46 protein-coding genes, 1 pseudogene and 1 other annotated feature are annotated in these 46,521 nt (G+C 35.5%); of the genes and pseudogenes, 37 read left to right on the top strand and 10 right to left on the bottom strand.

Annotation, left to right across the window (positions count from 1 at the left end):
* The 3 genes from HMPREF3023_RS00690 to HMPREF3023_RS00680 form a co-directional block, all read left to right on the top strand.
* Window positions 1-463: transporter substrate-binding domain-containing protein (locus HMPREF3023_RS00690; RefSeq protein ID WP_144019618.1), on the top strand; the 463-nt coding region annotated here is incomplete at its 5' end.
* A gap of 15 nt (window positions 464-478) precedes the next feature.
* On the top strand, window positions 479-1,249 hold the full coding sequence (locus HMPREF3023_RS00685; RefSeq protein ID WP_070699947.1) for an amino acid ABC transporter permease: 771 nt from the start codon (window positions 479-481) through the stop codon (window positions 1,247-1,249).
* A gap of 1 nt (window position 1,250) precedes the next feature.
* The gene (locus HMPREF3023_RS00680) at window positions 1,251-1,982 is read left to right on the top strand and encodes an amino acid ABC transporter ATP-binding protein (RefSeq protein ID WP_070699946.1); all 732 of its coding nucleotides are present in this window, start codon (window positions 1,251-1,253) and stop codon (window positions 1,980-1,982) included.
* Between the two features lie 132 nt (window positions 1,983-2,114).
* Here the strand turns inward: HMPREF3023_RS00680 and HMPREF3023_RS00675 are convergent, their stop codons facing one another.
* A complete protein-coding gene (locus HMPREF3023_RS00675) occupies window positions 2,115-3,104 on the bottom strand; it encodes a YeiH family protein (protein ID WP_070699945.1) in 990 nt (329 codons plus the stop codon).
* A 251-nt stretch (window positions 3,105-3,355) separates the two neighbouring features.
* Here HMPREF3023_RS00675 and metG point away from each other — a divergent pair, with 251 nt between their 5' ends.
* From metG to HMPREF3023_RS00590, 17 genes and pseudogenes are all read left to right on the top strand, one after another.
* Complete coding sequence (metG, locus tag HMPREF3023_RS00670; RefSeq protein WP_070699944.1) at window positions 3,356-5,311, top strand: methionine--tRNA ligase; 1,956 nt, start codon at window positions 3,356-3,358, stop codon at window positions 5,309-5,311.
* 8 nt (window positions 5,312-5,319) lie between these two features.
* Window positions 5,320-6,084, top strand: a complete 765-nt coding sequence (locus HMPREF3023_RS00665; RefSeq protein WP_070699943.1) for a TatD family hydrolase — start codon at window positions 5,320-5,322, stop codon at window positions 6,082-6,084.
* Window positions 6,081-6,632 carry a ribonuclease M5 gene (gene rnmV, locus HMPREF3023_RS00660; protein ID WP_070699942.1) on the top strand — a complete coding sequence of 184 codons (552 nt, stop codon included), beginning with the start codon at window positions 6,081-6,083 and terminating at the stop codon, window positions 6,630-6,632. The genes HMPREF3023_RS00665 and rnmV overlap by 4 nt, the downstream gene beginning before the upstream one ends.
* Window positions 6,625-7,476: a 16S rRNA (adenine(1518)-N(6)/adenine(1519)-N(6))-dimethyltransferase RsmA gene (rsmA, locus tag HMPREF3023_RS00655; protein WP_070699941.1), complete on the top strand. Its 852-nt coding sequence runs from the start codon at window positions 6,625-6,627 to the stop codon at window positions 7,474-7,476. Before rnmV ends, rsmA begins: the two co-directional genes overlap by 8 nt.
* Before the next feature lie 7 nt (window positions 7,477-7,483).
* Window positions 7,484-7,834: an ArsR/SmtB family transcription factor gene (locus HMPREF3023_RS00650; RefSeq protein WP_070699940.1), complete on the top strand. Its 351-nt coding sequence runs from the start codon at window positions 7,484-7,486 to the stop codon at window positions 7,832-7,834.
* 118 nt (window positions 7,835-7,952) lie between these two features.
* Entirely contained in the window at window positions 7,953-8,180 is a 228-nt protein-coding gene (locus HMPREF3023_RS00645; RefSeq protein WP_070699939.1) for a glutaredoxin family protein, read from the top strand.
* Window positions 8,181-8,253: 73 nt separating this feature from the next.
* Window positions 8,254-8,819: pseudogene (locus HMPREF3023_RS00640) on the top strand (manganese efflux pump MntP family protein).
* Window positions 8,820-9,609: 790 nt separating this feature from the next.
* On the top strand, window positions 9,610-9,924 hold the full coding sequence (locus HMPREF3023_RS00635; protein ID WP_070699938.1) for an OadG family protein: 315 nt from the start codon (window positions 9,610-9,612) through the stop codon (window positions 9,922-9,924).
* A 42-nt stretch (window positions 9,925-9,966) separates the two neighbouring features.
* Entirely contained in the window at window positions 9,967-10,404 is a 438-nt protein-coding gene (locus HMPREF3023_RS00630; protein ID WP_070699937.1) for a biotin/lipoyl-containing protein, read from the top strand.
* An 18-nt stretch (window positions 10,405-10,422) separates the two neighbouring features.
* On the top strand, window positions 10,423-11,559 hold the full coding sequence (locus HMPREF3023_RS00625) for a sodium ion-translocating decarboxylase subunit beta (protein WP_070699936.1): 1,137 nt from the start codon (window positions 10,423-10,425) through the stop codon (window positions 11,557-11,559).
* A gap of 72 nt (window positions 11,560-11,631) precedes the next feature.
* Window positions 11,632-12,603 (top strand): glutaconate CoA-transferase subunit A, encoded by a 972-nt coding sequence (gene gctA, locus HMPREF3023_RS00620; RefSeq protein ID WP_070699935.1) that lies wholly within the window; start codon window positions 11,632-11,634, stop codon window positions 12,601-12,603.
* On the top strand, window positions 12,603-13,400 hold the full coding sequence (gene gctB / locus HMPREF3023_RS00615) for a glutaconate CoA-transferase subunit B (RefSeq protein ID WP_070699934.1): 798 nt from the start codon (window positions 12,603-12,605) through the stop codon (window positions 13,398-13,400). Before gctA ends, gctB begins: the two co-directional genes overlap by 1 nt.
* A 13-nt stretch (window positions 13,401-13,413) precedes the next feature.
* Window positions 13,414-15,183: an acyl-CoA carboxylase subunit beta gene (locus HMPREF3023_RS00610; RefSeq protein ID WP_070699933.1), complete on the top strand. Its 1,770-nt coding sequence runs from the start codon at window positions 13,414-13,416 to the stop codon at window positions 15,181-15,183.
* 239 nt (window positions 15,184-15,422) lie between these two features.
* Window positions 15,423-16,241 carry an acyl-CoA dehydratase activase gene (locus HMPREF3023_RS00605; RefSeq protein WP_070699932.1) on the top strand — a complete coding sequence of 273 codons (819 nt, stop codon included), beginning with the start codon at window positions 15,423-15,425 and terminating at the stop codon, window positions 16,239-16,241.
* Between the two features lie 20 nt (window positions 16,242-16,261).
* Complete coding sequence (locus HMPREF3023_RS00600; RefSeq protein ID WP_070699931.1) at window positions 16,262-17,584, top strand: 2-hydroxyacyl-CoA dehydratase subunit D; 1,323 nt, start codon at window positions 16,262-16,264, stop codon at window positions 17,582-17,584.
* A gap of 12 nt (window positions 17,585-17,596) precedes the next feature.
* Entirely contained in the window at window positions 17,597-18,745 is a 1,149-nt protein-coding gene (locus tag HMPREF3023_RS00595) for a 2-hydroxyacyl-CoA dehydratase subunit D (protein WP_070699930.1), read from the top strand.
* Window positions 18,746-19,230: 485 nt separating this feature from the next.
* The gene (locus HMPREF3023_RS00590) at window positions 19,231-20,229 is read left to right on the top strand and encodes an ornithine cyclodeaminase family protein (RefSeq protein ID WP_070699929.1); all 999 of its coding nucleotides are present in this window, start codon (window positions 19,231-19,233) and stop codon (window positions 20,227-20,229) included.
* A gap of 448 nt (window positions 20,230-20,677) precedes the next feature.
* On the opposite strand, the gene HMPREF3023_RS00585 is transcribed toward HMPREF3023_RS00590, so the two are convergent.
* Window positions 20,678-21,271, bottom strand: a complete 594-nt coding sequence (locus tag HMPREF3023_RS00585; protein WP_070699928.1) for a leucine-rich repeat domain-containing protein — start codon at window positions 21,269-21,271, stop codon at window positions 20,678-20,680.
* A gap of 351 nt (window positions 21,272-21,622) precedes the next feature.
* On the opposite strand from HMPREF3023_RS00585, the gene HMPREF3023_RS00580 reads away from it, so the two are divergent.
* The 5 genes from HMPREF3023_RS00580 to HMPREF3023_RS00560 all read left to right on the top strand — a co-directional run bounded on the left by HMPREF3023_RS00580 (window position 21,623) and on the right by HMPREF3023_RS00560 (window position 25,878).
* Complete coding sequence (locus HMPREF3023_RS00580; RefSeq protein WP_070699927.1) at window positions 21,623-22,852, top strand: poly(R)-hydroxyalkanoic acid synthase subunit PhaE; 1,230 nt, start codon at window positions 21,623-21,625, stop codon at window positions 22,850-22,852.
* Between the two features lie 171 nt (window positions 22,853-23,023).
* Window positions 23,024-23,494: a DUF2975 domain-containing protein gene (locus HMPREF3023_RS00575; RefSeq protein ID WP_070699926.1), complete on the top strand. Its 471-nt coding sequence runs from the start codon at window positions 23,024-23,026 to the stop codon at window positions 23,492-23,494.
* A gap of 8 nt (window positions 23,495-23,502) precedes the next feature.
* The gene (locus HMPREF3023_RS00570) at window positions 23,503-23,724 is read left to right on the top strand and encodes a helix-turn-helix domain-containing protein (RefSeq protein ID WP_070699925.1); all 222 of its coding nucleotides are present in this window, start codon (window positions 23,503-23,505) and stop codon (window positions 23,722-23,724) included.
* On the top strand, window positions 23,714-24,193 hold the full coding sequence (locus tag HMPREF3023_RS00565) for a hypothetical protein (RefSeq protein WP_070699924.1): 480 nt from the start codon (window positions 23,714-23,716) through the stop codon (window positions 24,191-24,193). The genes HMPREF3023_RS00570 and HMPREF3023_RS00565 overlap by 11 nt, the downstream gene beginning before the upstream one ends.
* A gap of 200 nt (window positions 24,194-24,393) precedes the next feature.
* A complete protein-coding gene (locus HMPREF3023_RS00560; protein WP_070699923.1) occupies window positions 24,394-25,878 on the top strand; it encodes an aldehyde dehydrogenase family protein in 1,485 nt (494 codons plus the stop codon).
* Between the two features lie 127 nt (window positions 25,879-26,005).
* Here HMPREF3023_RS00560 and HMPREF3023_RS00555 read toward each other — a convergent pair whose 3' ends face one another.
* Complete coding sequence (locus HMPREF3023_RS00555; protein WP_070699922.1) at window positions 26,006-27,229, bottom strand: sodium/glutamate symporter; 1,224 nt, start codon at window positions 27,227-27,229, stop codon at window positions 26,006-26,008.
* A 238-nt stretch (window positions 27,230-27,467) separates the two neighbouring features.
* Between HMPREF3023_RS00555 and hisS the strand changes: the two genes are divergently transcribed.
* The 6 genes from hisS to HMPREF3023_RS00525 all read left to right on the top strand — a co-directional run bounded on the left by hisS (window position 27,468) and on the right by HMPREF3023_RS00525 (window position 34,224).
* The gene (gene hisS / locus HMPREF3023_RS00550) at window positions 27,468-28,775 is read left to right on the top strand and encodes a histidine--tRNA ligase (RefSeq protein ID WP_070699921.1); all 1,308 of its coding nucleotides are present in this window, start codon (window positions 27,468-27,470) and stop codon (window positions 28,773-28,775) included.
* 485 nt (window positions 28,776-29,260) lie between these two features.
* On the top strand, window positions 29,261-31,084 hold the full coding sequence (gene typA / locus HMPREF3023_RS00545) for a translational GTPase TypA (protein ID WP_070699920.1): 1,824 nt from the start codon (window positions 29,261-29,263) through the stop codon (window positions 31,082-31,084).
* A 20-nt stretch (window positions 31,085-31,104) separates the two neighbouring features.
* A complete protein-coding gene (gene cls / locus HMPREF3023_RS00540) occupies window positions 31,105-32,568 on the top strand; it encodes a cardiolipin synthase (RefSeq protein ID WP_070699919.1) in 1,464 nt (487 codons plus the stop codon).
* A gap of 6 nt (window positions 32,569-32,574) precedes the next feature.
* Window positions 32,575-33,114, top strand: coding sequence for a M48 family metallopeptidase (locus HMPREF3023_RS00535; RefSeq protein ID WP_070699918.1), 540 nt, complete (start codon window positions 32,575-32,577; stop codon window positions 33,112-33,114).
* A gap of 8 nt (window positions 33,115-33,122) precedes the next feature.
* Window positions 33,123-33,338, top strand: coding sequence for a hypothetical protein (locus tag HMPREF3023_RS00530; protein ID WP_070699917.1), 216 nt, complete (start codon window positions 33,123-33,125; stop codon window positions 33,336-33,338).
* Window positions 33,339-33,468: 130 nt separating this feature from the next.
* Window positions 33,469-34,224: a ZIP family metal transporter gene (locus tag HMPREF3023_RS00525; RefSeq protein ID WP_070699916.1), complete on the top strand. Its 756-nt coding sequence runs from the start codon at window positions 33,469-33,471 to the stop codon at window positions 34,222-34,224.
* Window positions 34,225-34,304: 80 nt separating this feature from the next.
* Here the strand turns inward: HMPREF3023_RS00525 and HMPREF3023_RS00520 are convergent, their stop codons facing one another.
* From HMPREF3023_RS00520 to tpx, 4 genes are read right to left on the bottom strand one after another with little or no spacing between them, the layout of a single operon-like run.
* Window positions 34,305-34,643: a DsrE family protein gene (locus tag HMPREF3023_RS00520; protein WP_070699915.1), complete on the bottom strand. Its 339-nt coding sequence runs from the start codon at window positions 34,641-34,643 to the stop codon at window positions 34,305-34,307.
* An 11-nt stretch (window positions 34,644-34,654) separates the two neighbouring features.
* Window positions 34,655-35,176 (bottom strand): hypothetical protein, encoded by a 522-nt coding sequence (locus tag HMPREF3023_RS00515; RefSeq protein WP_070699914.1) that lies wholly within the window; start codon window positions 35,174-35,176, stop codon window positions 34,655-34,657.
* Between the two features lie 8 nt (window positions 35,177-35,184).
* Window positions 35,185-35,667 (bottom strand): 23S rRNA (pseudouridine(1915)-N(3))-methyltransferase RlmH, encoded by a 483-nt coding sequence (rlmH, locus tag HMPREF3023_RS00510; protein WP_070699913.1) that lies wholly within the window; start codon window positions 35,665-35,667, stop codon window positions 35,185-35,187.
* On the bottom strand, window positions 35,664-36,164 hold the full coding sequence (gene tpx / locus HMPREF3023_RS00505) for a thiol peroxidase (RefSeq protein ID WP_070699912.1): 501 nt from the start codon (window positions 36,162-36,164) through the stop codon (window positions 35,664-35,666). The genes rlmH and tpx overlap by 4 nt, the downstream gene beginning before the upstream one ends.
* 156 nt (window positions 36,165-36,320) lie before the next feature.
* Here tpx and HMPREF3023_RS00500 point away from each other — a divergent pair, with 156 nt between their 5' ends.
* Entirely contained in the window at window positions 36,321-36,734 is a 414-nt protein-coding gene (locus HMPREF3023_RS00500) for a hypothetical protein (RefSeq protein ID WP_070699911.1), read from the top strand.
* Window positions 36,735-36,866: 132 nt separating this feature from the next.
* Window positions 36,867-37,250 carry a hypothetical protein gene (locus HMPREF3023_RS00495; RefSeq protein ID WP_070699910.1) on the top strand — a complete coding sequence of 128 codons (384 nt, stop codon included), beginning with the start codon at window positions 36,867-36,869 and terminating at the stop codon, window positions 37,248-37,250.
* A gap of 95 nt (window positions 37,251-37,345) precedes the next feature.
* Here HMPREF3023_RS00495 and htpG read toward each other — a convergent pair whose 3' ends face one another.
* Window positions 37,346-39,199, bottom strand: a complete 1,854-nt coding sequence (gene htpG, locus HMPREF3023_RS00490) for a molecular chaperone HtpG (RefSeq protein WP_070699909.1) — start codon at window positions 39,197-39,199, stop codon at window positions 37,346-37,348.
* A 260-nt stretch (window positions 39,200-39,459) separates the two neighbouring features.
* Window positions 39,460-39,705, top strand: a binding site (T-box leader).
* Window positions 39,706-39,767: 62 nt separating this feature from the next.
* On the opposite strand from htpG, the gene HMPREF3023_RS00485 reads away from it, so the two are divergent.
* From HMPREF3023_RS00485 to HMPREF3023_RS00475, 3 genes are read left to right on the top strand one after another with little or no spacing between them, the layout of a single operon-like run.
* Window positions 39,768-40,781: an ABC transporter substrate-binding protein gene (locus tag HMPREF3023_RS00485; RefSeq protein WP_083315475.1), complete on the top strand. Its 1,014-nt coding sequence runs from the start codon at window positions 39,768-39,770 to the stop codon at window positions 40,779-40,781.
* A gap of 7 nt (window positions 40,782-40,788) precedes the next feature.
* On the top strand, window positions 40,789-41,667 hold the full coding sequence (locus HMPREF3023_RS00480) for an ABC transporter permease (protein WP_070699907.1): 879 nt from the start codon (window positions 40,789-40,791) through the stop codon (window positions 41,665-41,667).
* A complete protein-coding gene (locus tag HMPREF3023_RS00475) occupies window positions 41,660-42,439 on the top strand; it encodes an ABC transporter ATP-binding protein (protein ID WP_070699906.1) in 780 nt (259 codons plus the stop codon). Before HMPREF3023_RS00480 ends, HMPREF3023_RS00475 begins: the two co-directional genes overlap by 8 nt.
* A gap of 82 nt (window positions 42,440-42,521) precedes the next feature.
* On the opposite strand, the gene hutG is transcribed toward HMPREF3023_RS00475, so the two are convergent.
* Window positions 42,522-43,553 carry a formimidoylglutamase gene (gene hutG, locus HMPREF3023_RS00470; RefSeq protein WP_070699905.1) on the bottom strand — a complete coding sequence of 344 codons (1,032 nt, stop codon included), beginning with the start codon at window positions 43,551-43,553 and terminating at the stop codon, window positions 42,522-42,524.
* A gap of 8 nt (window positions 43,554-43,561) precedes the next feature.
* Complete coding sequence (locus HMPREF3023_RS00465) at window positions 43,562-44,515, bottom strand: 2-hydroxyacid dehydrogenase family protein (RefSeq protein WP_070699904.1); 954 nt, start codon at window positions 44,513-44,515, stop codon at window positions 43,562-43,564.
* 541 nt (window positions 44,516-45,056) lie between these two features.
* On the opposite strand from HMPREF3023_RS00465, the gene HMPREF3023_RS00460 reads away from it, so the two are divergent.
* Window positions 45,057-46,400: an MATE family efflux transporter gene (locus HMPREF3023_RS00460; RefSeq protein ID WP_197720999.1), complete on the top strand. Its 1,344-nt coding sequence runs from the start codon at window positions 45,057-45,059 to the stop codon at window positions 46,398-46,400.
* The last annotated feature ends 121 nt before the right edge of the window (window positions 46,401-46,521 follow it).

Here is a 46,521-nt window from a genome sequence, read left to right as displayed (position 1 = left end):
TGACACTTACTACACATCAGACCTTGTAGTTGTTGTTAAAAAAGACTCTCCTCTTGTTAATGCAAAAAGCATAAATGATTTTGCAGGAGCAAATATAACTGGTCAACTTAACACTTTCCACTACGATGTTATTGATCAAATGGAAGGTGTAAACAAATCAACTGCTCTTGAAACTTTCCCAGCAATGATAGTTGCTCTTAGAAGTGGAAAGATTGACGGATACATTTCAGAAAGACCAGGAGCCCTATCAGCTGTAGCAGCAAATGACGACTTAACTTTTGTTGAATTTGATGAAGCTAATGGATTCCAAACTTCTGTTGAAGATACATCAATTGCTGTAGGAGTTAAAAAAGGAAACACAGAACTTCTTGACCAAGTAAACCAAGCTCTTTCAAAAATTTCTGAAGATGAAAGACAAAGCATAATGGAAGAAGCTGTTGTTAACCAACCACTAGGTGAATAAGTATAGGAGATAAATATGCCAAGTAGTTTTTTTGGATGGATTGGATTTTTATTAAAAGAATATGGCCCCCTCTTTGTTGAGGGGACTATTAATACAATTATAATTGCCGTTGTGGGTACTTTAATTGGTTTTTTAATAGGTCTTTTAATCGCAATAGTAAGAACAACAAAAGTAAATAAAAAGTCATCTGCCTTTAAGAGGGTGGGCCTAAAGATTTTAAATGTCATCATTAGCATTTATATCCAAGTTATTAGGGGGACTCCAATGATGGTTCAAGCCATGATGTTTTATTATGGATCCCTACAATATTTTAATTTAAATATGGCAGCTATGCCTTCAGCCCTAATTATAGTTTCTGTAAACACAGGAGCTTATATGGCAGAGATAATAAGAGGTGGAATTATTTCTGTAGACAAGGGACAAACTGAGGGAGCCCTTTCCATTGGAATGACTCATTGGCAAACAATGACAGAAGTTGTCCTTCCTCAAGCTGTGAGAAATATTATCCCTTCAGTTGGAAATGAATTTATTGTAAACATCAAGGACTCTTCAGTTCTTAACGTAATTTCTGTTTCAGAACTATTCTTTATTTCAAAGTCAGCTGCAGGAACTTATCTTAGATATTTCGAAGTCTTCTTCATAACAGCCTTAATTTATTTAGTCTTAACAGTAAGTGTGAGTCAAATTATGAAGCTTGTTGAAAAGAAGTTAGACGGAGACGGATCTTATAAGATTTATGGATCACAATCAACAGCAGAAGTTATAGAAGTAAAGGAAGAGGTGTGAGATGGCCAATATTTTTGAAATAGAAAACTTGGAAAAAAGTTTTGGAGCAAATGAAGTTTTAAAGGGAATAAATTTTAAGGTCCAAAAGGGCGAAGTTGTTTCAATAATTGGCTCATCTGGATCAGGTAAGTCAACTCTCTTAAGATGTATCAACCGTTTGGAAGAACCAGATTCTGGAAGGATTTTATACCACGGAGAAAACATCTTAGAAGAAAATTCTTCTATTAATAATTACAGGACAAAGGTTGGAATGGTTTTTCAATCCTTTAACCTCTTTAACAACATGTCTGTTCTTGAAAATTGTGTAATAGGACAGGTAAAGGTCCTAAAGAGGTCTCGCGACGAGGCAGTTAAGATTGCAGACCAGTTCCTTGAAAAAGTTGGCATGTATCCCTTTAGGGACGCAAGGCCAACATCCCTATCTGGTGGACAAAAGCAAAGGGTGGCAATAGCAAGGTCCCTTGCCATGAATCCTGAAGTCCTACTTTTTGATGAACCGACATCGGCTCTTGACCCAGAGATGGTAAAGGAAGTCCTAAATGTTATGAGAGACCTGGCAGAAGAGGGACTCACAATGCTTGTTGTAACTCATGAGATGGGTTTCGCAAGAGACGTGTCAAACAGGGTCCTCTTTATGGACAAGGGAGTCATAGCAGAAGACGAAGACTCAAAAGAATTTTTCACAAGTCCAAAGACACAAAGGGCAAAGGAATTTTTGTCCATGGTTTTATAAAAGAAAGGCTCGAGAGGGCCTTTATTTTTTTGCCTATTTTTATTAGTTTTGTGAGTGTTTAGATATTTTATAAAAATACAAAAAAAGCAGCCATTTTAGGCTGCATTGTAAAGAATTATAAAACTTTAAATCTTACCAAATGTGTAATAAGTGTTGCATAAACAAGCTGACACAAATAATTCCTATCCAGCAAAGGGCACCTTCTATGATAGCCTTGCCACCTTGAGAAATTAATTTTTTAAGGTCTGTGTTAAGACCAATAGCTGACATTGCCATAATTATAAAGAACTTTGACAAGAACTTCATAGCTGACAAGAAGGAGTCAGGTAATGGAAGGACAGTTGTGATAATTGATGCAAGAAGGAAGAACAAGATAAAAGTTGGGAAAGTTTTAAGAACGCTAACTTTTTCTGTACTTTCCTTTGACTTGATAATGCCAAGACCAAGAGTGATTGGGATAATGGCAAGAGTCCTTGTTAATTTTACAATTGTGGCATAATTAAGAGCTGTGTCGTCATTAAACATAGTTGACCAAGTTCCAGATGCAGCCACAACAGAAGATGTGTCGTTAATAGCAGTTCCTGCCCACATGCCAAAGCCTGTGTGAGTCATGCCAAGCTTAACCCCAAGAGTTGGGAAAATTAGAGCGGCGATGATGTTAAACAAAAATATTACAGAAATAGAAGTTGCAACATCCTCATCCTTTGCGTTGATAACAGGTGCAGTTGCAGCAATGGCAGAACCACCACAAATTGATGAGCCAACACCAACAAGAGTTGCGATGTTAGAATCAATATTTAGAATTTTTGCAACGACAAAGGAAATAATTAAGGCAGTGGAAATTGTTGAAAGAATTATAAGAAGTGATGACTTACCAACAACAATAATTTCTCCAAGATTAAGTCCAAAACCCAAAAGGATTACGGCGTATTGCAAAACTTTTTTGGATGTAAACTTGATTCCAGCTTCAAAGGACTCTGGTCTTTTAAAATTATTTAAAATAATTCCAAGTAAGATACCAAAGACAGGTCCACCAACAAGTGGGAAGCTCTTGCCCAAAAAGTAGGCAACAAGACCAATAAGGCCAGAAAAAATCAGACCCTTAAGTAAATTTTTATTCATAATAACCTCCTGATTAAAATTTATTTATAAAAATAATTTATGAAACAAGTATCTATTATACAACAAGATAAAAAATTTGGCATATAAAATTATTTTATGGACTAAGTAGAAGTTGATAAATTAGAGCTTGAAATTGATTTTATAGTCTTATTCAGTTATAATTATTCTAATATATGTAGAAATTTATCGGAATATTGACAGTTTATGCCAAGACCTTATCCCTATGGATTGGGTTTTTTTATGGAGGTTTTATGAGTAATAAAAAATTTTATGTCACAACGCCAATTTACTATCCAAGTGACAATCTTCACATTGGTCACACTTATTGTACTGTGGCAGTTGATTGCGTAAAGAGATTTAAGACAATGCAAGGTTACGATGTTTTCTTTACTACTGGTACTGATGAACACGGCCAAAAAATAGAAGATAAGGCTAAGGAATTTGGCATGGAGCCAAAGGCTTATGTTGATGGAATTGTTAAAAATATCAAAAAGCTTTGGGAAATTATGGATATTGACTACGATTACTTTGTTAGATCAACTGATGAGGACCACCAAAAGGACGTTCAAGAGATCTTCCAAAAGCTCTATGACAAGGGAGACATCTACAAGGGCGAATACGAGGGCTACTATTGTAAACCATGTGAGTCCTTCTGGACTGAAGCCCAACTAGGTGAAGGTCACACTTGTCCAGACTGTGGCAGACCAACTGAGCTTACTAATGAAGAGTCCTACTTTTTTAGACTTTCTAAATACAAGGACAGACTTTTAAAATATTACGAAGACCACCCAGAGTTTATTGAGCCAGCTTTTAGAAAAAATGAAATGGTTAGAAACTTCTTTGAAGGAGAAAGTGGACTTGAAGACCTTTCTGTTTCAAGGTCAACTTTTGATTGGGGAGTTAAGGTTCCCTTTGATCCAAAACACGTTGTCTACGTTTGGATTGATGCCCTAACTTGCTACTTGACTGCAATTGGTTATGGAACTGACAAGGATAAATTCAATGATTATTGGCCAGCTGGTGTCCACTTTGTTGGAAAGGAAATTATCAGATTCCACGTAATTATTTGGCCAGCAATTTTAATGGCTCTAGATTTACCTCTACCAGACAAGGTATTTGGTCACGGTTGGATTTTATTTGACAACGACAAGATGAGTAAGTCCAAGGGAAATGTTATTTACCCTGAACCAATTATCAAGCTTTACGGAGTTGACGCTCTTAAGTACTTCCTACTTCGTGAATTCTCCTTTGGTTCTGACGGATCCTTTAATATAGAAAAATTCATGCAAAGACTTAACTCTGACTTGGCCAATGACCTTGGTAACCTACTTTCAAGGACTGTCTCCATGGTTGGCAAGTACAACGATGGAGTAATCGAGGACATGGGTGTAAGGGAAGATGTTGATGACGATTTAGAAAATCTTGCAGTTTCCGTTGTAGATAATGTTGAAAAAGCAATGGAACACTACGAATTCTCTGTTGCCCTAGAATCAATTTGGAAGTTAATAAGAAGGACTAACAAGTATGTTGACGAAACAGAACCTTGGAAGCTTGCAAAGGATGAAGACAAGAAAGACAGGCTAAACACTGTTTTATATAACTTGGCAGAAAGTTTGAGAATTGTTTCTGTTCTAATTTATCCATTTATCAAGGAAACTTCACTTAAGATTAGGGAGCAACTTGGCCTTGATGAAAAAATTAACTGGGAAGATGCAAGAGTATTTGGTCTACTTCCTGATGGCACTAAGGTTAAGAAGGGAGAAGTCATCTTCCCAAGACTTGATATAGAAGCTGAAATCGAAAGATTTAATGAAGAAAACACAGCCTTATTAGAGTCAAGAATTATGAAAGAAAATAAGAAAGAAAAAGAAGATATAAAAGAAGAAGTTACTATAGATGATTTTGACAAACTTGATATAAGAGTGGCTGAAGTTGTTGATGTAGAAGACCATCCAAATGCTGACAAACTTTTTGTATTAAAATTAAAAGTTGGCGACATGGATAGGCAAGTTGTATCTGGCATCAAGGACTACTACAAAAAAGAAGATTTAATTGGCAAGAAGGTCCTAATGATTGTAAACTTAAAGCCAATTAAGTTAAGAGGAGTTGAATCCAAGGGGATGATTCTTGCAGCAGAAGATGATGAAAAGAACCTAAGCCTTGCATCAACTTTAGCTGACCTTAAATCAGGAGCAAAAATTAGTTAGGAGAAAAGATGATAGATTCACATGTCCACCTAGATGATCAGGCCTTTGATGAAGATAGAGATAGCCTAATCAAAAGCCTAGGCGATAATGGAATAGAACTTGTAATAAATAATTCCTCTGACCTCCCATCATCTGAGAGGTCGGTGGAACTTGCAAATAAGTATGAAAATATTTATGCAGCCATTGGAGTCCACCCTCATGAGGCAAAGACTTATGATGATGGGGTGGAAGAAAGGTTAATTGAACTTTCAAAAAATGAAAAAGTCATGGCTCTTGGAGAAATTGGACTAGACTATTACTACGACAACTCTCCAAGAGATGTGCAAAAGGAAGTCTTTAAAAGACAAATTGAACTTGCAGCAAGACTTGGCAAAAATATTGTCATCCACTCTCGTGATGCAGTTAAGGATACCTTTGACATCTTAAAAGAGGCTCACGAAAAATATGAATTCACAGCCTTGATTCACTGCTTCTCCCAATCAGTTGAAATGATGGAAGAGTATATGAAGATGGGGGATTACATTGCCCTTGGTGGTGCAGTTACCTTTAAGAATGCAAAGACTCCAAAGGAAGTTGCAAAGAAGGTTCCACTTGATAGGCTCCTACTTGAGACAGACTGTCCTTACATGACACCTGTTCCACACAGGGGCAAGAGAAATGAGCCTAAACTTGTTAAGTTTGTCTGCCAATATATTGCAGACCTAAGGCAAATTGACCCAGAAGAAGTGGAAAAGATAACGGCAGAAAATACAAAGAGGTTTTTTGGAATATGAAGATGACAATTAAAGAAGTAATTGTCGCAGAGGGTCGTGATGATGAAATTGCCATTAAAAAGGCAGTTGATGCAGAAATTATAACCACTCACGGCTTTGCTTTCGGAAGAAAATTAATAAATCTCTTAAAAGAAATGGACAAGAAGAAGGGAATAATAATTTTCACAGACTCTGACTATATGGGATCACAAATTAGGAAGAGAATCGCTGATGAGATTCCCACAGCCAAGCATGCCTACCTTTCTCAAAGGGTATCCACAAAACATGGGGATATTGGAGTTGAAAATGCCTCTCCAGAGGAAATCCTAAAGGCCCTAAAGGCTGCAAGGGCAACAAAAGCAGAAAAATCAACAGAATTTACCATGGCTGACTTAATAAAGAACGACCTAATAAACTCTGATGATGCAAGCAGTAGACGTGAAATGCTTTCTGAAATCCTAAAGATAGGATATGGAAATGGAAAAAAGACCCTTAGCAAATTAAATTCCTTTGGGATAACAAGGGAAGAATTTGAAGAGGCTATGAAGGAAGTGAACTCCCATAGATAGATTATATAAACCCAGCAAACTTTCAGAAATTCTTTCCAAGTATGGCTTTAGATTTACAAAGTCTCTGGGACAAAACTTTTTAATAGATGGAAATATAGTAAGAAAAATTGCTGATGCAGCAGAAATTACTGAAGATGACAACATCCTAGAAATTGGTCCAGGAGTTGGAACCATGACAGAGGAGTTGGCCCTAAGGGCAAAAAAAGTCTTGGCAGTTGAGATTGACGAAAAGTTAAGAGAACTTCATAAGGAAACCTTGGACATAGACAATGTAAAGGTAATATACGGAGACTTTTTAGACCTTGACCTCAAAAAAATAGCTGAAGAAGAATTTGGTGACGAGGGTTTTAAGGTCGTTGCTAACCTTCCCTATTATGTGACTACACCAATTATAGAAAAGTTGATTTTATCAAAAGTTAATTTAATTTCTATAACAGTAATGGTACAAAAGGAAGTTGCAAAGAGACTTGCTGCTCAACCTGGTAACAAGGACTATGGATCACTTTCAGTTTTTATAAATTATTACACAGACTGCAAGTACAAGTTCCAAGTTCCCAGCTCAGTTTTTATGCCAAAGCCCAATGTTGACTCTGCAGTTGTCAACTTAAAGATGAAGGAAAGAGAAGACCTTGATACAGACTTCTTATTTAAAATAGTTAGGGCAGCCTTTACCACTAGGAGAAAGACCTTGATAAACTCTTTTTCCAATTCAGGACTCCCTTATAGCAAGGATGAAATAAAAAGAGCACTTGAACTCAGTGGAATTGATGGAGGAAGAAGGGCAGAGACCCTCAGCCTAGAAGAATTTATTGTATTAAGTGTTAACTTTAAAAGTGTGGGGTAAGAAAACTATGAAAGACAATTTTATAGATGATATTCCTGAAGAAGTTCAGACGGACATATCTAGTTTCAATGAAAAAGAAAAGTTAATAGGTAACTTATCCCAAATCTTTAAGGCCCTGTCAGACCCAACTAGGATAAAAATTATTTATGCCTTGATGAAGGGGCCCCTATGTGTATCAGATATTTCTGAACTACTTGGCATGAGTCAGTCATCAATATCCCATCAACTTGCCCTACTTAGGTCCCAAAGCCTAATCAAGGTAAAAAGACGTGGGAGAAGGGCCTACTATTCCCTTGATGATGATCACGTCCTCTGCATTTTTAAGGATGGACTAGAACATGCTGAGCATAAGTTATAGTTCTTAGATAAAAATTTATAAAACCTTATAAAAGTTATTTATTATAGAAGAAAGTCAAAAGGTTTGATTTTTTAAAGAACCTTAGAGTATAATGAAATTGTAATGAGGAGGAATAAAAATGAGTAAAGTAACAGTATATACAAGTAACACTTGTCCTTATTGCACAATGGCAAAAGACTATCTTAAGGATAAGGAAGTTGCCTTTGAAGAAAAAAATGTGCAAACAGACAAGGAAGCAAGACAAGAATTAATGGCAATGGGATATACAGGAGTTCCTGTAATTTGTGTTGATGACGAACAAATCGTTGGATTCGACAAGGCTAGATTAGACGAATTGCTAAAATAATTTTAAAATAAGATAAAAATAGATGCTTTAAGGCATCTATTTTTTTGTGACAAGTGATGATTGGTGGGTGTAGATGAATTTTATTTCAGTATTATTAATAGGAGTTGGCCTTTCCATGGATGCCTTTGCGGCAGCCATTTGTAAGGGGCTTGCAATTAAGAAAAACTTTCTTGAAAAGTCCCTTGTGATAGCCCTCTTCTTTGGGGTCTTCCAAGGACTTATGCCTCTTATTGGATATTTTTGGGGTCTATCTTTGCAGAGAAACTTCAGGCAATAGATCACTGGATTGCCTTTGTCCTTCTTGGACTAATTGGACTTAACATGATAAGAGATGCGAGAGACAAGACTTGTCCTGTGGAAGAAGATAGACTTGACATAAAAAATCTTTTTATGCTTGCTATTGCAACTTCCATTGACGCCTTGGCAGTTGGAGTCTCCTTTGCCTTTTTAAAAATAAGAATTTCTCTTGCAGTCCTAGTGATTGGGCTTACAACTTTTATAATTTCCTTTGCTGGGGTTCAAATAGGAAAGTTCTTTGGCATAGCCTTAAAGGACAAGGCCCAAGTTGCTGGTGGAATAATCTTGATTTTATTGGGGACAAAGATTTTAGTGGAACACCTAGGCTTACTTACCTTATAAAAAGTATATATTAATAGAAAAAATTTAAAATAATATTATGATGAGAACTTCCAAGATAATCTTGGGAGTTTTTTTGTTGAGAATTTTTATTTTAAATCTTGCAGATTTTTGTAAGTTCAAAATTTTTTATAAAGTCATAAAGTTTTATAACTTTACAAATTTTTATGAAGTTAAAAATTATTGAAACTTTATAGTTCGCTGATGACACATCAAAAAGTTTGCCATTGGCAATCTTTTTAAAATTCAAAATCCTTTTGTGAAAAAAGTTTTATGAGAATTAAAGGCATAAAACAAACTCACGAGGAGTAAGTAAATTAAAATTAAAAAACATTTAGCAAAAACTTAAAACTTAATCAGTAAAAAGCAAAAACAATCTATAAATAATAGAAAGAAAAAAGAAAAAGATCAGAAGACAATTAAAATTTACAAAAAGATAAGATTTTCAGATTTTAATATGATAAAGAATAAAATAAATTTTTTGGATTTTCACTTAGTCAAAGATTTTGCCCATAAAATAAAAATTTAAGAGAAAATAAATTATAATTAAATCTTTTTTTAACAAATGTAATCAATAGTTAAAAATATTTAAAATTTGTTCAACTTATGAATTTTCCTAAAAAGGCTTTCCTTTATTTTGATTAATATTTAATGTATAATTAATTTGCAAAAGATTTTGATTAATCGATGATACATAGAGTTTTTTAATTGAATTAATTAAAGGTCTTTGTTATAATATTCCTAAAAGCTGGAATGGATTCCGTAATATGAAACCACTTGGGGAGGTGTGATAATGTTAGGAGATGTTAATCTTACCCTTGGGCAAGCCTTTGGCGTAGCGTTGACAGGTTTTTGCGTAGTTTTCTTGGCTCTTATTTCTTTACTAATAGCAATTGCCCTTATTACTAAGATAGTTGGAGCTATACAAGGTAAGGAAGACGATAAAAAACCAAGTCAAGGAGCTAAAAAGGCTCAACCAAAAGCAGCAGCACCAGTTGATAATTCCATGGACCCTGCACTTTTAGCAGCAATAGTTGGAGCTATCAGCATGCAAGAAAGATCGAAAGTTGAAAGTTTTAGAATCGTATCTATAAACGAAAAGAAATAAATTATTTTAAATTATTCTATTATTTATGAAAAGGAGAAATTAATGAAATATCAAGTTAAAGTAGATGGAAAAGTATTTGAAGTAGAAGTTGAAAAAGTTGGTGGAGGATATCAATCACTTACACCAGCATCATTAACAGCAGCACCTGCAGCACCTGCAGCACCAGCTCCTCAAGCAGCAGCACCTGCACCAGCTCCAGCAGCACCAGCGGCTCCTGCAGCACCAGCACCAGCACCTGCACCTGCAGCACCAGCAGCACCAGCAGGCGGAGCAGGAGATGTAGTAGCACCAATGCCAGGAACTGTTCTTAAAGTTAATGTTAATAATGGAGATACAGTTGCATCAGGAGATGTAATTCTTATTCTTGAAGCTATGAAGATGGAAAACGAAATCGTAGCTCCATGTGCAGGTACAGTAACACTTAATGTAAAAGCTGGAGAAACAGTAGATACTGACGCAGTACTAGCAAGTGTACAATAATAGGGAGGTCAAAAACTTATGTTAATTGAAACATTACAGGGAATACTGGCCGAATCAGGGTTCGCAGCCTTGCAATGGCAAAATGTCGTAATGTTTATCGTATCCTTCATATTAATTTATTTAGCAGTTAAAAAAGAATACGAACCACTATTACTTCTTCCTATTGCATTTGGTATGCTTTTAAGAAACTTACCACTAGCAGGCCTAATGGATGTAGCAGACCCTTGGCAATCATCAGGTGTTCTAGCTATTATGTATAATGGTGTTAAGTCAAACTTATTCCCATGTCTAATCTTCATGGGTGTTGGTACAATGACTGACTTCGGACCACTTATTGCAAACCCTATTTCTCTTATTTTAGGTTCAGCAGCGCAAATTGGTATTTACATTGCCTTTATTATTGCTGTTAAACTTGGATTTACAGGTTCAGAAGCAGCATCAATCGCTATTATAGGTGGAGCAGATGGTCCAACAGCTATCTTTACAACATCACAACTAGCACCACACTTACTTGCACCAATAGCAGTAGCAGCTTATTCATACATGGCGCTTATCCCTATGATTCAACCGCCAATCATGAAGGCACTTACTACTGAAAAAGAAAGAAAAACAGTTATGACATCACTAAGAAAAGTAACTAAACTAGAAAAGGTAATTTTCCCAGTTGTAGTTGTACTTTTCACATCACTACTTCTTCCAGACGTAGCACCACTTCTTGGTATGCTAATGCTTGGAAACCTATTTAAGGAATCTGGAGTAGTTAATAGATTATCAGACACTGCACAAAATGCTCTTATGAACATTGTTACTATCATGCTTGGTGTAACAGTAGGGGCTACAGCAGACGGAACAACTTTCCTACAACCAGCAACAATTAAAATTATTGCTCTAGGACTTATGGCATTCTGTTTTGCAACAGCAGGCGGTGTTATATTTGGTAAAATTTTATATTTAGTAACAGGTGGAAAAATTAATCCACTAATTGGATCAGCTGGTGTATCAGCAGTACCAATGGCAGCGCGTGTTGCACAAGTTGAAGGTAGAAAATACAATCCTACTAACTTCTTACTAATGCACGCAATGGGACCTAACGTTGCGGGAGTTATTGGCTCAGCCGTAGCAGCAGGTACATTCTTAATTCTATTTAGTCATTAATTCATTCAGCTCCATCGTGAGCTGAATATTTATGCAATCAAGTTATATATGGAACAATAAGGAGGTTTTAACTTGAGTAAAGTAATGAATCTTAAAGACGCCATAGCAAAATATGTTGAAGATGGCGATGTAATCTCTTTTGGGGGATTCACAACAAACAGAAAGCCTTACGCAGCAGTAAACGAAATCCTACGTCAAGGACAAAAGGACTTTATCGTTGAAGCAGGACCTGCAGGAGGGGACTGGGACACACTAATTGGAGCTGGCAGAGTGAAAGCATACATAAATTGCTACACTGCTAACTCAGGATATACAAACGTATCAAGAAGATTTAGAGCAGCAGTTGAAAAGGGAGAACTTCTAATGGAAGACTACTCTCAAGACGTTGAAATGCAAAGAATTCACGCAGCTGCACTTGGCCTTCCATACCTACCAGTTAGACTTATGATGGGTTCAAGTTTAGTAGACGAATGGGGTATCTCTAAAGAAGAAAGACAAAAAATCGACAAACTTCCAGATGACAAATTCATCTATGTTGAAAACCCATTCAAGAAAGGTGAAAAATTAGTTGCAGCACCAGTTCCAGAAATTGATACTGCAGTAATTCACGTACAAATGGCTTCTCCAGATGGAACTACAAGAATTCTTGGAAACACATTCCACGATGTTGACATTGCAATCGCAGCTAAAAAAGTTATCGTAACTTGCGAAGAACTTGTAAGTGACGAATACATTAAGAAATTCAACGCTGACGAAAACAAAATTCCAGGATTCTGTGTTGATGCAGTAGTTCACGCGCCATTTGGAGCTCACCCTTCACAATGTTACAAATACTACGACTATGATGCTGATTTCTACAAGATGTACAATGTTAAATCAAAGACAGAAGAAGATTTCAATGCATTCTTAGACGAATGGGTGTACGGAGTTGAAGATCACGATGCATACCTTAACAAACTAGGTGCAACTAGAGTAATTGGACTTAAGGATGTTCCAGGATTTGGATACGCAACTGACGTACTAAAGAAGGGAGAAGAAAAATAATGGCTAGATACGACAACTATACTAATAAAGAAATGCAAGCAGTTACAATTGCAAGACAAATTAAAGATGGTCAAATCGCAATTGTAGGTACAGGACTACCACTAATTGGTGCTTCTCTTGCAAAGGCAGTTTATGCTCCTAACTGCTACCTAATCGTAGAATCAGGACTAATGGACTGTGACCCAATCGAAGTTCCAAGATCAGTTGGTGACAACAGATTTATGGCACACTGTGGTGTTCACTGGACAAACGCAACATACGTTGGATTCCAAGCTAACGAATGGAAACACGACAAGAAGAGAATGATCGCATTTATCGGTGGAGCTCAAATTGACCCATACGGAAATGTTAACTCTACAGTAATCGGTGACTACCACCACCCTAAGACTAGATTCACAGGATCTGGTGGAGCTAACGGTATTGCAACTTATGTAAATACTATTATCATGATGCAACACGAAAAGAGAAGATTCATGGAAAAAATCGACTACATCACTTCTCCAGGTTGGATAGATGGCCCTGGTGGAAGAACTAGAGTAGGTATTCCTGAAAATGTTGGACCACAAATGGTTGTAACAGATAAGGGTATCCTTAAGTTTGATGAAGATACTAAGAAAATGTATCTTGCAGGATATTATCCATCTTCATCTCCAGAAGATGTAATTGAAAATACAGGATTTGACATTGACGTTTCTCGTGCAGTTGAACTTGAAGCACCAGACGAAGATGTAATCAAATTAATTAGAGAAGAAATAGACCCAGGCGAAGCTTTCATAAAGAAGCCTGTTGAAGAATAATATAGGAGGACAAATGGCACAATATTCACTTGCTTCATATTTCCAAAATATGAAGACAATTGGAAATCCTTTAAAAGCAGTAGATGAAGAAAACTTCAATCAACTAAGAGAAATTGAAGAAGAAATCAGAGAATACGCTGAAAAGGCTCTTTCCGCTGGTAAACCAGATGAAAAAGTAAATGAACGTGGCGAAATGACAGCACTTCAAAGAATTGCTGAACTTATCGATGAAGGTACATGGTGCCCACTAAACACAATTTACAATCCTGGTGAAAATGATCACGGTACTACTGGTATCGTAAAGGGACTTGCTAAAGTTGACGACAGATGGGTTTACATTGTTGCCAGCGATAACAAGAAACTTGCAGGTGCTTGGATTGCAGGACAAGCTGATGACCTTCTAAGAGCATCAGACACTGCTGAAAGACTTAGAATTCCACTAGTTTATATCCTAAACTGTTCTGGTGTTAAACTTGACGAACAAGAAAAAGTTTATCCAAATAGACGTGGTGGAGGTACTCCTTTCTACAGAAACTCAAGACTTAACCAATGTGGAGTTCCTGTAATTGTTGGTATCTATGGTACTAACCCAGCAGGTGGTGGATACCACTCAATTTCACCTACAATCATCGTTGCACACAAAGATGCAAACATGGCTGTTGGTGGAGCTGGAATCCTTGGCGGTATGAATCCTAAGGGATATATCGACGAAGAAGGAGCTAACCAAATTGCAGACCAAACTGCAAATGCTAAGAAAACAACTCCTCCAGGATCAGTTGGCGTTCACTTCGCACAAACTGGTTTCATGAGAGAATGCTACGTTGAAGAAGAAGGAGTTCTTGAAGGTATTAGAAAGTATCTTTCAATGCTTCCTAAATATGAAAGAGAATTCTTCAGAGTAGACGATCCAAAGAATCCACTATATGACCCTAACGACATGTACTCAATAATTCCACAAAATGGTAAAAAAGCATATGACGTTTATGACGTAATTTCAAGACTATTTGACGGTTCTGAATTTATGGAATACAAAAAGGGATACGGTAGAGAAATGGTAACTGGACTTGCAAAAGTTAACGGACTTTTAGTTGGTGTTGTAGCTAACGTTCAAGGTCTATTAATGGGCTATCCAGAATACTACAATGATCCAAAACACATCTCTATTGGTGGTAAACTTTATAGACAAGGTCTAATAAAGATGAACGAATTCGTGACACTATGTGCTAGAGACAGACTTCCTATTATCTGGCTACAAGATACTACTGGTATCGACGTAGGCGATGATGCAGAAAAGGCTGAATTACTAGGACTTGGTCAATCACTAATTTACTCAATCCAAAACTCTAATCTTCCACAAATGGAAATTACAATGAGAAAGGGTACTGCAGCAGCTCACTATGTACTTGGTGGACCTCAAGGAAATGACACTAACGCATTCTCACTAGGTTCTGCAGCAACTGAAATCAACGTAATGAATGGAGAAACAGCAGCTACAGCAATGTACTCTAGAAGACTTGCTAAGGATAAAAAGGCTGGTAAAGACCTACAACCTACAATTGACAAGATGAACGATTTAATTCAAGATTATGCTGAAAAATCAAAACCATTCTCTTGTGCTAAGTATGGTCTAGTAGACGAAATAGTAAATATGAATCTATGGAGAAACTACATCATCGCTTTCACTGAAAGTGTGTACCAAGATCCAGAATCTATTTGTCCAGTTCATCAAATGCTTACTCCAAGAATAATTAGAGATTACGACAGACTAAATAATATTAAATAATATAAAAATATGACAATTTTATTGGATAATCTCAAAAGGATTATCCAATATTTTTGTACATGACAATTTACCTTACTATAAGTAAAGAATAGTATTCTAAAGATATAAATAGTAAAGTCTCAAGTCCATAGAAGCCCAGAAAACTCAACTTCTTGGCCCTGTGCCTTTTTGACAAAGATACATAAGTATAGTAGAATTAAGAAGAGTAAGATATTAGTTTTAATTAAAGAGGAGATTGTATGGCAGAAGCTATTTATACAATGGGAGTCGATATTGGTTCGACTGCTTCAAAGAGTATTATTTTGAAAGATGGTAAAGAAATTATTTCAAGCTCTTGTATAGATGTAGGAGCTGGAACTAGTGGACCGTCAAGAACAATAAAAGAAACTCTTGAGAGTGCTAACTTGACAAGAGAGGACATATCTTATGTTATGGCTACTGGATACGGCAGAACTTCATTAGAAGAGGCTGATTTTCAAATGTCTGAACTTTCCTGTCACGCTAAGGGAGCGTACTTCTTATTCCCAAATGTGCGTACAATCATTGATATCGGTGGACAAGATGCCAAGGCTCTAAAAATTGGAGACAATGGTATGCTTGAAAACTTTGTTATGAATGATAAGTGTGCAGCTGGAACTGGAAGATTCTTAGATGTTATCGCAAAGGTTCTTGAAGTGGATGTTTCCAAACTAGAAGAATTAGACGAGCTGTCTACTAAAGATGTTAGTATTTCTTCTACTTGCACAGTTTTCGCTGAATCAGAAGTTATTTCACAACTTGCAAGTGGAACGAAGATTGAAGATATAGTTAAGGGGATTCACCAATCAATAGCAGCAAGAGTTGGTTCTCTTGCAAAGAGGGTTGGTTTAAATGATGACATAGTATTTACAGGTGGTGTTGCTTTAAATAAGGGCATGCAAAGAGCTCTTGAAGAAAACACAGGACATAAGATCCACACTTCACCATTATGTCAACTAAATGGTGCTCTTGGAGCAGCACTATTTGGATATCAAAAGTGTAAATTGGAAAAATTAAAAGAAGAAAAGGCTAATGCATAATTTATTTTAGGAGGTAAACTATGGCTGAAAAAATTCAAAAAATACCTGGTAAAAAACCAAGACCAATCGAAGGAAACATTCCTGCAGCTCAAGCACTAAGAAATGTAGTAGATAGAGTTTACGGAGCAGCATGGGATGCTAAAAAAAGAGGAGAACTAGTTGGATGGTCATCATCTAAATTCCCTATTGAGCTTGCAAAGGCATTTGGACTACACGCTGTATATCCAGAAAACCACGCAGCTACAACTGCAGCTAAAAAAGACGGTTTAAGACTTTGTCAAACAGCTGAAGATATGGGATATGACAACGACATTTGTGGTTACGCAAGAATTTCACTTGCTTACGCAGCTGGAGAACCAACTGACTCAAGAAAAATGCCACAACCAGACTTCGTACTTTGCTGTAACAACATCTGTAACATGATGACTAAATGGTATGAAAACATTGCAAGAATGCACGACATTCCAATGATCATGATTGACATTCCATTCCAAAACACAGTTGATGTACCTGAAGAAAAAGTTGATTACTTAATGGGCCAATTCGAATATGCTATTCACCAACTTGAAAAACTTACTGGTAAGAAGTTTGATGAAAAGAAATTCGAAGAAGCTTGTCAAATTGCAAACAGAACTGCTGCTGCATGGTTAAAGGCTTGTTCATACATGGCTTACGAACCATCTCCACTTTCTGGATTTGACCTATTTAACCACATGGCAGACATTGTTGCTGCAAGATGTGAAATTGACGCAGCAGAAGGTTTTGAACTTCTAGCTGAAGAATATGAACAATCAGTTAAGGAAGGAACTTCTACTTGGGAATACCCAGAAGAACACAGAATCCTATTTGAAGGTATACCTTGCTGGCCAGGACTAAGAAACCTATTTGAACCATTAAAACAAAATGGAGTTAACGTAACTGCAGTAGTATATGCACCTGCTTTCGGTTTCCAATACACAACTGTTAGAGAAATGGCTGCAGCTTACTGTAAGGCACCTTGTTCAGTATGTATCGAAGACGGTGTTGAATGGAGAGAAACAATGGCTAAAGAAAACGGAGTTTCTGGAGCACTTGTTAACTACAATAGATCTTGTAAGCCATGGTCAGGAGCAATGCCTGAAATCGAAAGAAGATGGAGAGAAGACCTTGACATCCCAGTAGTTCACTTTGACGGTGACCAAGCTGACGAAAGAAACTTCTCTCAAGAACAATACAAGACAAGAGTTCAAGGTTTAGTTGAAATCATGAACGAAAGAAAGGCAGATAGAATCGCTAAGGGCGAAGACATCTACACTAACTTCGAAAACACTAAAGAAACTGATTGGTCTAAGACTACAATTTAATAGGGGTGCAAAATGACTGATATAAAAGAATTATTAAAAGAATTTAAACATATAGCAGAAAATGGAAGAGAACAAATCGACAAGTACCTTGATCAAGGTAAAAAAGTAGTTGGTGTATTCCCTTACTACGCACCTGAAGAAATTATCTATGCAGGTGGACTTGTTCCATTTGGAGTTTGGGGAGGACAAGGCCCAATTGATAAGGCAAAAGAATATTTCCCAACATTCTATTACTCACTAGCACTTAGATGTCTAGAAATGGGTCTTGACGGATCACTAGACGGACTTAGCGCATCAATGATTACAACTCTTGATGATACACTAAGACCATTCTCTCAAAACTACAAAGTTTCTGTAGGTAGAGAAATCCCTATGGTATTCTTAAACCACGCACAACACAGAAAAGAAGAATTTGGTAAAACATACAACGCTAAAATCTTCAAACAAGCTGCTGAAAGACTTGAAGAAATCTGTGACGTTAAGATAACTGACGAAAACCTTAAGAAGGCTTTCGAAGTTTACAACGAAAACAGAGCTCTTAAGAGAGAATTCGTTAAACTTTGTGGAGACTATTCACAAACTATTAAAGCATCTGACAGAAGTAATGTTCTTAAAGCATCACACCACATGCTAAAAGACGAACACAACAAGATGCTAAAAGAACTTATTGAAGCTCTTAAGGCTATGCCAAAAGAAGAATGTAAGGGACCAAGAGTAGTAACTTCTGGTGTTATCACTGATAACCCTGCACTTCTAGAAGTTCTTGATAACTTTAACGTATGTGTAGTTGCAGATGACGTTGCAGCTGAATCAAGAGGATTCAAGGTTGACGTTGATACATCAATCGAAGATCCATACATGGCACTTGCTGACCAATTTGCAAGAATGGACGAAGATCCAATTCTTTACGACCCAGACATTTGGAAGAGACCAAAATATGTTGTTGACCTAGCTCTTGATAACGACGCTGATGGTTGTCTATTATTCATGATGACATTCAACGATACAGAAGAAATGGAATATCCATCACTAAAACAAGCTTACGAAAAAGCTGGTATTCCACTAATCAAACTTGGTTATGACCAACAAATGACTGACTTCGGTCAAGCTAAGACTCAACTTGAAACATTTAACGAAATGGTTCAACTTAATAGAATGTAATAAAATAATATAAATTTTTGAGACGCTGAGTGATCGGCGTCTTTTTTTATTTAATTTTGAAATTAACTTACTAAAGGTTTTATAAAATTAGGGTAAATTAAGAGATTATCAAAAATTACGAGATTATAGAAAATTATAAGATTGTAAATAATTGCGAGATTGCAGATAATTATTATCTTATAAATAAGTATGAGGATATAAATAACTGATAAGAAGCAAGAATTTATTAGAGAAGAATTTATTGTTATTTTATTATTTTAAAATTACCTATTACTTAAACGTTGAAGAATAAAAAATTTATAAATTACTAATGGATGTTAATTAACAGATTAAGACAAAAACAAATTGAAATAAAGAGACATAATTGTAAAAGATGGCCTATATGATAAAATTAAAATTACTAGGAGAATTAGCCTATAATATTAAAAGTTTTAGGATATAGATTTTATAAAATTTGATAAAAAATATAAAGAAAGAAGGTAACTATGGAAATTTTAATTTTAAGAGAAGAAGATATTTTAGAGGCAGTTGACATTAAAGATATAATTGAAGCAGATAAGGAAGCTCTAAAAAACTACAGTAATGGTGGATCAGATATACCACTAAGAACTGTAATTGACGTGGATAAAGGCTCATCAAGTACTGCAATTTTTATGCCGGGATTCATCAAGGACAAGAATGCTCTTGGAATGAAGATAATCGATATCTATCCAGAAAATATTGAGAAGGGTCTAGTTAGCGCTCCTTCCACAATGATTTTAATTGACAAGGAAAATGGATTTGTGAAGGCAATTCTTGATGGAACAATTCTTACAAGGTTAAGGACTGGAGCAGTTTCAGGTGCAGCCACAGAAGTTCTAGCCAATGAGGATGCAAAAACTTTTCTATTAATAGGAACTGGTGGCCAAGCATCAACTCAGCTTGAGGCAGTCCTAGCAGTAAGAGACATAGAAAAAGCCTATGTATGTGATGTGAACTATGAAAGAGCAAAGAAGTTTGCAGAAGAAATGAATGAAAGATTAAAAAAATATGGAGCAGAAATTATCCCTATTGCGAATTCTGATGAAGTTATAGGAGAAGTAGACATAATAACCACTGTGACAACTGCTAAGAGGCCTGTCTTTGACGGTAATAAGGTGAAGAAGGGCGTACATATCAATAGTGTTGGATCCTATACACCAGACATGCAGGAGACTCCTCCAGAACTATTGGTAAAGGCTGACAAGATTTTCACTGACACCAATGAAGGTGTAATTGAAGAAGCAGGCGACGTCATAATCCCAATTAGTGAAGGGAAGATTTCTAAAGAAAAAATTGAACATGAACTTGGGGACCTCCTTCTTGGAAAAGAAGTGGGCAGGGAGTCTAAAGATGAAATCACATGGTTTAAGACCGTTGGCTTTGCAGGTCTTGATCTTGTGGCGGGAGAAAGAATCTACCAACTTGCCAAGGAAAAGGGGATTGGAAGAAATATAGAAATGTAAAATATATTTTAAACTGTTGCTCACAAGCAGCAGTTTTTTAATGTAAGTATAAAAAAATGAGAAAAATTATTTCAAGAGTCTTAAAGCTTTATAAGATATGATTTATAAAAATGTGGTTGATAAAGGTTTAGAAAAAGTCTTTATCCTCAATATTGTTTTTAATATTTTAAATAAAATAGATTTAAGATCTTACTATCTTTCATAAATTGTAAAAAAAGAGTTTGGTATTTTAAAGAAATATTAATTTGATTTAAGATGATTGTGAAATACTAAACTGTATAAGTTAAATTAGAATACTTAAGTTAGGATAAGTTGGAATTTTTTTAAAGTAGTATAATAAGAAGAACTCCTTATAAAAAAGATTTCAAATAAGTATGACAAGTGCTTGGATAATAAAAAATGACAATAAAAAAACTGTTGCCCGAAAGCAACAGTTTATAATTAATTATTAGTCTTCTTTAACAACAGTGTTTTCTTCGAAAGCTCTGTGGTCAAGTTTTTCGATACCAGCTGGAATATGAACTTCATGGATGTTATTCTTTCTGAATGCATACATGTCGATTTCCTTAATGTTCTTAGGTAATTCAATTTCTGTAAGGTTGTTCTTGTAGAAAGCACTTACGCCAATGAATTCAACTGTATCAGGAATTGCAATTTCACCGATTTCATTTAGTGAGAAAGCATTGTCGCCAATAAATTCAACTTCTTCTGGTAACTTAACGTCAGTTAATTTGTTTCTGTAGAAAGCATAAGCGTCAATCTTCTTAACTGCATCAGGAATTTCTACTTCAGTAAGGTTGTTAACACCAAAAGCTTCGTATTGAATTTCTTCTACTGTTTCAGGAATTACAACAGAGTTAAGTTTTCTTCTGAAGAAGCATTGTTCTCCAATAACTCTAATCTTAGTTCCGTCAGGTCCTTCAGTAGGCACTACCATATCAAATAATTCTTCATTTTTGATTTTGTCTTTGCCCTTTCTTGTCATGCCCTTTAGAACATCACCGTCAAAAATAAAATCATCAAACTCCCAAGGTTTTTCCATAATATGTACGTCCTCCCCCTAATTAAAATTTTTTCTTACCTACATTATAACATAAGGACCAAAAATTATAAAGGAAGCTTGTTAATTAGGCGAAGTATGAACACTTTTTATGATTAAAATAATCTTTTTTACTAAAAGATTGAATTAAATAAAATTTGTTACGAAATATAAAATAATATCCTAAAAATGGGTAACAATATAATAAGAAAGAATTTAGGATAAGTAAATAATATGTAAAATTTTAAAAAATGCTGAGAATAATCGAAATTTTACTTGACTATATTAAACTATTAATGTATCATGTTAAATTAAATATTGTAGAAGTGTAATGTTAGTTAAAAGGAGGGCAAAATGTATAATAAAAAATTTTTTGAAGATATGATGGAGATGCAAAAAAATATTTTTGAAAACCAAAAGGAAGCCTATGGCAAGTTTATGGATTCTTTTAACTTTGGAGCTTTTAATCCCCTTTACTCAAATATGTATATGAATAATTTTAAAAATCCAATGGACTTTTTAAAGGATTATAATAAGTTTAACCAAAATTTTGAAAATAATTTTAAGGAATTCTTCTTAAGAGTGCCAGGATATGAGGATGCTATTGATGCTTACAAGAAGAATATGGAATTTTTGAACAAGCTTTACCTTGCTTATGGTGATTTTTACAAGGACCTTGATCTTGTGGCTGCACAAAACAAATTAATTGAATTATTCGAACTTTACAGTGACGAATTAGTAGAGATGTCCAAAAAATATTTCTACAAGTTAATACCTGATTCTTATTACGCTGTGCTAGAAAACTTTAATTTAGAAAAATTTATAAGACCAGCTATTGAAAATTCAAAGAGATCAATTGATTTTTATGAAGAAGCTATAAATAATAGGCCAGAAATTTTAGTTGAAGATGTAAAGAATTTCTACCAAGGAATTATTGACAAGATGTATGAAATGCCAACTATTGGCATAAGCGAAGAGGAAAAAGCTAAGTCTAAAGAGGATTTAGAAAATTATCTTGAACTACAAGTAAAATTATTAGACTTTAACCTCTTCCTAGAAAAGAAAAATCAAGAAACTGCCCTAAAGGCTCAAAGAGCTTATATTGAAGGACTTGAAACAGAAGGATCATTAGAGGACTTTTCAGATTTCTACAGATTCTATATGAATAATTTTGAAAAGGCCTACAAGGAGCTTATAAATTCTAGTGACTACAAGGAAAAAGTCCAAGAAGTATTAGATATTGTAGAAAAAAATAAAGATTTCTACAAGGAAAGACTTTCAGAAAAATTAGCAGAATTTCCTATTGCAACAGCAAAGGATGTAGAAGAATTTATGCGTGATATTCAAGATCTTTCTAAGGATTTTTATGACGTAAAAAAATCAAAATCAAGCCTAGAGAGAAAAGTAACTAAGATAAAAAATGATTCTGAAAAAGAGATTAAGGCCCTAAAAGAAGAAGTTGCAAAATTAAAGGAAGAAAATCAAAAGGCGAAAATTGAAGCCGATGAGGCACTTAAGAAAGAGCTTGAAGAATTAAAGAAAGAATTAACTGCCTTAAAAAACGAAATGAAGAAAAATAAATAAGTTTTATAATTTTTATTATTAAAAGTCTGTGGTTTTTGCCACAGATTTTTTTATGGAAAATTTTAATATCTTATTTTATTATTATTATTCGACAATTATTTATTGATAAACAATAAATATTTATTGACAATCATAAGATATTTTCATATAATTTAGAAAAAGGAGGAAGTTATGAAATCTTTTAGAGTTAAATTTATTGGAGGACTTTTGATACTTGCTATTTTAATCTTAAGTGCTGGCCTCTATGGAGTTTATAAATTTTCTGGTATAATGGCAGGAATCTACCCTATGTTTATGAATATGAGGTATCCCATGATGGTCTTGTGCCAAGCCATGATCTTGGGTCTTATCCTTGCCCTAGTCTTTGGACTCTTGGCATTAAAAAATTATGGAGAGGACAGGGTTTTTGAAAGCAAGACCTTACTTGATCTTCAAGTGGTTGCCCTATCTTTTATAGGAATTTTTCTCTTGTCAATCTTATCTATTATTTACACAAACTTTAACCTTGACGGGTCCATAACAAATTTATTTTTTATTGGGACTGGTCTTGGATCCATGCTTGTTGGACAAATTTTTCTTCTCTTGTGTGACCTTGTTAAAGAGGGGATTACCCTAAAAGAAGAAAATGATCTTACGATTTGAGGTGGCCTATGGGAAAAATAATTGTTGACTTAGATGTTGAACTTGCAAAAAATAAGATGACCTTGACAGAATTATCTGAAGAAGTTGGAATAAGTCTTTCCAATCTTTCTATTTTGAAGACAAATAAGGCAAGAGCCATAAGATTTTCCACACTTTCAGAAATTTGTAGGGTCTTGGATTGTCAGGTTGGAGATATTTTACGCTACGAGGGTGATGAAGATGAAGGATAAAAAATTTAAAAGAGTTTTAATTGTAATGTTTATAATTTTTCTCGCTGCAATACCTCTTTTATACTTCTTGTCTGACCCAAGAGACCAGGCAGTAAAAGAAGTGGAAAATGAATTTGGGATTAGACTTCCTAAGTCTGTGAAGAGAGAAAGAGAACTTTATAAGGAGCCAAGCTTCCACGGAGATGGAGAGGCTGCAATTTTATTTTCCTTTGACAAGAATGATAGTGAAGAGATAAAAAAGTCTTTAAAAGATTATTATGTTGCAAAGGATGATAACAAACTATCCCAAATAGAAACCTGTTACTTACAAATTAAAAAGAGAGGATTTGATCTTTCTCTTGATTTAAACAATGAAATTTATTTTAAACCGACTTCAGAATATGTTTTTGCAGGAATGTATGGAAATTTCGTAGCCCTAATACTTGATGAAGACAAGGGAGAAATTTTATATTTAGAATGGGATACTTAAAGTAAATTTGATAAAGAAAATCAATTAGATTTTTTATAAAAAAGGGCTCATGAAGAGTCTTTTTTTAGTGGATGAAAGCTTATAATTTTCTCTAAGTAAAAAATTAAAAATCTACTTCAAGAAGTTTTAAATTAATTATGAGGGGTAATTCTTATATGAAAGCTTTATATGTTACATTAAAGTAAAATAAGGAGTGTAATATGACAAAACCAAACATTAATTTAGATAAAAAGTATGGCCTATTTATTGGCGGAGAATTTGTAGAAAGTGAAAATGGAGATAGTTTAGATGTATTTTGTCCAGCTGATGGCGAAAAACTAGCATCAATTGCTCAAGCATCTGAAGCTGATGTAGACAAGGCTGTTAAGGCAGCTTGGGAAGGCTTCAATGAATACAAGAAGACAAATAGATACGAAAGAGCAAAAATCTTAAACAAGATTGCAGATATAATAGATGAAAATGCCGACCATCTTGCTATGGTTGAAACTCTTGATAATGGTAAGCCAATTAGGGAAACAAGAAATATTGATATTCCACTAGCATCTGAACACTTTAGATACTTTGCAGGAGCAATCCTAGCTGAAGAAGGTACTGCAAATGCTATTGATGGCAACACTCTATCAATTGTTCTTCGTGAACCCCTTGGAGTTGTTGGACAAATTATTCCATGGAACTTCCCATTCCTAATGGCAGCATGGAAATTGTCCCCAGCCCTAGCAGCAGGTGATGCAGTTGTAATTAAACCATCTTCAACAACTTCTCTTTCACTTCTAGAACTTATGAAGTTGATAAAAGATGTTGTGCCAAAGGGAGTTATCAACGTTGTAACAGGATCTGGATCTAAGTCTGGTGAATACCTACAACACCATGAAGGACTTTCAAAACTTGCCTTCACTGGTTCAACAGAAGTTGGATACAAGATTGCAGAAGCTGCAGCAGAAAAATTAATTCCAGCTACTCTAGAACTTGGTGGTAAATCAGCTAATATCTTCTTTGATGACTGTGACATGGACCTTGCAATAGATGGACTTGCTATGGGTATCCTATTTAATCAAGGTCAAGTATGCTGTGCAGGTTCAAGAGTTTTCGTTCATGAAGATATCTATGATGAATTTGTTGAAAAGGCAATTGAAAAATTCAAGAATATAAAAGTTGGACTACCTTGGGAAGAAGACACACAAGTTGGAGCTCAAGTTAACAAATCACAAACTGAAAAAGTACTTGGTTATGTAGAAGTTGCGAGAAAAGAAGGAGCAACTATTGCAGTTGGTGGAGAAAAAGCTACAAAGAATGGCACAGAAAATGGTTACTTCACTATGCCAACTCTTATAACAAATGCTGACAACGACATGAAGGTTGCAAGAGAAGAAATCTTTGGACCAGTTGCAGTTGTTATCAAGTTCAAAGACGAAGATGAAGTTATTGAGATGGCAAATGACTCAGACTATGGTCTAGCGGGAGCTGTTTGGACAAGAGACATCAACAAGGCAATAAGAGTTGCAAGAGGAATCGAAACTGGTAGAGTTTGGGTTAACACTTATAACCAACTTCCAGCAGGAGCACCTTTTGGCGGCTACAAAAAATCTGGTATTGGTAGAGAAAACCACAAGATGATGCTTGATGCTTACTCTCAAGTTAAGAATATCTTCATTGATACTTCTGAAAAAACTTCAGGACTTTACTAAGAATAAAATTTTTATAAATAAATAGAATAATCAAAAAAGAGGGCTTATAGTTTTCACTATAGCCCTTTTTTCATGCTCAAATTTATAAATTAATATAATTTTAAATTCAAGAAATATTTAATTTAAATTACATACCCATGCCCATTTTTGTAGCGATGTCCAAGAATTTTGTAATAATTAGTGCATTTGTAAAGTTTGAAATAAAACCACCAATTACAGGAACAACGAAGAAGGCAAGTTTAGAAAATCTATATTTGTCACAAACTGTCTTCATTGTAGTCATAGAAACTGGAACAGCTCCTGTTGAGAAGCCAAGGTGACCTACTGCCATAACAGCTGCATCGTAGTTTTTGCCAAGTAGTCTAAATGACAAGAAGTATGTGAATGCTAGAACAAGAACAATTTGTGCAAGAAGAAGTACAATTAGTTGAGGTCCTAGGTCTGCAAGTTGCCACAACTTCATACTTACAATTGACATTGATACGAATAGTGCAAGAGAGAAATCTCCTACAGTGTCAATTGCTTCAAGAAGTGAATCTTCGGATCTTCCAGTCTTGTCAAGAAAGACTCTTACAAGGATACCACCAAGCATAGAGCAAACGTGAATTGGAATATTAGCTCCAGTCTTTTGTAGACCTAAGAAAAATAATTGACCAAGACCACAAGCAAAGACCAACATATTGACAGAAGAAACCATTGTCTTCTTGTTCATCATAACAGTCTTAGCAGTATCAACAATAGTTGTATCTTGATTGTCTAGTTCTGGATTTTCGAATCCAAATCTTTTAACTATAAAGTTACCGTAAGGTCCCCCAATAAGTGAACCTGCAATTAGTCCAAAAGTTGCAGATGCAATAGCAACTTCCATAGCAGCAGATTGACCAGCTTTAACAGCTATTGGTGCGAAACTTGCTGCGTTACCGTGTCCACCAGTCATAGGGATTGAACCAGTCATCATTGAGATTAGTGGATGAACTCCCATAGCATTACCAACCCCAAGTGCAACTGCGTTTTGACAAGCAGCAAGTAGGGCAGCTAAGGCTGCAAAGATAACTACTAGCTTTCCACCTTGTTTTAAAAGTGAAAGGCTGGCTGCAGCTCCACTAGCCGCAAAGAATAGACAATAGAATAAAGTGTTAACTGTCTTAAAGTCAAAGTTAGGTTCCATAATGCCTGCGTAGTATAAAATCATAGTTATAATAGATACAATAGTGCCACCAACTACGGCTGAAGGCAGACAGTACTTAACTAGGACAGGGAATTTCTTTCTCATGAAATCGCCCAGATAAATGGCTAATACGCCAAGTAGTAGAGTTTCGAACATGCCGAACTCGATTACAATTCTTTCCATATTTTTTCCTCCCAAAAAATATTTTTAAATTTATTAACTCCATAAGTATAAACGATAAGACTTATCAAGTCAAAGACCAATAGGAATTTTTTTAAAAATTATAGATTATTAAAAGATAAAGAAGGCCTGGAAAAACTTTCTCATATTATCATACAAAAGTACAAAAAGACTTATAAATGTGATAAAATAAAAATAATTAATAAGAAGAAATACTAAATTAACAAACAGGAGTGATATTATGACAATTGTAAAACCATCAACCCTTCCAGGTTTTATGGAACTACTACCAAAGGATCAAATTCTCTTTAACGAGATGAAAGACATTATAAGAAAAAATTTTGAAAAGCACGGCTTTTTGCCAATAGATACTCCAGTTATAGAAAAATCTGAAGTCCTACTTGCAAAAGGCGGTGGAGAAACTGAAAAACAAATCTATAGGTTCTCAAAGGGCGACACAGACATGAGCCTTAGGTTTGATTTAACAGTTCCCCTAGCAAGATACACTGTAGAGCACATGAACGACTTATCCTTTCCTTTCAAGAGATATCAAATAGGAAAGGTCTACAGGGGAGAAAAGGCTCAAAAGGGAAGATTTAGAGAGTTTTACCAATGTGATATTGACACAATTGGGATGGGAGAACTTTCCCTTGTAAATGATGCAGAGTTTCCAGTTGTAATCTTCCACACTTTTAAAGACCTGGGTTTTACAGATTTTACAATCCACCTAAACAATAGAAAAATCTTAAAGGGCTTCTTCTCATCACTTGGCATTGAAGACTCAATGAATGTCTTGAGGACAGTTGATAAGCTAGACAAGATTGGGGAAGAAAAAGTTCTTGAAGAATTAGGCGAAAATGGAATAGGAAGAGATTCTGGAGAAAAAATCCTAGAATTTATAAAAATTGACGGAACAGTAGATGAAATTCTTGAACAATTAAGAGACCTAAAAATTGAAGACGAAATCTTCCAAGAAGGTCTTGATGAACTTACACAAGTTATTGGATACATGAGAGATTTTGGAATAGACGAAGACTGCTTCGATATCGACCTAAAAATAGCAAGAGGACTTGACTACTACACAGGCACAGTTTACGAAACTACTCTTGATAATTATCCAAAGATTGGATCAGTTTGCTCTGGTGGAAGATATGAAGACCTTGCAAGTTACTATACAGACAAAACTCTTCCAGGAGTTGGAATTTCCATTGGACTTTCAAGACTTTTCTACCAATTAAATGAAGCAAAGATAATTTCTAGTGAAGAAAAGTCCTTAGTTGATTTATTGATCATCCCAATGGATGACTGCGTTCATGATGGAATAAAACTTCTAAGTGAACTTAGGGAAAAGGGAGTAAGAGTTTCTGTTTACACAGAATTTGCAAAATTAAAGAAGAAATTTAAGTATGCAGACCAAACAAAGGTTGACTATGTAATAGTTCTTGGCGAAGAAGAAATAAAGTCTAGAAAATATAGTTTGAAAAACATGCACTCTGGGGATCAGGTTGACGTAACCTTTGATGAGTTGGTTGAAAGGTTTAAGAAATAGGTGCGAGTCACAAGTCTGATACTCATTATTCAATCGTATCAGACTTGTTCCCTGCATAAGGTTCTTCATCTACTCAAACTTCCCTGCGGTCGTTTTCGTAGTGAAGACCACTCCAATAGCAACTCATTGCTATTGTCGTTACCATTAAAGGATATGAAGACAGGAGACCAAGAAGAAGTTACTTTCGATGAATTGGTTGAAAGATTTAAAAAGTAAGTGCGAGTCACAAGCCTAATACTCATTATTCAATCGTATTAGGCTTGTTCCCTGCATAAGGTTCTTCATCAGTTCAGCCTTCGCTATGCTTGGCTTCACTGTGAAGACCACTCCAATCGCGACTCGTCACGATTGTCGTTACCATTAAAATTTTAGACAAAATGACTTATAAACTTTGAAATTATGGGTTTATAAGTCATTTTTTGTTGCACTTTTTTTTATTTAAGCTTAAAATAGGATAGAAACATGAAGAAATGAGATGAGATTTTTTGAAAAGACAAGATATAAGAAATATAGCTATTATTGCTCACGTTGACCACGGTAAGACTACACTAGTTGATGCTCTTTTAAGACAATCAGGTATCTTTAGGGAAAACCAAAAGGTTAACGACAGGGTCATGGACTCCAACGACATTGAAAAGGAAAGGGGAATCACTATCCTTTCTAAGAACACTGCAGTTAACCACAATGGAGTTAAGATTAACATTATTGACACTCCAGGACACGCTGACTTCGGTGGAGAAGTTGAACGTGTTTTAAAAATGGTAAACGGCGTTGTTCTACTAGTAGATGCCTTTGAAGGTCCAATGCCACAAACTAAGTTTGTATTAAAGAAGTCCTTTGAACTTAACCTTCCAGTTATTGTCTGCATCAACAAGGTAGATAGACCAGAAGCAAGACCACTTGAAGTAGTGGACGAAGTTCTTGATTTATTTATTGAGCTTGGTGCTGATGAATCAGTTCTTGAATGTCCTTTTGTATTTGCATCAGCAAAACAAGGGATTGCTGCACTTGATGTAGATGACAAGATGGAAAATATGGATCCACTTTTTGAAACTATTATCAAGTACATTCCAGGACCAGAACAAAGAGACGACGAACCTTTCAAACTTTTGATTTCCACAATTGATTACAACGAATACATTGGAAGAATTGGTATTGGAAAAATCGAACAAGGTATTATTAATGAAAACGACAAACTTGTTAGGGTTAATAAACTAGATCCAGACTTTAAAGAAAACATAAAGATTGCACAAATTTATGAATTTGAAGGCCTAGATAGGGTTGAAGTTGACTCATCAAGGTCAGGTTCCATTGTTGCAGTAACTGGTATCGAAGACATCAACATTGGAGATACAATTGCTTCAACAGAAGACACAGAAGCTCTTGAGTTTGTAAAAATTTCTGAACCAACAATTTCCATGAACTTCTCTGTAAATGACTCACCTTTCGCAGGAAGGGTAGGTAAGTTCTTGACTTCAAGACAAATCAAGGCAAGACTTGACAGAGAATTACAAACTGACGTAGGACTAAGAGTTGAAGAAACTGACACTACTGACTCCTTTAAGGTTTCTGGTAGGGGAGAACTCCACCTTTCTGTTTTAATTGAAAACATGAGACGTGAAGGCTATGAATTTCAAGTTTCTAAGCCACAAGTTCTTTATAAATTAGATGAAAATGGTAAAAAGTTAGAGCCAACTGAAAGAGTAACAATAGATGTTGACAATGTCTACGCAGGTTCTGTCATAGAAAAGCTTGGCAGGAGAAAGGGAGAACTTGTTAATATTGTTGAACCTAATGGCGGTTACCAAAGACTTGAATTTATTATTCCATCAAGGGGACTTATTGGTTACAGGACAGAATTTTTGACTGACACAAAGGGTTCTGGAATCCTAAATTCTATCTTTGAATCTTATGTACCATTTAAGGGAGATATCCCAAGAAGGGTCAATGCTTCTATAGTTTCCTTTGACACAGGTACTGCTTCAGCTTATGGACTAAACAATGCCCAAGAACGTGGAACCCTATTTGTTGAGCCAGGTGAAGATGTTTACGAAGGACAAGTTGTTGGTGAATCACCAAAAGGTGTTGAAATCGAAGTTTCTGTTACTAAGTCAAAGAAGCAAACTAACGTAAGGGCATCAGGTTCTGACGAAGCCCTAAGACTTTCTCCAGTAAAAAAGATGAGTCTTGAAGAAGCCCTAGAATTTATTGAAGATGACGAACTAATAGAAATTACACCTAATGAGTTTAGGCTTAGAAAGAAAATTTTAAATTCACAAACTAGATATAAATCAAAGAAAAATAAATAATTTTATGAAAGGAGCAGAAGATGTTTAGTGCATATTTTGGGATGTTGAAAAACTTTGCCCAAGTTTATTCAATACTATTTATTATAAATTTATTAGTATCTACTTTTATAATTGTATTTGACAACAAGAAGCCAACATCCACACTTTTATGGGTAATGGCTATTAACTTCTTGCCAGTTGTTGGATTTATCTTCTATCTTTTTATAGGACAAGATATATCAAAGTCCAAGATATTTAGCGGCAAAAGTAAGAAAGATGAAATCCTAAGCAAAGAGTCCCAGGCCCAATTAAGAGACATAAAGAATAAAAACTTTAGGTTTTCAAAAAAAAGAACGGCACAATATCTCGACATGATTGAGATGTTTAACAAGGCCGAGAACGAAATGCTCTACACTGACAACAAGGTGGAAATTTTTAACGACGGTGTAGAAAAATTTGATGCCCTCTTTGAAGACTTGAGAAAAGCTAAACATACAATTTACGTTCAATACTATATTTTTAAATCAGATGAACTTTCTACTGAATTTATGGATATACTAAAGTCAAAGGCCAAGGAAGGCCTTGACGTTTACTTATTAGTTGACGGCATGGGTGTCAGGAAGATGAAACTAAGGGACAGGAAGTCTCTTGAAGAAGAGGGCGTTAAGTTTGCCATCTTCTTCCCAGGAATTATAGATAAGATCAACACCCACATCAACTACAGAAACCACAGGAAGATTGCTGTAATCGACAAGAGAATAGGTTATGTTGGCGGCTTCAACGTTGGAGACGAATATGTGTCCAAGGGTCCCATGGGCTATTGGAGAGATACCCACCTAAGGATTGAAGGACCGGCAGTCAATGGACTTGCTTGGAGATTTTTCCTAGACTTTAAGTTTGCATCAGATGCTCCAACAAAGGGCTTCACAACAGAAATTTTTCCAGAATTAGAAGATGGAGTAGACATAAATGTTGTCACAAGTGGACCTGACACCAAGGCTGACTCCATAAGAAATGGCTATGAGAAACTTATAACTTCTGCAAGGAAGGAACTTTACATCCAAACTCCTTACTTTGTTCCCGACGAAGGACTTCTAAAGGCAATAAAGGTTGCTGCCCTAAGTGGCGTTGATGTTCACTTAATGTTCCCAGCTAAGCGTGACCACCTCTTTGTTCACTGGGCATCACTATCTTTCTTGGGAGAACTTTTAAAGTGGGGAGCCCATGTCTACCAATACGAGGGTGGTTTCCTTCATACAAAGATAGTCATTGCAGATGATTATCTATCTACAGTTGGAACAGCTAACTTTGACATAAGATCTTTTGAACTAAACTTCGAGGTCAATGCCTTTCTTTATGATAAAAGATTAAATAAAAAGTTAAAGGAAGACTTTATGAAAGACCTCGAATCTTGCACGGAAATAACTAAGGAAATTTATGCTAAGAGATCTAGATTTACTAAAGTCCGTGAATCCTTCTCAAGACTTTTATCTCCGCTATTATAGGTTATAATGGATATAGAAATAAATAGAAAGAAGATGAAGAGCCTTAGGCTGAGAGTTGAAGATGGGATTATAAAGGTTTCGGCTCCAAGAAAGATGACGGATAAGTCTATAGAAAACTTTATCGAAAATAATAAGGAAGCTATTGAAAGACTAAAGAGGGAAGATGAGAGAAGAGGACGTTATAAAAACCACTTGTTTGGCGAGAAGGTAAACTTCACTTCAGAAGAAGAACTTGAAAAAATCTACAGACGAGAGCTAGAAAAGGTCTTGGATGAAATATTTCCAAGATACGAAGCTCTGACAGGACTCACATCCAAGTCCTATGAGATAAGGAAGATGAAGGTGAGATGGGGAACCTGCTATCCTAAGCGTGGCGACATAAAGATAAATCTCTACTTGGCAGCAAGACCCCTAGAACACATTGAGGCAGTTGTCCTCCACGAGCTAGTCCACTTAAAATTCTTTAACCACGACAAGAATTTTATAAATGAGTGCAAGAAGTACATGCCAAACTATGAAGAAATTGAAAGAGAATTAAAGACCTAGGTGATAAAATGAAAAAAGCTTTAAAAATTTTGGGAATTATAGCAGGGATACTTATCCTGATGAAACTTTTTAACATTTCCATCTTTATTGGAAACCAAAGAGTTGATAAACACTTTATTATTAGTGGGATTAGAAACTTTAACCTAGGAGATCTCTTTGACAAGGTCTCAAGATTTTTGGATGAATTAGCTGGTGGAATAAAAAGAGCCTTTAACAGCTTATAATTTTTAAGAAATTTAAAATAAAATTTTATATTAATAATGAAGCACGGACATCGTGCTTTATTTTTTGCAAATTTTTCAAATATTAATTGTGTTATAATGAATAAGTAAAATTTAGAATTAAGGTGATTAAATGAATTTAACTTTTATTATCCTGGGATGTGTAGTACCAGGACTTATGACAGGGGTTGGTGCAATCCCTATATTTTTTGCAAAGGATGTGAGCCAGAAGGGTCTCGACATTCTTCTTGCAGCGGCAGCGGGAGTTATGCTTGCGGCAACTTGCTTCTCCCTTGTTATACCAAGTCTTGAAATTGCCAATGGAACAATGGGCGTTGTCTCAACAGGACTTGGAATTTTTTGTGGGGCCCTAATGCTTGATTTAATTGACAAGTTTGCACCCCACGAGCACTTAATAGATAAGAGACAAGAGGGGGCAAATGTAAAAAACCTTTCCAAGATGTGGCTTTTTGTAATTGCCATTGCTATCCACAACTTTCCAGAAGGACTTGCAACTGGTGTAAGCTTTGGTGGAGAAAATGTGGCAAATGGTCTTTCAGTTGCCCTTGGTATTTCCCTTCAAAATATGCCAGAGGGTCTTGCAGTTGCCCTTGCCCTTGTTCGTGAAGGCTATTCTCGCAAGAAGGCCTTTGCCATTGCCAGTTTGACAGGACTTGTTGAACCTATTGGAGCCTTCCTAGGAGTTGGACTTGTTTCCATTTTTTCTGCAACTCTTGGATTTATCCTTGCCCTTGCAGGAGGAGCCATGCTCTTTGTAATAAGTGATGAAATTATTCCAGAGACCCATTCCAATGGATATGAGAGAGAGGCAACTTATGGAGTTATTCTTGGCTTCATTCTAATGATGTTTTTAGATACACTAATTTAAAAAACCAGAGTCTATGAAAGAATTTAAATTCCAACTAAGGATTTTTCTTCATAAACTCTGGTTTTTTTATTTAAATTTAATTAAAAGACGACAACTTGATAGCCCTCTGCTACATATTTTTCCATGCCAGCGTGGCCCTTCATATCATCTAAAAGTGTGAGTCCAAGTCTTTCGTTGTCATCATAGACTCCTAGGACTTTGGAGCATGCCTTGCATACGCCCACAATAACTCCTGATTCCAAGAGTTTTTTATAAAGAGGATTTTTCTCGTCTTCTAAAACTTTTGGAAGTTTGACAGACTTGCCTTCAAGAATTATTTTTACTTCCTTGCCTGCATCTAAGAGGGCTTCAGCATTTAACATTGCATGGTTAAAGCACATCTTCTCGCCTTCCATTACATAAAAAAGTATTTTTTCCATCCGTGTCCTCCTTATAATTTTTCTAGTGAATCGTAAAGAAGTTCTGCATCATTATTGTAATAGATTTCTATTGATCCATCCTGCCAGTCGCTTGTATCCTCAAAACTTGTGACTATTCCAGAAAATCTCATGTAGCCATAGCCAAAGGACTCATTTATCACTTCGAAGTCAAGCCTTAAAAATTCATCAAGAGAAAGCCTCCTATAAGTCCCATCCTTATAAAGATTTATCTCAAGACCATTATTCAAGTCGTCATCAAGATCATCAAGACTGTCCCCAAAATCAAAATCTGGATCAAAGGCCTTAATTATGCCCCCAATAATTTCTCCCATCTCCTCCTTGGAAAAGGAAGTGTCAGTCTTATGAAGAACAAGTCTTGGGTTTGTCATCATGTAGTCAACTGGACCTTCAGGTGTATTTTCAAAATAAATACCCTGGTTAAAATATAAAAGAATTTTATCAGGAAAATTTTCTGTATTCACAAGTCTAAAGTCGTGAAAGGAAAATACTTGATTTAATAAATTTAATTTCATAAAAAATCTCACTTGTGATAAGGGTGGTTGTTAATTATCCTAAAGGCCCTGTATATTTGTTCCAGCAGGATCACTCGCATAAGCTTGTGGGGGAAGGTCATCTTGGAGAAGCTGAGCTTGTAGTCAGCTCTTTTTAAAACTTCATCAGATAGTCCAAGACTTCCACCAATCACAAAAGTTATGTTGGAGTGGCCGTCAATCATGAGGTCATTGATTTTATCTGCAAAGACCACTGAGTCTAGGCTCTTTCCGCCAATTTCAAGGGCAATTACATAGGCTCCGTCCTTAATCTTTGAGAGGATTTTTTCGCCTTCAATATTTTTAACCCTTTCCATATCCTTTTCTGACAAGTTTTCGGGGCAAGGTTCGTCCATAATTTCAAAAATGCTTAAATCTGCGTAAGACTTAAGCATTTTTTTGTACTCATTTATGGCATCTTTAAAATAATTTTCCTTGATCTTGCCAAGTACAATTAAATTAATGTTGATCATTTTAATTTTTTAACTTCTTCAAGAGCCTTGTCAAAGTTAACATCATTAGTTACTTCAGGAACATATTCAACGTAAGCAACTTTTCCGTCTCTGTCAACAATTACAACTCCACGAGCAAGTAATTGTAATTCTTCCATCATGAAGCCGAATTTTTGTCCAAATTCCTTGTATCTGTAATCAGAAACAATGTCTGCATTGTCGATTCCCTTAACAGAACAGAATCTTTCTTGTGCGAAAGGAAGGTCAACAGTTACAGTTACAATCTTCACGTCATCAGATAATTTTGTAGCTTCTTCGTTAAAAGTTGTAGTTTGAAGAGCACAAACTGGTGTGTCAATTGATGGTGCAACTGAATAAACTACGATCTTGCCCTTAAGGTCTTCTGAGTTAAAGTCAGATAAATCTTTATTTATTGCCTTAAAAGAAGGAGCTATATCTCCAACCTTAATTTCTTTACCTTCAAGAGTTACTTTATCTCCGCCAAATGTTATATCCATTTTAATTCCTCCTAAAATTATTTTTGTTTTAATTTACACTATATTTATATCCAATTATTTATAATCTTAACAAGTGATTGCAATAAAATGACATCTTAATTAAAATATAAGTAAGAAAACTTTTCCGAGTTAAAGGAAAAAAGAAGGAGGGGAAATATGAAAAAGTATTTAAAAGTCTTGTTATTAATTTTTATGGCAGGAATAATTTTTACAGCCTGCACAGGCAAGGACCAAGGTCTTCCAAATAAGAAAATTAGCGAAATCAATTGGACTCTAGATAGAATGATAAATACAGATGACGGAAAAGACCTAAGTAATGACGTTGCAATCAAATTTGACAAGAAAAACTTTGTAATGACTGATAGGTCTAACGCCATAGACTTTACAGGAACTTATGAATTAAAAAAGGCGGGAACTGGCTACCAAGTTATAATGAAGTTTGATGACTTTGAAGAAACTGTGCTTGCTGGTTATGGTATGAAAACTGAGAAGGGCAAGGACCCCGTGCCAAACTTAGTTTTTGAAGATAGGGGAAGGACTTATTCTTTTATAGGGGAAGAGAAAAAATAAGCAAAGAAAAACTGTTGGAAAAATAAATCCAACAGTTTTTTCATGTCTATTAATTTTTGTATTATACTATAATTAGATAAAAATTTAAGGTGTAATAAAATATCGAACTTATAATAGGAAGGAGCTATTTTTTTGAAAAAATATATATCTTTTATAATATCATTATTCTTATTTCCAATTCTAAACCTAGCCTGCACGAAAGTTTTTGGATACATCAATGGGAGAATTCAAGCGACTTTTGATATAAAATATATGCTTATTTTAGATGGTGTAAAAATTTTAATGATTTTGTTTTTGGGTTTTATGCTCGCCTATTATTTTAATTTTTCAAGTAAACAAGAAAAAAAGACCCTTGGAATATTTTTCTTAGTTGAAATTTTTATATTTGCAATTTATATAGTCATAAAAAAATATTATTTGCAAGAAAATTTTGTCAACCTTTATGATCTCAATGCACTTTATTTTTTCTTGCTTATAGGAGAAAATATTTTTTTACTTTTAAAAAGAAAGTTATAAGTTACATTTAAAATTTATAAAAATAAAAGGCTCTTCTCACAATGAAAAGAGCCTTAATTTGTCTTAAATTCTTAATTATTTGTATAAAATCTTTTTTACATTAGCTTTGAAACATTCCTTGCGTAGGCGATTGGGTCTTCTATGTCTAGACCTGCAACAAGTCTTGCTCCGTCGTATAAGAGTTTTGTGTAAGTCTTAAATTCTTCTGAAGCTTCGTCCATTTCCTTTAGCTTCTTAAGGGCAGGGTGGTTTGGATTTACTTCTAGGACCTTGTCTGCCTTAAAGCCTTGGTTGTTTGGCATGTGGCTAAGAGTTTTTTCCATTTCAATGGAGATTTCGCCCTTGCTTGATAGGTAGGCTGCGTCATCTTTTAGATTTGGATTTTCTCTAATTGATGAAACTTCTCCTTCCAAGATTTCCTTCATCTTCTTCACATAGTCTTGTAAAGTTTTTTCGTCTTCTTCTTTCACAGCATCTGTTTCAGAAATTGACTTAAACTTCTTGTCGTCGTATTCTTCTAACATCTTGATGACAAACTCGTCAATTGGGTCTGTTAGGGCAAGAACTTCTATGTCCTTGTCGATAAAGTGCTTGATTTGTGGTAGGTCCTTAATAGCTTCGATTGAAGAACCATTTGCATAGTAGATGAAGTCTTGGTCTGGCTTCATGTCTTTCCTGTACTCGTTAAATGTCACATTATCTCTCTTAGTAGTTGTGTAGATAAAGAGGTCCTTTAGCTTGTCTTTGTCTGCACCATAATTTTCATAGGCACCTGACTTTAGACTAACTCCAAAGTTTTCAAAGAACTCAGCATATTTTCCCCTGTCATTTTTAAGGATCTTTGCAAGTTCATCAAGGATCTTCTTTTCTATATTTTTCTTAATTAGTTGTAACTCACGAGTTTTTTGTAGCATTTCACGTGAGATGTTAAGTGAAATATCTTCTGAGTCAACTACACCCTTTACGAAGCTCAAGTAATCTGGAAGTAGGTCTTCACATTTTTCCATAATTAAAACTCCGTTGGAGTAAAGTTCAAGTCCGCCCTTTTTGTCTGGGTTTAAGAAGTCAAAGGGTCTTCTTGATGGGATGTATAAAATTGACTTAAAGGAAATCATCCCTTCCACAGATATGTGGATGTGGGCAAGAGGGTCTTCAAAGCCAAAGTGTCTTTGTCTGAAGAAATTGTTGTAGTCCTCATCCTTTAATTCGTTTTTATTCTTTCTCCACATTGGAACAGAGGAGTTTAAGACGTCATCTTCTCTATAAGATTCAAATTTTGGATCATCATCAGTTGAATCAGCACTTGGCCTTTTCTTTTCCACTTCCATCTTAATTGGGTAGGAGATGTAGTTGGAGTAGTGACTCACAAGTTCCCTAATCTTATATTCATCGAGGTATTGGTCATAATTTTCTTCTTCAGTATTTTCTCTTAGGTGAAGGGTGATGACTGTACCGTGGTTTTCTTTTTCTGCATCTTCAATGGAGTAGCCATCTGCTCCCTTGGACTTCCAAAGGTGGGCTACGTCTTCTTTGTAAGATCTTGTTAGGACAGAAATTTCATCTGCAACCATGAAGGCAGAGTAGAAGCCTACACCAAACTGGCCAATGATTTCGTGGTCAGCATCTTTTTTATTTAAGTTCTTAAAGTCAAGGGAACCTGACTTTGCTATTGTCCCCAAGTTTTCTACAAGTTCTTCCTCAGTCATACCAAGACCAACGTCTTCTACTGTGATAGTTCTCTTTTCCTTGTCAGGAGTAATCCTGATGAAGTAGTCTTCGTGGTTAAACTTAACCTTGTCGTCGTTAAGGGCGATGTAGTACATCTTGTCCATGGCATCAGATGCATTGGAGATAAGTTCCCTTAAAAATATTTCTTTATTTGTGTAAATGGAATGAATCATCAAGTCCATTAATCTTTCTGTTTCAGCATTGTATTTTTTATTTTGCATTGTATCACCTTCCTATTATTAGCACTCGATAGATGATTCTGCTAATAATATATATCTTTTTATTTAAATAGTCAAACTTTTGAAGATTTATTTTAAAATATAACTTGAGAAATATTTATGAAGTCTTAATAAATTTTTAAATAGAGAAAATAATTAAAAACTCAAAATAAATTGCTTTGAAAATTAAAAATCAAAATAAAATTAAAAAGATAAATTTATCCTTGACAAAATAAATTTCAAGGAATATATTATATCTAATCGATAAACCGATAAAGGAGATTAGTAGTTTTTATGGAGCTTTAAAGAGAGCAAGTCACATGGTGGGAGACTTGTAAGCAAAGTATAAATGAATGGACTCCTGAGGGCGGGGAGAAATAAATCTTTGATTTAAAGTAATACCCGACGGGACTTAGCCGTTAAAATAAGACCAATATGTTAGTATTGATGAGAGGGTGCTTTATGCAAAATTGGGTGGTACCGCAGAAGTTTAGACTTTTGTCCCATTAGGGATGGAAGTCTTTTTTTATTTCCATCCTTCTCTCATAGTTTGAGGAAAAGGAGAATGAAAATGAAAAAAATTTTAGGAGTATTGTCATTAGTTTTATTGTTAGTTGGATGTTCAAATGGAAGTGGAGAAAAAACTTCTGATAGTGAAAGAGTTTATAAGGTTGGAATTTTACAATTTGCCCAACACCCATCACTTGATAATTGTAGGGAAGGTTTCTTGCAAGGTCTTGAAGAAGAAGGCTTTGTTGAAGGGGAAAATTTAGAAGTTGACTACCAAAATGCCCAAGCAGACATGGGGATTGCTGCCCAAATAGCAGATGCCTTTGTGGGCAACAAGGTGGACATGGTGACAGCCATTGCCACACCAGCTGCTATGAGTGCCTATAATGCCACAATGAAGACAGACATACCAGTTGTCTACACAGCAATCACTGACCCAGTGGTGGCACAAGTTGCTGATGAAAACAAAAATCCCCTTGGCAACGTGACAGGCACAAGCGACATCTTACCTGTGGAAGCCCAATTAAAATTAATAAGAGAGCTTTTACCTGATGCAAAAAATCTTGGCATCCTTCACACATCTAGTGAAGCAAACTCTGATTCAATGCTAGAGATTTATAAAGACCTTGCAGGCAAGTACGACTTTAAAGTTATTGATGAAGCCATAAATACTACTGCAGACATACCTCTAGCAACAGACAACTTACTTTCAAAAGTTGACGTAATGACAAATCTTTTAGACAACACAGTTGTGAATTCTCTTCCAACAATTTTAGACAAGGCAAATGCAAAGAAAATTCCTGTTTTTGGTTCTGAAATTGAGCAAGTGAAGATGGGTTGTCTTGGATCAGAAGGGATTGAATATATTTCTCTTGGAAAACAAACTGGTAAGATGGCTGCAAAAATTTTAAGAGGAGAAGCTAAGGCCAGTGAGATGGCTTATGAAATTATTGAAAAGCCAAATTTATATCTAAACTCAAAGGTTGCTGAAGACCTTGGGATAGATATTCCAAAGGACTTACTTGATAGAGCTTCAGAAAATTTTACTGAAATAGGATCTCCTGAAGAAAAGTAGGTGGGTCATGGATATCTTATTAGGAATAATAAGCCAGGGGCTGACTTACAGTTTCTTGGCACTGGGTCTTTACATTGCTTATAGCATCTTGGACTTTCCAGACTTAACAGTTGACGGGTCTTTTCCTCTAGGTGCAGCAGTAACAGTCTTTGCCATCCTAAGGGGAATAAGTCCTGGCCTTGCTCTAGTCATTAGTTTTTTGGCTGGTGCTTTGGCAGGATCCTTGACAGGTCTTATCCACATCAAGCTAAAGGTAGAAGACCTCCTTGCAGGACTTATAATGCAGACGGCCCTTTGGACGATTAATTTAAAAATTGCAGGCAAGGCCAATGTGCCTATCTTTAATAGTGAGACAATTTTTTCTACAGGTCTTGCAAGACTTGTGCCAGAAAATTTAAAATCTTATGACCTGCTCTTTGTAATGGTCCCTCTTGTCTTTATTATTAAAATACTTTTAGATTATTTTTTAAGAACCAAGGCTGGATTTATTTTAAAGGCTTGTGGCGACAACGAAAGTCTTGTGAGGACCATGGCAGTTGATCCTGGCAGGGTAAAAATTTGTGGCCTTGCCCTTTCCAACGGACTTGTTGCCCTAAGTGGGTCCATAGTTTGCCAAGATCAGAGATTTTTTGAAGTTTCCATGGGAACTGGGTCCATGGTAATGGGTCTTGCTTCAGTTGTGCTTGGGATGAAGCTTTTGCAGTCCTTTGACTTTATAAAGGACACTACAAAAGTTTTAATAGGTTCAATTCTTTACAAGGCTTCAATTGCCCTTGCCATTGCCCTTGGTTTTTCAGCCAACTCAATGAAACTTATAACTGCAGTGATCTTCCTTGTGATATTAATTGCAGGAAGGGGAAAGAGAAAGAAGGTCCAAAATGCTTGAACTAAGATCAATTGATAAAACTTTTAATATTGGGACAGCAAATGAGAATAAACTTTTTGAGAGTTTTGACCTTACTCTTCCCAAGGGACAATTTGTCAGCATCATTGGGTCTAATGGATCAGGCAAGTCTACTCTTTTAAATATTATTTGTGGGTCTCTAAGAGAAGACTCAGGAGAAATTTTAATCGACGGAGAAAGTCTCAAAAAAATTCCAGAGCACAAGAGATACGTCAAGATGGGAAGGGTCTTTCAAGATCCAAAGATGGGGACTTCGCCAAAGATGACGATTTTAGAAAATATGTCCATGGCAGAAAATAAAAACAAGTCTTGGAACTTGCTGCCAGGAGTAAATAAAAAGAAAAGAGAAATTTATAGGGAGACCCTAAGGGGACTTGGCCTTGGACTCGAAGACAAGTTAGACGACAAGGTTGGGCTCTTATCAGGTGGCCAAAGGCAGGCTCTTGCCCTAATAATGGCTACACTTGTCCCCATAGATTTTTTAATCCTTGACGAACATACAGCAGCTCTTGACCCAAAGACAGCTGACACAGTTATGGACATCACCAATAAAATTGTGAGAGAAAAAAATTTGACAGCCCTTATGGTTACCCACAACTTAAATTATTCTCTTGACTATGGTGACAGGCTCATAATGATGCACAAGGGAGAAAAGATTATGGACTTTGCTGGAGAAGAAAAGAAAAATCTTAAGTTGGATTCAATTTTAGATAAATTTTATGAAATATCTATTGAGTCTGGTAACTCTTTATAAAATAAGAAAAGAAAATTTTATAATTTTTGCAAAAGAAAAAGCCATGGAGAAATCCATGGCAATTTTTATACATAAATTATTTTTATCTAGGAATATATTTTTTGTTTTCCTTACCCAATACGTGGTTGGCCATAGTTGACACAACTGTGTACACAAGGATTGATGCCAAGTTGGCAGTTACAGAGTCGTGGTCAAATCTTGGAGAAACTTCACATATGTCAAAGCTTGTTGGCTTGCCAGTTGAGAAGACGTGTTTTAAAAGTAGGATTACTTTTTCTGGATCAATTCCCAAGGCTTGTGGAGCAGAAACTCCTGGAGCATAGGAAGATGTGAAGCAGTCCATACAAATTGTAACGTATAGGTGGTCTTGTTCTCCAATGTACTCATCAAGCTCGTGAACAATTTCAAAAAAGTTTCCATTTATCAAGTTCTTACCAAGTACATACTTAACCCCAAGGTCTTCAGCAGTCCTAAAAAGTGAAAGTGTGTTGGAGTGCTTTTGAATTCCCATTACATAGTAGGCATACTCAGTTCCCTTTTCACGAGTGTAGTCTGCAATTTGTCTAAACATTGTTCCACTTGTTCCATTTCCTTTTTCATAAGGTCTAAGGTCAAAGTGGGCATCAAAATTTAAAATGCCAAGCTTGTCGTCTTCCTTGTCATCAAGGAAGGTGCTAATTCCCTTGTAGTGGCCAAAGGCAGTTTCGTGACCTCCACCAAGAACCAAAGGAAATAAATTTAATTCAAGGACTCTTTTCACAGCCATAGCTAGTTGGTCTTGGCTGGTTTCAAGAGTTGTGTACTTACTTGTCACATTGCCGCAGTCAAAAATTTTAACTTCTTCAGAAAATTGACATGGTAGCTTTGCAAGTTCCTTTCTTATGGCAGCAGGACCAGCAGCAGCTCCAAACCTTCCCTTGTTAAGTTCAATACCTTGGTCAGATTCAAAGCCTATGATACCAAAGCCAAGTTTGCCATCAAAGGGACTTAAGTTCTCGTCGTTTAGGTCAAGGGGTTTAACCCATTGATGCCACCTAAAAGACTCGTAATCATTTTCGTCATCAATTCTTCCAGACCATATTGTCATATCTTGTGGACTATAATAATTTATCATTTTACACCTCAGTTTACTTTGTTCTTAGGACTCTTGCCTTCCTTGAAGGCAATTAAATTGTCCTTATCGTTTTCTCCCATCTCAAGTCTTGCTTCAAAAGTTGCATTACCAAGGTGAGGAGCAAGAATTACATTGTCTAGGTCCATGAGTTTTTCGTTTACCTTTGGTTCAAATTCATAAACATCAAGGGCTGCTCCTGCAATTACATTATCTATTAGTGCATTGGCAAGGGCCTCTTCGTCAACAACTGGACCCCTAGACGCATTAATTAATATAGCAGATTTTTTCATCATTTCAAGTTCTTTTTTGGAAATCATGTGATGGAGTTCAGGCACAAAGGCTGTGTGAAGACTTAAAAAGTCAGAAGACTTTATTACCTCATCTTTATCCATGTATTCTAGGCCAAATTCTTTTTCGAAATCTTCTTTTCTTGTGCGTGAATAATAGACAACCTTCATTTCAAAGGCTCTTGCTCTTTTGGCAAGATTTTTTCCAATGTTTCCTAGGCCAATTATACCAAGAGTCTTTCCTTTAAGTTGACTTCCAAGATAAAAAGTTGGTCTCCAACCGTAAAATTCTCCAGCCCTTGTTACCTTGTCGCCAGATACAATTCTTCTTGCAGCAGCAAGCATAAGGCCAAAAGCAAGTTCAGCTGTGGACACAGCAGATGCAGGAGCAGGTGCGTTAGTAACAACAATTCCCTTTTCTCTTGCGTAATCAATATCTATATTGTCGAAGCCAGCTCCATAGTTGGCAATAATTTTTAAATTGTCGCCAGCATCAATTACTTCCTTATCGATTTTATCTGATAGGGGACATAAAAGAGCATCTTGTCCCTTTATCATTTCTATAATTTCTTCTTTTTTTAGTGGAACGTTGGAGTCGTGATAGCTTATTTCAAAATGTTTGTCTAGCTCATCGTAAATTTTTTCTGGAATATTACTCGTAATCAATAATTTCAAAAAATCACCTCGTTGCTTTTATTTTAACATTAAATGATTATTGTATAAAGTACCCTTGAAACCAATAAAAAAATAAATTGACAAAAAATTCAACATTATATTTTAAAGTAAAATTTATATATTAATAGTATTTAGTAACTTTCTTAATTGAGAAAATAAAATTTAGAAATGGACGAAAATTGTGATATTATTATATTTAGCAGGTGGTATTTTGAAGAAGAATAAAATATTAATATTTTTAAATTTTATATTTTTAATTTTTACTCTTATATCATATTTTAAAAGAGGTCGGAGTATATTTTTGCTATTTACTTTTGCATTTTTTGTTCATATTTGTTATTGCTTATACGATATTTATAAAAATAAATAGGATTGGTTTAATCTTTTTTTCTATACTATTACGAAAATATTATTACTGTTAAGAGAAAAAAATGATATTTAAGAAGTTAGGAATTTTCCTAACTTCTTTTTTAGTCTTCAAAAATCTTATAATCTCCTATATAATAGTTAAGATTCTAATGAAAAAGTAAGAGGTGATTAAGTGCAAAACAATGAAAATAAATTGGGGACTATGTCAATCCCAAAACTTTTATTTCAAGTGTCCTTTCCAATTGTGATCTCTATGTTTATCCAGTCCATGTACAACTTGGTAGACTCTTATTACATTGGAAAGATAAATGAAGAGGCCTTCACAGCCATTGCCATTGCCTTTCCTATTCAAAATATAATGATAGGAATTGGAGTAGGTACAGGGGTTGGTATGAACTCACTCATCTCAAGATACTTGGGAGAGAAGAACTTTGATCGGGCCAACAAGACAGCAGAGAATGGACTTACACTTGCCATATTATACGGGATACTTCTCCTAATATTGTCAAGGTTTTTGCCGAGACCCTTTGTCTCTGCTCAAACAACAAATGAAAATATAATTAACTATGGAGTGGCTTATCTTCAAATTGTAATGGGCTTGTCTGTAGGTGTATTTACACAAATATTTTTGGAAAGAACCCTTCAGTCAACGGGCAGGACAATATTTACCATGTTGACTCAACTTATTGGTGCAGTACTAAATATTATCCTAGACCCAATATTTATCTTTGGTTATTTTGGACTACCAGCCATGGGCGTAAAGGGTGCAGCAGTTGCAACTGTAACAGGACAAATCATTGGAGCAATATGCGGAGCCTTCTTCCAACACAAGTTTAATCCAGATATAACTATTAAGAAGTTTTCTTTTAACCCAAAAATTATAAAAGAAATTTACATTGTTGGGATCCCATCAATGATTACAATAACAATCCAGTCCTTTACAATATATGTATTAAACAAAATGCTATCAGAGATTTCTACATCTGCCATAGCAGCCCTAGGCGCCTACTTCAAGGTTCAGTCCTTTGTATTTATGCCAATCTTTGGAATAAACAACGGACTAGTTCCAATTATCGCCTACAACTATGGTGCAAAATATAAAGAGAGGATTATAAAATCGATAAAGCTTGCCTTTGCAACAGTAATAGTAATGACCCTAATAGTATCGGGACTTATTATGACCTTCCCAAGAGAAATCTTAGGAATATTTTCAGCCTCAGATAAGATGTTGGAGATAGGAATACCAATGCTTAGGATCTGTGCCCTATCCTATGTCTTTGCAGGCATATCGATAGTTGGGACATCAGTCTTCCAAGCCTTTGGCAACGGAATCTTGGCACTACTTGACTCAATCCTAAGACAAATCATAGTCCTATTACCAGTTGCCTATATAGCAGTGACCTTCTTTACAGTTAACGAAATTTGGTGGGGTTACGTAATTGCAGAAATTGCGTCAGTATTTTTCATAGCTTACTTTATGAACACCTTTGTAAGAAGAAAAATGGAAGCAATTTAAGGCTTAAATTGGCTTAAATGTTGAAAAAAATTTGAATTTGAGGTATTATGAACTTAATTTAAATATCCAGGAGGAATAGCATGGGAAAAGCAAAATTTGAAAGAAATAAACCACACGTAAA

The sequence above is a fragment of the Peptoniphilus sp. HMSC075B08 genome, assembly GCF_001815405.1.
GTDB lineage: Bacteria > Bacillota > Clostridia > Tissierellales > Peptoniphilaceae > Peptoniphilus_A > Peptoniphilus_A harei.
This window is presented reverse-complemented; position numbering and strand designations above follow the sequence as displayed.

Bases quoted from the DNA above. Each gene is read 5' to 3' on its own strand.
- HMPREF3023_RS00685 (WP_070699947.1), top strand. From the start codon at position 479: ATGCCAAGTAGTTTTTTTGGATGGATTGGATTTTTATTAAAAGAATAT.
- HMPREF3023_RS00680 (WP_070699946.1), top strand. From the start codon at position 1,251: ATGGCCAATATTTTTGAAATAGAAAACTTGGAAAAAAGTTTTGGAGCA.
- HMPREF3023_RS00675 (WP_070699945.1), bottom strand. From the start codon at position 3,104: ATGAATAAAAATTTACTTAAGGGTCTGATTTTTTCTGGCCTTATTGGT.
- metG (WP_070699944.1), top strand. From the start codon at position 3,356: ATGAGTAATAAAAAATTTTATGTCACAACGCCAATTTACTATCCAAGT.
- HMPREF3023_RS00665 (WP_070699943.1), top strand. From the start codon at position 5,320: ATGATAGATTCACATGTCCACCTAGATGATCAGGCCTTTGATGAAGAT.
- rnmV (WP_070699942.1), top strand. From the start codon at position 6,081: ATGAAGATGACAATTAAAGAAGTAATTGTCGCAGAGGGTCGTGATGAT.
- HMPREF3023_RS00650 (WP_070699940.1), top strand. From the start codon at position 7,484: ATGAAAGACAATTTTATAGATGATATTCCTGAAGAAGTTCAGACGGAC.
- HMPREF3023_RS00645 (WP_070699939.1), top strand. From the start codon at position 7,953: ATGAGTAAAGTAACAGTATATACAAGTAACACTTGTCCTTATTGCACA.
- HMPREF3023_RS00635 (WP_070699938.1), top strand. From the start codon at position 9,610: ATGTTAGGAGATGTTAATCTTACCCTTGGGCAAGCCTTTGGCGTAGCG.
- HMPREF3023_RS00630 (WP_070699937.1), top strand. From the start codon at position 9,967: ATGAAATATCAAGTTAAAGTAGATGGAAAAGTATTTGAAGTAGAAGTT.
- HMPREF3023_RS00625 (WP_070699936.1), top strand. From the start codon at position 10,423: ATGTTAATTGAAACATTACAGGGAATACTGGCCGAATCAGGGTTCGCA.
- gctB (WP_070699934.1), top strand. From the start codon at position 12,603: ATGGCTAGATACGACAACTATACTAATAAAGAAATGCAAGCAGTTACA.
- HMPREF3023_RS00610 (WP_070699933.1), top strand. From the start codon at position 13,414: ATGGCACAATATTCACTTGCTTCATATTTCCAAAATATGAAGACAATT.
- HMPREF3023_RS00605 (WP_070699932.1), top strand. From the start codon at position 15,423: ATGGCAGAAGCTATTTATACAATGGGAGTCGATATTGGTTCGACTGCT.
- HMPREF3023_RS00600 (WP_070699931.1), top strand. From the start codon at position 16,262: ATGGCTGAAAAAATTCAAAAAATACCTGGTAAAAAACCAAGACCAATC.
- HMPREF3023_RS00595 (WP_070699930.1), top strand. From the start codon at position 17,597: ATGACTGATATAAAAGAATTATTAAAAGAATTTAAACATATAGCAGAA.
- HMPREF3023_RS00590 (WP_070699929.1), top strand. From the start codon at position 19,231: ATGGAAATTTTAATTTTAAGAGAAGAAGATATTTTAGAGGCAGTTGAC.
- HMPREF3023_RS00585 (WP_070699928.1), bottom strand. From the start codon at position 21,271: ATGGAAAAACCTTGGGAGTTTGATGATTTTATTTTTGACGGTGATGTT.
- HMPREF3023_RS00580 (WP_070699927.1), top strand. From the start codon at position 21,623: ATGTATAATAAAAAATTTTTTGAAGATATGATGGAGATGCAAAAAAAT.
- HMPREF3023_RS00575 (WP_070699926.1), top strand. From the start codon at position 23,024: ATGAAATCTTTTAGAGTTAAATTTATTGGAGGACTTTTGATACTTGCT.
- HMPREF3023_RS00570 (WP_070699925.1), top strand. From the start codon at position 23,503: ATGGGAAAAATAATTGTTGACTTAGATGTTGAACTTGCAAAAAATAAG.
- HMPREF3023_RS00565 (WP_070699924.1), top strand. From the start codon at position 23,714: ATGAAGGATAAAAAATTTAAAAGAGTTTTAATTGTAATGTTTATAATT.
- HMPREF3023_RS00560 (WP_070699923.1), top strand. From the start codon at position 24,394: ATGACAAAACCAAACATTAATTTAGATAAAAAGTATGGCCTATTTATT.
- HMPREF3023_RS00555 (WP_070699922.1), bottom strand. From the start codon at position 27,229: ATGGAAAGAATTGTAATCGAGTTCGGCATGTTCGAAACTCTACTACTT.
- hisS (WP_070699921.1), top strand. From the start codon at position 27,468: ATGACAATTGTAAAACCATCAACCCTTCCAGGTTTTATGGAACTACTA.
- cls (WP_070699919.1), top strand. From the start codon at position 31,105: ATGTTTAGTGCATATTTTGGGATGTTGAAAAACTTTGCCCAAGTTTAT.
- HMPREF3023_RS00535 (WP_070699918.1), top strand. From the start codon at position 32,575: ATGGATATAGAAATAAATAGAAAGAAGATGAAGAGCCTTAGGCTGAGA.
- HMPREF3023_RS00530 (WP_070699917.1), top strand. From the start codon at position 33,123: ATGAAAAAAGCTTTAAAAATTTTGGGAATTATAGCAGGGATACTTATC.
- HMPREF3023_RS00525 (WP_070699916.1), top strand. From the start codon at position 33,469: ATGAATTTAACTTTTATTATCCTGGGATGTGTAGTACCAGGACTTATG.
- HMPREF3023_RS00520 (WP_070699915.1), bottom strand. From the start codon at position 34,643: ATGGAAAAAATACTTTTTTATGTAATGGAAGGCGAGAAGATGTGCTTT.
- HMPREF3023_RS00515 (WP_070699914.1), bottom strand. From the start codon at position 35,176: ATGAAATTAAATTTATTAAATCAAGTATTTTCCTTTCACGACTTTAGA.
- rlmH (WP_070699913.1), bottom strand. From the start codon at position 35,667: ATGATCAACATTAATTTAATTGTACTTGGCAAGATCAAGGAAAATTAT.
- tpx (WP_070699912.1), bottom strand. From the start codon at position 36,164: ATGGATATAACATTTGGCGGAGATAAAGTAACTCTTGAAGGTAAAGAA.
- HMPREF3023_RS00500 (WP_070699911.1), top strand. From the start codon at position 36,321: ATGAAAAAGTATTTAAAAGTCTTGTTATTAATTTTTATGGCAGGAATA.
- htpG (WP_070699909.1), bottom strand. From the start codon at position 39,199: ATGCAAAATAAAAAATACAATGCTGAAACAGAAAGATTAATGGACTTG.
- HMPREF3023_RS00485 (WP_083315475.1), top strand. From the start codon at position 39,768: ATGAAAAAAATTTTAGGAGTATTGTCATTAGTTTTATTGTTAGTTGGA.
- HMPREF3023_RS00480 (WP_070699907.1), top strand. From the start codon at position 40,789: ATGGATATCTTATTAGGAATAATAAGCCAGGGGCTGACTTACAGTTTC.
- HMPREF3023_RS00475 (WP_070699906.1), top strand. From the start codon at position 41,660: ATGCTTGAACTAAGATCAATTGATAAAACTTTTAATATTGGGACAGCA.
- hutG (WP_070699905.1), bottom strand. From the start codon at position 43,553: ATGATAAATTATTATAGTCCACAAGATATGACAATATGGTCTGGAAGA.